This is a genomic window from Pseudomonas sp. R1-6 (genome assembly GCF_051132115.1).
GTDB lineage: Bacteria > Pseudomonadota > Gammaproteobacteria > Pseudomonadales > Pseudomonadaceae > Aquipseudomonas.
In genome coordinates this window covers 4073316-4130276 of record NZ_CP071662.1, presented here as the reverse complement: position 1 = coordinate 4130276, position 56961 = coordinate 4073316, and the positions used below count along the sequence as shown (strand labels likewise).

Genomic DNA, 56961 nt, shown 5'->3' with positions numbered 1-56961 from the left:
ATCAAGCTTTCGGGTCATGCGCTCATCGAGGTGCTTGCTCATCAAACGCCCCAAATCGGAGGCGCTGAACCAAGCCTGGTTTTGAATGTAAAAAACCCCGCTTTCACGGGGTTTTCAGTGACGCATGCAGCCTAGGATTTTCCTTTCGAATCAATCCCAGCTCAAAGCCCCACCCGTTTGATACTCAATCACGCGCGTCTCAAAGAAGTTCTTCTCTTTCTTCAAGTCCATGATCTCGCTCATCCAAGGGAACGGATTCGTCGTGCCCGGATACTCTTCCTTCAAGCCAATCTGCGACAGACGACGGTTGGCGATGAACTTGAGGTAGTCCTCCATCATCGCCGCGTTCATGCCCAGCACGCCGCGAGGCATGGTGTCGCGGGCGTATTCGATTTCCAGTTGGGTCCCTTGCAGGATCATCTGGGTCGCTTCTTCCTTCATCTCGGCGTCCCACAGGTGTGGGTTTTCGATTTTGATCTGGTTGATCACGTCGATGCCGAAGTTCAGGTGCATGGATTCGTCGCGCAGGATGTACTGGAACTGCTCGGCGACGCCGGTCATTTTGTTGCGGCGGCCCATGGACAGGATCTGGGTGAAGCCGCAGTAGAAGAAGATGCCTTCCAGAACGCAGTAGTAGGCGATCAGGTTGCGCAGCAGCTCTTTGTCGGTTTCCGGGGTGCCGGTTTCGAACTTCGGATCGGAGATCGAACGGGTGTATTTCAGGCCCCAGGCGGCTTTCTTCGCGACCGATGGGATCTCGTGGTACATGTTGAAGATTTCGCCTTCATCCATGGCCAGCGATTCGATGCAGTACTGGTAGGCGTGGGTGTGGATCGCCTCTTCGAACGCCTGGCGCAGGATGTACTGGCGGCATTCCGGGTTGGTGATCAGGCGGTACACGGCCAGGACCAGGTTGTTGGCAACCAGGGAGTCGGCGGTAGAGAAGAAGCCCAGGTTGCGCATTACGATGCGGCGTTCGTCGTCGGTCAGGCCTTCCGGGTTTTTCCAGAGGGCGATGTCGGCGGTCATGTTGACTTCTTGCGGCATCCAGTGGTTTGCGCAGCCGTCCAGGTACTTCTGCCAGGCCCAGTCGTATTTGAATGGCACGAGCTGGTTGAGGTCGGCGCGGCAGTTGATCATGCGCTTTTCATCGACGGCGACACGGGCGGAGGCGCCTTCGAGTTCGGCGAGGCCTTCGGCGACGTCGAGTTTGTCGAGGGCCGCCTTGGCGCGAATGATCGCGGCCGAGTCGCTGGCCGTCACGGCGCGGGCTTCGAGGGCGGCGGCACCGCCGGCGCTGTCGAGGCGGTCCATGTTGGCTTCAGAAGCGTGGCCGGCGTTGGCGCCTTTTACGGCAACTTCGCCGTCTTCTTTGTCGAATTCGTCCCAGCTCAGCATGACGTGTCGTCTCCTGCGTGAGGGCCAGATGCCCGATAAGGCCTACTGGCCGCGGTGGATCTTGAAAAATCGTTTGTTGCAGCAGCTGACGCAGGCAATAAACAGAAAAATGTACGGGTCATTCCGGAGCGGCGGTAGAGAGGGAAGGCGATTGCCCCCTGCGTTGGCTCCAGGCTGGCGTGATCCCTGTAAGGGAATATTGCAGGCCCGTTTAAGGCGGCATTATAAGGACTTTTTTGCCTACGTGGTGCGGCGAAATAGCTCACGGGAGGGGTGGTGAGGGGCGTATCCGCATGGGAGCGCGGGTTTACAAGGCTTTGGCCGCTGAAGTTTTTTTTCGCATGGATAGGGCGACGACTTTTTTTGATCACAAAATGATCGTTTTTTGCCGTTTTGCACTACATGTTGTGTTTTCTGGCGCTTTTTGGTGGCTCCAGACACAACCAGGCCCGATCGGTATCGGGCCGTGGGATTGCTGGTTGTGATCAGCTGTCGGAACAACCGTTGCCCAGGACGCGGTAGCGCAGGATGTGGCGTTGGCCCTTGGAGTCTTCGTATTCCATTGTTGCCGGGACCACTTCGCAAACGTTCGGGATCGTGCTCATGGAAAGGACCTTGGCAATGTCCAAGTGGCTGGAGTAGGTGTACTCCTCGATAGCCGGTTTTTGCTGCGCGAGATCGGTCGGGGTTTCGTCAGCCATCGCGGTGGTGCAGAGGCTGCCGAGGACCAGAACCCATAAAGCTTTCATCTGTATTTCACCTTTGTTGAGGTCGAGTGGGGGCACGCAGCCTTTTTGGGGCTGCGTGTGGAGCGAGTTTTGGAAGTTGGATCAACGGCCTTCGTGGGGGCTGTGTTGCGTCAATCGTGTTTGCCGGTTGGCGAGGTGGATTTTAGAAGTTGGGGGCGGGGGCAAACAGACTCGGTTTTGATAAACACTGTTGGTTGATCTGGTAACAATCGGCTGACTTTTCGTTGGATCGATGATGGCTGACCCAGCGCCTTCGCGAGCAGGCTTGCTCGCCACATGAAGATATCTTCAAGTGCGTTTGCCAGTTAGTACCGACATTTTGTAGGGACTTGTTACTACCATCGTCGAATGGTTCTATAGGCCCGCCCCGGGCTACAACGGGATCATACAAAAACAACTATTGTCACCGAGGTAAGAAAGATGAGTGCGGCTTCTGTGTATCCCGTTCGTCCCGAGGTAGCGGCCAATACGCTGACTGACGAGGCGACCTACAAGGCCATGTACCAGCAGTCGGTCGTCAACCCGGACGGCTTCTGGCGCGAGCAGGCCAAGCGCCTCGATTGGATCAAGCCTTTCACCACGGTGAAGCAGACTTCTTTCGACGACCACCATGTCGACATCAAGTGGTTTGCCGATGGCACCTTGAACGTTTCCTATAACTGCCTCGACCGACACCTGGCCGAGCGCGGCGATCAAGTCGCGATCATCTGGGAAGGCGACGATCCTTCCGAGAGCCGCAATATCACCTATCGCGAGCTGCACGAAGAAGTCTGCAAGTTCGCCAACGCCTTGCGCGGGCAGGACGTGCATCGTGGCGACGTGGTGACCATCTACATGCCGATGATCCCCGAGGCCGTGGTCGCGATGCTGGCCTGTACCCGCATCGGTGCGATTCACTCGGTGGTGTTCGGCGGCTTCTCTCCTGAAGCACTGGCCGGCCGGATCATCGACTGCAAATCCAAAGTGGTGATCACCGCCGACGAAGGCATTCGTGCTGGCAAGAAAATCCCGCTCAAGGCGAACGTCGACGATGCGCTGACCAATCCGGAAACCAGCAGCATCCAGAAAGTCATCGTGTGCAAGCGCACGGCGGGCAACATCAAGTGGAACCAGCACCGCGACATCTGGTACGAGGACCTGATGAAGGTCGCCGGCACCGTATGCGCGCCGAAGGAAATGGGCGCCGAAGAGGCCCTGTTCATCCTCTACACCTCCGGTTCCACCGGCAAGCCCAAGGGCGTGCAGCACACCACGGCTGGCTACTTGTTGTACGCCGCGCTGACCCATGAGCGGGTGTTCGACTACAAGCCAGGCGAGATCTACTGGTGCACCGCCGACGTGGGCTGGGTCACCGGCCACAGCTACATCGTCTATGGCCCGCTGGCCAACGGCGCGACCACGGTGCTGTTCGAAGGCGTGCCGAACTACCCGGACATCACCCGGGTGGCCAAGGTGATCGACAAGCACAAGGTCAATATTCTCTACACCGCGCCTACCGCCATTCGCGCGATGATGGCCTCTGGCACCGCCGCCGTCGAAGGCGCCGATGGCAGCAGCCTGCGCCTGCTGGGTTCGGTGGGCGAGCCAATCAACCCGGAAGCGTGGGATTGGTACCACAAGAATGTCGGCAAGGAGCGTTGCCCGATCGTCGATACCTGGTGGCAGACCGAAACGGGCGGTGTGCTGATCAGCCCGTTGCCAGGCGCTACGGCGCTGAAGCCAGGTTCCGCTACTCGGCCGTTCTTCGGTGTGGTGCCGGCACTGGTGGACAACCTCGGCAACCTGGTCGAAGGCGCTGCCGAAGGCAACCTGGTGATCCTCGATTCGTGGCCAGGCCAGGCGCGTACCCTGTACGGCGACCATGACCGTTTTGTCGATACCTATTTCAAGACCTTCAGCGGCATGTATTTCACCGGCGACGGTGCGCGTCGCGACGAGGACGGCTACTACTGGATCACCGGCCGGGTGGATGACGTACTCAACGTGTCGGGTCACCGCATGGGCACCGCCGAGATCGAGAGCGCAATGGTCGCCCACCCGAAAGTCGCCGAAGCGGCGGTCGTGGGTGTGCCGCATGACATCAAGGGGCAGGGCATTTATGTCTACGTCACCCTCAATGCCGGCGAAGAGACCAGCGAGGCCCTGCGCCTGGAACTGAAGAACTGGGTGCGCAAGGAGATCGGTCCGATTGCCTCGCCGGATGTCATTCAGTGGGCGCCGGGCCTGCCGAAGACCCGTTCCGGCAAGATCATGCGCCGCATTCTGCGCAAGATTGCCACGGCGGAATACGACGGTTTGGGTGATATTTCCACCCTGGCCGATCCGGGTGTGGTGGCGCACCTGATCGAGACGCACAAGACCATGAACGTCGCCTGACGGTCGCATGTAGTACCCAAGAGCCCCGCCCGGTATTTGCCGGGTGGGGTTTTTTTATGGGCGCGCTGGGAGGGCTTGAAGTGTGGTGCCTTTGTGGCGAGGGAGCTTGCTCCCGCTCGGCTGCGCAGCAGTCGTAAACCGGTCAATGCGGTATGCCTGAACAAACGCGGTGCCTGGCTTTTGGGGCTGCTGCGCAGCCCAGCGGGAGCAAGCTCCCTCGCCACGGGTTTGATGGATGAATAAATATCGGCGTTCAATGTAAGAAGCGTCGGAACGTTACCGGTGTTTCGAAATGTGTAACCAAAGGCGCCACAACGGGGCGATGTGAAACGCCAAGCCCCGTCGCAGGGCGTTTTCACGCATCTCGAAAAACAAGCCGACACGCTGTGCTTGCCGGATTAGAAGGGTTTGCCAATAATGGGCCCGCTATTTGCAGCATGGATCGGTTCCCTTTCCTTTGCTCTTGCATGTATTTGCGGGGCTGTCAATGTGCTCGAACAGCTTTCTCGGTGCTTCTGTAATTTGTTGTCGCATTGAAGAAATATCGGCTTCGGGCCTGTCGTTAGAATGCCGATCACTCGCTCGTCGTGGCCTGCGTTGAATAAAATGCGCGCTTGTCGGACGCAGCACCAAAGTTCGTTCCACCCATTCGCATATTGGGCTGTTGCTCACTCTGCCGTTTTCGCCCTTTACCGATGGAGTCCCAAGATGAAGAAACTTGTGCTGCTTGGCGCCCTGGCACTGTCCGTGCTGTCCCTGCCGACCTTCGCTGATGAGAAGCCCCTGAAAATCGGTATCGAAGCCGCTTACCCTCCGTTTGCCTCCAAGGCTCCGGACGGCAGCATCGTCGGCTTCGACTACGACATCGGCAATGCGCTGTGTGAAGAGATGAAGGTCAAGTGCGTGTGGGTCGAGCAAGAGTTCGACGGCCTGATTCCGGCGCTCAAGGTACGCAAGATCGACGCGATCCTGTCGTCGATGTCGATCACTGAAGATCGCAAGAAATCCGTTGATTTCACCAACAAGTACTACAACACCCCGGCCCGTCTGGTGATGAAGGCCGGCACCCAGGTCAGCGACGGCCTGGCCGAGCTCAAGGGCAAGAACATTGGCGTGCAGCGCGGTTCGATTCACGAGCGTTTCGCACGTGAAGTCCTGGCCCCGCTGGGTGCCGAGATCAAGCCGTACGGTTCGCAGAACGAGATCTACCTGGACGTCTCCGCCGGTCGCCTCGACGGCACCGTGGCCGACGCCACGCTGTTGGATGACGGTTTCCTGAAGACTGACGCGGGCAAAGGCTTTGCGTTTGTTGGCCCGGCCTTCACCGATGTCAAATACTTCGGTGACGGCGTGGGTATCGCGGTTCGCAAGGGTGACGCGTTGAAAGACAAGATCAACACTGCAATCGCTGCCATTCGCGAGAACGGCAAGTACAAGCAGATCCAGGATAAATACTTCGCCTTCGACATCTACGGCAAGTAACACGTCCCGCCACTGCGGCGAAATGGCGCAAGCAACAGGATTTCTGCGGTTTGCGCCATTTTTTCATCCCACTTTCGAGGACCTGAATCATGTTGAAAGGCTACGGGGCTGTCATCCTCGATGGCGCATGGTTGACGCTTCAGCTCGCCTTGTCGTCCATGGCCCTGGCCATCGTCCTGGGGTTGATTGGTGTCGCGCTGCGCCTCTCGCCGGTGCGTTGGCTGGCGTGGCTGGGCGACCTGTATTCGACGGTAATCCGCGGCATTCCGGACCTGGTGTTGATCCTGCTGATTTTCTATGGCGGCCAGGACTTGCTCAACCGCGTGGCGCCGATGCTTGGCTATGACGACTACATCGACCTGAATCCGCTGGCGGCCGGTATCGGCACCCTGGGTTTTATCTTCGGCGCGTACCTGTCGGAAACCTTCCGCGGCGCGTTCATGGCCATCCCCAAGGGCCAGGCGGAGGCGGGCATGGCGTACGGCATGAGTGGGTTCCAGGTGTTTTTCCGGGTGATGGTGCCGCAGATGATCCGACTGGCGATCCCGGGCTTCACCAACAACTGGTTGGTACTGACCAAGGCCACCGCGCTGATTTCCGTGGTGGGCCTGCAAGACATGATGTTCAAGGCCAAGCAGGCGGCGGATGCCACCCGCGAGCCTTTCACCTTCTTCCTCGCAGTGGCGGCGATGTACCTGGTGATCACCAGCGTTTCGTTGCTGGCATTGCGTCATCTTGAGAAGCGCTACTCGGTAGGCGTAAGGGCGGCTGATCTATGATCTTCGACTACAACGTCATCATTGAAGCCTTGCCGTTGTACTTCAACGGCTTGCTGACCACCCTGAAGCTGTTGGCCTTGTCGCTGTTCTTCGGCCTGTTAGCGGCGCTGCCCCTGGGGCTGATGCGGGTGTCCAAGCAGCCGGTCGTCAACATGACGGCGTGGCTCTACACCTATGTGATTCGCGGCACGCCGATGCTGGTGCAGTTGTTCCTGATCTATTACGGGCTGGCGCAGTTCGCTGTCGTGCGCGAAAGCTTCCTCTGGCCGTGGCTGTCCAGCGCGACGTTCTGTGCGTGCCTGGCGTTCGCCATCAATACCAGCGCCTACACCGCCGAAATCATCGCCGGCAGCCTGCGGGCCACGCCCAACGGTGAGATCGAGGCGGCCAAGGCGATGGGTATGTCGCGCTACAAGCTGTATCGCCGGATCCTGCTGCCCTCGGCCCTGCGCCGGGCGCTGCCGCAATACAGCAACGAAGTGATCATGATGCTGCAGACCACCAGTCTCGCGTCCATCGTCACCTTGATCGACATCACTGGTGCCGCGCGCACGGTGAATGCGCAGTACTACTTGCCGTTCGAGGCCTACATCACGGCCGGCGTGTTCTACCTGTGCCTGACCTTCATCCTGGTGCGCCTGTTCAAGCTGGCCGAGCGCCGCTGGCTGGGTTACCTGGCCCCGCGCAAGCACTGATAACGCATCGATCCGATCGACTGCTCAACGATTGACGTTTTGTGAGAACCGACCGCATGTACAAGCTTGAAGTCCAAGACCTGCATAAACGCTATGGCAGTCACGAAGTGCTCAAGGGCGTGTCCTTGAAAGCCGCCGCCGGCGATGTGATCAGCATCATCGGCTCCAGTGGCTCCGGCAAGAGTACCTTTCTGCGTTGCATCAACCTGCTTGAGCAACCCCATGCCGGCAAGATCTTGCTCAACAACGAAGAGTTGAAGCTGGTAGCAGGCAAGGACGGCGCCATGAAGGCCGCGGACCCAAAGCAACTGCAGCGCATGCGTTCGCGGTTGTCGATGGTGTTCCAGCACTTCAACTTGTGGTCCCACATGACCGCCCTGGAAAACATCATGGAAGCGCCGGTGCATGTATTGGGCGTGGCCAAGGCCGAAGCGCGGGAGAAGGCCGAGCACTACCTGAACAAGGTCGGCGTGGCCCATCGCAAGGACGCCTACCCAGGCCACATGTCCGGCGGCGAGCAGCAGCGCGTGGCGATCGCCCGGGCCCTGGCGATGGAGCCGGAGGTGATGCTGTTCGATGAGCCGACTTCGGCCCTCGACCCTGAATTGGTGGGCGACGTGCTCAAAGTGATGCAGGCGTTGGCGCAGGAAGGCCGGACCATGGTGGTGGTGACTCATGAAATGGGCTTTGCCCGCGAAGTGTCGAACCAGTTGGTATTCCTGCACAAAGGCATCGTTGAAGAAAGCGGCAACCCACGGGAAGTGCTGGTCAACCCGCAATCGGAGCGCCTGCAACAATTTCTGTCGGGCAGCCTCAAGTAATCGCTCCCGTTACGCACCGGATTGGATCATGCTGCGCGCCATGCGCCAGATGGTCTAGTTTGGTTGCAGCCGCTTTCGGCTTTAACACTGTTTTCGCTTCGGATTGCCCGCCATGACTGCCCATCGAATAGGTTTCCTGATTTGGCCCAGCACTAAAGCCTTGACGCTGGCGCTGGCCGAGGAGGCCTTGCGTGTCGCCCAGCGCGTGCATCCGGACGTGGTCTACGAATTGTCGTTCCTGCAAGCCGAGCCACCGGCCGAGGGCGCTTGGCAGTTACCCGGTGAATCCTGGGTCGGCAAGCTCGAAGGTCTTCAGAAACTGTTTCTGGTGGCCGACGAGCCACCAACGACGCTGGCCTCGCCGCTGAGCAGCGCCCTCAAGCAATTGGTGCGCGCAGGTTGCGTCATCGGCGGTTTGTCCGCTGGCGTCTATCCGCTGGCACAGTTGGGTTTGCTCGATGGCTATCGAGCTGCCGTTCACTGGCGCTGGCAAGATGACTTCTCCGAGCGCTTCCCCAAGGTCATCGCCACCAGCCATTTGTTTGATTGGGACCGCGATCGCCTGAGCGCTTGCGGCGGCATGTCGGTGCTTGATCTGCTGTTGGCGGTGCTGGCCCGGGACCACGGCGCCGAACTGGCTGGCGCGGTGTCGGAAGAACTGGTGGTCGAGCGCATCCGTGAAGGCGGCGAGCGCCAGCGTATTCCGTTGCAGAACCGCTTGGGTTCCAGTCATCCGAAGCTCACCCAGGCCGTGCTGTTGATGGAAGCCAACATCGAAGAGCCGTTGACCACCGACGAGATCGCCCAGCATGTGTGCGTGTCCCGCCGGCAGCTGGAGCGGATCTTCAAGCAGTACCTCAATCGCGTGCCGAGCCAGTATTACCTGGAGCTGCGCCTGAACAAGGCTCGGCAGATGTTGATGCAGACCAGCAAATCCATCATCCAGATCGGCCTGTCCTGTGGTTTCTCCTCGGGGCCACACTTCTCCAGCGCCTACCGCAACTTCTTCGGCGCGACGCCGCGGGAAGATCGCAACCAGCGGCGTAGCAGCAGCCCGTTCGAATTGTCCTCGGTGCCGTCCGAGCGCGGCTAAATGGTAAGACTGCGGATAGAGCGGTCAACACAAAAACTGTGGGAGCGAGCTTGCTCGCGATGACGGAGTGTCAGTCAATGCTGAAGGTGACTGACACTGCGCCATCGCGAGCAAGCTCGCTCCCACAGGTGTTTTGTGCCTGGCAGCGGAAATGTGGATGCAGGTGCCTCAAATACACCGGCAACGTTTAAACTGCGCCATTGCGACGCTATTTGTCGCATTGCCGTAAACCCGCGCAAAACGTGGGTTGGCGCTATAAGAAGTTGTCGCTTGGCGGCAAGGCCGGGCTGAAAACTGTCCTTACAATCCTTACCAAGCTCGCCAGTTCCAGGCGGGTGTTCCTCTTCAGGAGACTCCGATGTCCGTTGAGCAAGCCGCGGTACAACGCGCCGATTTCGACCAGGTGATGGTTCCCAACTATGCACCTGCAGCCTTCATTCCTGTGCGTGGTGCCGGTTCGCGCGTGTGGGACCAGTCCGGTCGCGAGCTGATCGACTTTGCGGGCGGTATCGCGGTCAACGTACTGGGCCATGCCCACCCGGCGCTGGTCGGTGCACTGACCGAGCAGGCAAATAAGCTGTGGCACGTATCGAACGTGTTCACCAACGAGCCAGCCCTGCGCCTGGCGCATAAACTGGTCGATGCGACCTTCGCCGAGCGCGCATTCTTCTGCAACTCCGGCGCCGAAGCCAACGAGGCCGCTTTCAAGCTGGCCCGCCGGGTCGGGTTCGATCGGTTCGGCAGCGAAAAATATGAAATCATCGCCGCGCTCAACAGTTTCCACGGCCGGACGCTGTTCACCGTCAACGTAGGCGGACAGTCGAAGTACTCCGATGGTTTCGGCCCTAAAATCACGGGCATCACCCACGTTCCTTACAACGACCTGGCGGCTCTGAAAGCGGCGGTCTCGGACAAGACCTGCGCTGTGGTGCTGGAACCCATCCAAGGCGAGGGCGGTGTGTTGCCGGCCGAGTTGGCCTACCTGCAGGGCGCCCGTGAACTGTGCGATGCACACAACGCACTGCTGGTTTTCGACGAAGTGCAGACCGGCATGGGCCGTAGCGGCGAGCTGTTCGCCTACATGCATTACGGCGTGGTCCCGGACATCCTCACCAGCGCCAAGAGCCTGGGCGGCGGTTTCCCGATCGCGGCGATGCTCACCACCGAAGCGCTGGCCAAGCACCTTGTCGTCGGCACCCACGGCACCACCTACGGCGGCAACCCGCTGGCCTGCGCGGTGGCCGAAGCGGTAATCGATGTGGTCAATACCCCTGAAGTGCTCAATGGCGTCAAGGCCAAGCACGACAAATTCAAGACCCGGCTGTTGCAGATCGGCGAGAAGTACGGCCTGTTCACCCAAGTGCGTGGCCTGGGTCTGCTGATCGGTTGCGTGCTGAACGACGCCTGGAAGGGCAAGGCCAAGGACATCTTCAACGCCGCCGAACAGGAAGGCCTGATGATCCTGCAAGCCGGCCCGGACGTGATCCGCTTCGCTCCGAGCCTGGTGGTGGAAGACGCCGACATCGACGCCGGCCTGGACCGCTTCGAGCGGGCCGCGGTGAAGTTGACCCAAGGCTGAGTTCAGACTAGTCCGGCTCCATTGGGGCCGGCTTTTGTGGGAGCGAGCCTGCTCGCGATTGCGGCCGCCTCGGTCCGCCAGGCAGATCGAGCCGTCGGCATCGCGAGCAGGCTCGCTCCCACAGGAGATCCACTGCAATGTCTGGGTTAATGTCCGGTTTTATTTTCTGTGTATCGATCTTACGGTCGAACCCTTTATTTCAAGTTAAGGAGTGACACCATGCTGGTGATGCGCCCCGCGCAAATGGCTGATCTGGGCGAGGTACAGCGTCTGGCTGCGGACAGCCCGATCGGTGTCACTTCCTTGCCGGATGACGTGGAACGCTTGAGCGACAAGATCGCCGCAAGCGAGGCCTCGTTTGCCGCCGAAGTCAGCTTCAATGGTGAAGAAAGTTATTTCTTCGTTCTCGAAGACACCGCCACCGGCAGATTGGCCGGCTGTTCGGCCATTGTCGCTTCGGCGGGTTATTCCGAACCGTTCTACAGCTTCCGCAACGAGACCTTCGTCCACGCTTCCCGTGAGCTGAAGATCCACAACAAGATCCACGTACTCTCCCAGTGCCACGACCTGACCGGCAATAGCTTGCTGACCAGCTTCTACGTGGTCCCGGAACTGGTGGGTTCGCCGTGGTCGGAGCTGAACTCGCGCGGGCGCCTGCTGTTTGTCGCCAGCCACCCGGAGCGTTTCGCCGATTCGGTGGTGACCGAGATCGTCGGCTATAGCGACGAAAACGGCGACTCGCCATTCTGGGACGCCATCGGTCGCAACTTCTTCGACCTCAACTATGCCGCCGCCGAGCGCCTGTGCGGGTTGAAAAGCCGGACCTTCCTCGCCGAGCTGATGCCGCATTACCCGATCTACGTGCCGCTGTTACCGGATGCCGCCCAGGAAGCCATGGGCCAGGTCCACCCGCGCGCGCAGATCACCTTCGACATCCTGATGCGCGAGGGTTTCGAGACCGATCACTACATCGACATCTTTGACGGCGGCCCGACCCTGCACGCTCGCGTCTCGGGGATCCGCTCGATCGCCCAGAGCCGCGTGGTGCCGGTGAAGATCGGCGAAACCGTCAAGGGCGCCGGGCGGCAGTACCTGGTGGCCAATGCCCAACTCCAGGATTACCGCGCCGTGTTGCTCGACCTCGACTACGCGCCAGGCAAACCTGTGACGCTGGACATGGAAGCAGCCGAAGCCCTGGGTGTTGGCGAAGGCGCCAGCGTGCGCCTGGTAGCGGTTTAAACAGCAGTTTTCGCGGGTGGCATGAGCGGCCCGTTCGAGGAGATAGCATGATCGTTCGTCCCGTACGCAGCAGCGATTTACCCGCTCTGATCGCCCTGGCCCGCAGCACCGGCACCGGCCTGACCACCTTGCCGGCCAATGAAGAGCGTCTGGCCCATCGGGTTGGCTGGGCCGAAAAGACCTTTCGCGGCGAAGCTGGGCGTGGTGACGCGGACTACCTGTTCGTGCTCGAAGACGATGACGGTCGCGTGATAGGTATTTCCGCCATCGCAGGCGCCGTGGGGTTGCGTGAGCCTTGGTACAACTTCCGGGTTGGCCTGACAGTCAGTGCTTCCCAAGAGCTGAACATCTATCGGGAGATCCCGACGTTGTTCCTGGCCAACGACCTGACGGGCAATTCCGAGCTGTGCTCGCTGTTCCTCCACGCGGACTACCGCAATGGCCTCAATGGCCGGATGCTGGCGAAGGCGCGGCTGCTGTTCATCGCCGAATTCCCACAGCTGTTCGGCAACAAGATCATCGCCGAGATGCGCGGCATGTCCGACGACAACGGGCGCTCGCCGTTCTGGGAAAGCCTGGGCCGGCACTTCTTCAAGATGGAGTTCAGCCAGGCTGACTACCTGACCGGGGTCGGTAACAAAGCGTTCATCGCCGAGCTGATGCCCAAGTTTCCGCTGTACACCTGCTTCTTGTCCGAGGACGCCCGGGCCGTGATCGGCCAGGTCCATCCCGACACCGAGCCGGCGCTGTCGATGCTCAAGAGCGAAGGATTCAGTTACCAGGGCTACGTCGACATCTTCGACGCTGGCCCGGCCATCGAGTGCGAGACCGGCAAGATCCGCGCGATCCGCGACAGCCAGGCGCTGGTTCTGGCCGTTGGCACGCCCGGCGATGACGCCACGCCATTTCTCATTCATAACCGCAAATGCCAGGACTGCCGCATCACGGCGGCGCCGGCGCGTTTCGCCGCGGGCACCCTGGTGGTCGATCCACTGACCGCCAAACGTCTTCAACTCAACGCTGGCGACCAGGTGCGTGCCGTGGCGTTGTCTGCCGCTCGGGAGTCGAAATAATGAAATCGTTGTACATCGCTGGAAGTTGGCTGGAAGGCCAGGGCGACGTCTTTGAGTCGTTGAACCCGGTGACCCAGCAAGTGCTGTGGTCTGGAAAAGGCGCGACGGCGGCGCAGGTGGAGTCCGCCGTGCAGGCGGCGCGCCAGGCATTCCCGGACTGGGCGCGACGCTCGCTGGATGAGCGCATCCAGGTGTTGGAAGCGTTCGCCGACACCCTGAAGACGCACGCTGACGAATTGGCCCGTTGCATTGGTGAGGAAACCGGCAAGCCCTTGTGGGAAGCCGCCACCGAAGTCACCAGCATGATCAACAAAGTCGCCATCTCAGTGCAGAGCTACCGCGAGCGCACCGGCGAGAAAAGCGGCCCTCTGGGCGACGCTACCGCCGTGCTGCGCCACAAGCCCCACGGTGTGGTGGCGGTGTTCGGTCCTTACAACTTTCCTGGTCACTTGCCCAACGGGCACATTGTGCCTGCGCTGCTGGCGGGCAATTGCGTGTTGTTCAAGCCCAGTGAGCTGACGCCGAAAGTCGCCGAGCTGACGGTCAAGTGCTGGGAGGAGGCGGGCCTGCCGGCAGGCGTGTTGAACCTGCTGCAAGGCGCGCGGGAAACCGGTATTGCCCTGGCGGCGGAACCAGGGATCGACGGGCTGTTCTTCACCGGGTCCAGCCGTACCGGCAATCTTCTGCACCAACAGTTCTCCGGTCGCCCGGACAAGATCCTCGCCCTGGAAATGGGTGGCAACAATCCGTTGGTGGTCGATGAGGTGGCCGACGTCGATGCGGCGGTGTACACCATCATCCAGTCCGCATTCATTTCCGCCGGCCAGCGCTGCACCTGCGCGCGCCGCCTGCTGGTGCCGGAAGGAGCCTGGGGCGATGCCTTGCTGGCGCGCCTGGTGCAGGTCAGCTCGACCCTCGACGTCGGGGCCTTCGACCAGCAACCGGCGCCGTTCATGGGCTCGGTGGTTTCCCTTGCCGCCGCGAAGGCTCTGATGGATGCGCAAAACCATTTACTGGGCAAGGGCGCCGTGCCGCTGTTGGCCATGACCCAGCCGCAACCCCAGGCTGCGTTGTTGACGCCAGGGATCCTCGATGTCACTGCCGTGGCCGAGCGCCCCGACGAGGAATTGTTCGGGCCGTTGCTGCAGGTCATTCGCTACAAGGATTTCGCGGGCGCGATCAGCGAAGCCAACAATACTCAATATGGCCTGGCCGCCGGCTTGCTTTCGGATTCCCAGGAACGCTACGAGCAGTTCTGGCTGCAAAGCCGCGCCGGTATCGTCAACTGGAACAAACAACTGACCGGCGCCGCCAGCAGCGCGCCGTTCGGCGGTGTCGGTGCCTCGGGCAACCACCGCGCCAGCGCTTATTACGCGGCGGATTATTGCGCGTATCCGGTGGCTTCCCTGGAAACGCCGAGCCTGGTCATGCCGGCGAGCCTGACGCCTGGCGTAAAAATGGTGTAGTCCGTTTCGCGAGCAGGCTCGCTCTCACAGGGATTTGCACAATCCATTGTGGGAGCGAGCCTGCTCCGGGCGGCGATCCGACGAAGCCCGCACTGCGGTCTTTACTGATGCCTATAAAAACAGATTCTCGTGGAGCCTCGCTGATGAAATCCTATGAAGTCAACTTTGACGGTCTGGTGGGGCCGACCCATAACTACGGCGGGCTTTCCTACGGCAACGTCGCCTCCCAGAGCAACAGCCAGCAATCTTCCAACCCCAAGGAAGCGGCATTGCAAGGCCTGGCGAAAATGAAAGCGCTGATGGACATGGGGTTCCAGCAAGGGGTGCTGGCGCCGCAGGAGCGCCCGGACGTAGCGGCTTTGCGCCGGCTGGGCTTTGCCGGCAGCGATGCCCAGGTCATCCAGCAGGCCGCCAAAGAAGCCATGCCGCTGCTCGTTGCCAGTTGCTCGGCCTCGAGCATGTGGGTTGCCAATGCCGCCACCGTCAGCCCGAGCGCCGACACGGCTGACGGTCGCGTGCATTTCACCGCCGCCAACCTCAACTGCAAATACCACCGCAGCATCGAACACCCGACCACCAGTCGCGTGCTGGGGGCGATGTTTGCCAACGCGCAACACTTCGCCCACCACGCCGCATTGCCGGCGGTGGCACAGTTCGGCGACGAAGGCGCGGCCAACCACACGCGTTTCTGTCGCGCCTATGGCGAAGCCGGTGTCGAGTTCTTCGTGTTCGGTCGCAGTGCATTCGACAGCCGTTTCCCTTCGCCACAGAAATACCCGGCGCGCCAGACCCTCGAAGCGTCCCGCGCCGTCGCCCGCCTGCACGGCTTGAGCGAAGAGGGCGTGGTCTACGCCCAGCAGAACCCGGCGGTGATCGACCAGGGGGTTTTCCACAACGACGTGATCGCAGTGGGCAATGGCGAGGTGTTGTTCTATCACGAGGATGCGTTCCTCGAGACCGACAAGATGCTGGCCGAGCTGAGCAACAAACTCGCCAAGGTTGGTGGGAAATTTCAGTCGGTGTGTGTACCGCGTTCGGCGGTCACCGTGGATGACGCGGTGCGTTCCTACTTGTTCAACAGCCAATTGCTGTCGCGTCCCGATGGCTCGATGCTGTTGATCGTTCCGGAAGAGTGCCGCAGCAACGAACGCGTCTGGCAGTACCTGCAAGGCCTGACGGGTTCTGGCGGGGTCATCCGAGAAGTGAAGGTCTTCGACCTCAAGCAAAGCATGCAGAACGGTGGCGGCCCGGCGTGCCTGCGGTTGCGCGTGGCGTTGAACGAAACCGAGCTGGCCGCCGTCAACCCAGGGGTTATCATGACCGCGCCGCTGTACGATTCGCTGACCCAGTGGGTCGAGCGCCACTACCGCGACCGCATGGCCGAAAACGACCTGGCGGACCCGCAGTTGCTGCTTGAATGCAGGTCGGCCCTGGATGAGCTGACACAAATCCTTAAACTTGGCTCGGTCTATCCTTTCCAGATCAATTGAAAGCGCGCGCGACCTGACTACAGTCAAAGCAGGGCGCGTTGCCTTATCCCCAGACGAGAATGTAAAAACATGAGCGATACCCTGCAGCTGATTCTTGAAGACACCGACGGCACGCAACTGGAAACCTCCTGCACCCGCGTCGCGGTGATGTGGCAGGGCAAGGAACTGTGGATCCAGCAGGACGGCCGTGGTCAGTTGCTGATCGGCGTCGACGTGGAGGAAGGAGACGAGGAATACGCCAACCTGCTGTTGCGTCCGTTGGCGACCAACCTGGTCAGCCTGCAACTGGAAATGGAACCGGCGGACGTCGGCGACGATGACCATGTCCATGGCCCGGATTGCGGCCACGACCATTAAGGAAACCGCATTATGCTCGCCCTCGGCAAACTGCTTGAACTGACCCTCGCCGGCCGTGAACCGGCGGAGAAGACTCAACTGACTGTCGAAGGCGTACGGATGCGCTGGCTGAGCGAGGGCGCGCTGGAGGTCAAGCCGCCCGAAGCCCGGGATAATGGCCTGGACCTGCTGTTATCGGCGGGTATCCACGGCAACGAAACCGCGCCGATCGAATTGCTTGACCGGCTGTTGCATGACATTGCCCGTGGCGACCTGAAGCCCCGGGCGCGCATTCTGTTCCTGTTCGGAAATCCCGAGGCAATCCGTCGCGGCGAGCGCTTTGTCGAGCAGGACGTCAACCGGCTGTTCAATGGTCGCCATGAGTTGAGTGGCGGGCCCGAGGCGTTGCGCGCCTGTGAGCTGGAGCGCTTGGCCGCAAGTTTTTTCAGCGTGCCGGACCGCAGCCGTCTGCACTACGACCTGCACACCGCCATTCGCGGCTCGAAGATCGAGCAGTTCGCCCTGTACCCCTGGAAAGAAGGCCGCCAGCACTCACGCCGTGAGCTGGCGCGCCTGCGCGCGGCGGGCATGGAAGCGGTGTTGCTGCAGAACAAGCCCTCCATCGTATTCAGCGCCTACACCTACGACCAGCTCGGTGCCGAATCCTTCACCCTGGAACTGGGCAAGGCCCGGCCGTTCGGGCAAAACGACGGCGTCAACGTCAACTTGCTGGAAACCCGTCTGCAGCAGATCATCGAAGGCAACGAACCCGAGCTGGAGGACAGCCTGGACGGCCTGCAACTGTTCAGCGTGGCGCGGGAAATCATCAAGCACAGCGACAGCTTCCGCCTGAATCTGCCCGCGGACATCGAGAATTTCTCGGAACTGGATAAAGGCTATGTGCTGGCCGAAGACATCGCCCAGACCCGCTGGGTGATCGAAGAAGAGGGCGCCCGGATCATCTTCCCGAACCCCAAGGTGAAGAATGGTTTGCGGGCCGGCATCCTGATCGTGCCAGCGACTGACGAAAACTTGGCCTGACCCGAATCTCAGGCTTGATACATGCCTCTGTGGGAGCGAGCCTGCTCGCGATAGCTGAGTGTCAGCCACAAGGATGTCGGCTGGAGCACCGCTATCGCGAGCAAGCTCGCTCCCACAGGTTTTTTAGCGGCTTTTAAACCGCTACCGCCCGCTGCTCACTGCGACGCAACGCCCGAGTCTTATGCAGCGTATCGGCACACGTCTTCGCCGCTTCCTGGCCCTTGTGTACGAAGTGCTCGAAGAAAAACTTCTGGTGTTCTTCGCCTGCATGGAAGTGATGCGGCGTCAGCACGACCGAGAACACCGGTACCTCGGTTTCCAACTGGACCTGCATCAGGCCGCTGATGACCGATTGGGCGACAAACTCGTGGCGGTAGATCCCGCCATCCACCACCAGGCCGGCAGCGACGATACCGGCGTAACGGCCGGATTTGGCCAGCAACTTGGCGTGGAGCGGGATTTCAAAGGCACCGCCGACTTCGAAGAAGTCGATGTCGCTTTCCTGGTAGCCCTGGCTGATCATTTCGGCGACGAAGCCTTTGCGGCTCTGGTCGACGATTTCCTTGTGCCAGCAGGCCTGGATGAACGCGACGCGCTCGCCCGGATGGGTTTTGGTCTTGCTGTCGATTGCGGTGGGTTGCATGTTCTGGTTCCTGTTTGTGTAAAAAACAGGGCGTCATGAATCGAAGGGGATTCGAGGGTACGCCGCGCACAGAGTCGCAGTCGGCCCTTGGGTGTCGATCCCGTTCTCTCTTCATCCGGACTATGACCGTCGGCCCCGGGATCAAACCGGGTCTGCTGACCTTGCCGCTGCACCGCGAAAGCCGTGTAGTGCCAAGCGCTCGCGGGCTATGCGCATTGCGCGCAATTACCGCCGGTGGGGAATCGCACCCCGCCCTGAGAACGTTTTGCCGACACATTTTGTGACGGCGGAGGATTTTTAACACATAAGCCCCTGTGGGAGCGAGCTTGCTCGCGATAGCGGTGGTTCAGCTTGCATCGATGTGGACGTACTGCCGCTATCGCGAGCAAGCTCGCTACCACAGGTGATTTGGATGGTTCGTGTGGTCCTGGGCTTGATTATTCCGCGCCATGCCCGCAGTAATTGCCCTTAGAAAGGGAATTTTCCCCACCAGAACCCGAGGCCAGATTCATGAGTGTTATCGATCTTCGCAGCGACACGGTCACCCAACCCTCCGCCGGCATGCTGGATGCCATGGCCAGCGCGCCGACCGGCGACGATGTGTATGGCGAAGACCCGACTGTCAACCGTCTCGAAGCCGAGCTCGCCGAGCGCCTGGGTTTTGCCGCGGCACTGTTCGTGCCCTCAGGCACCATGAGCAATCTGCTGGGGTTGATGGCCCATTGCGAGCGCGGCGACGAATATATCGTCGGCCAGCAAGCCCACACCTACAAATACGAGGGCGGCGGCGCGGCGGTGCTTGGTTCGATCCAGCCGCAACCTCTCGAAGTGCAGGCGGATGGCTCGTTAGACCTGGCGCACGTCGCGGCGGCGATCAAGCCCGACGATTTCCACTTTGCCCGCACACGACTGCTAGCCCTGGAAAACACCATGCAGGGCAAGGTGCTGCCGCTGGATTACCTGGCCCGAGCCCGGCGCTTTACCCAGGAGCATGGGCTTGCCCTTCATCTGGACGGGGCACGGTTGTACAACGCCGCCGTCAAGCTGAATGTCGATGCCCGGGAAATCACCCAACATTTCGATTCGGTGTCGGTGTGCCTGTCCAAGGGGCTGGGTGCTCCGGTGGGCTCGGTGCTGTGCGGCACGGTCGAGCTGATCGGCAAGGCCCGCCGGCTGCGCAAAATGGTTGGCGGGGGGATGCGCCAGGCCGGGATCCTCGCTGCGGCGGGGCTGTATGCCCTGGACCATAACGTCCACCGCCTGGCTGATGACCACGCCAATGCTCAGACGCTCGCCGAAGGCTTGCGCGCGGCGGGCTACGAGGTCGAGCCGGTGCATACCAACATGGTCTACGTGCAAATGGGTGAGCGGGCCGAGGCGATCAAGGCGTTTGCCGATGAGCGGGGCGTCAAGCTCAGCGCGGCTTCACGGCTGCGAATGGTGACGCACATGGACGTGAGCGCGGCGCAAATCGATCACGTGATCACCACTTTCGTCGAATTTTCCCGCCAATGACCCGGGAACCGGGGTAATTGATAGTTTCTATCGCATAAACACGCTGTACCCCACGCGAAGGGCCGATATAATGCGGCCCTTTGCCGTTGCTCCGTCTGTTGACGTTTTGCACAGGCCTTTGGCCGCAGCCTCCGTGGAAGAACCTAATGAAAAGCGCAGAAATCCGTGAAGCCTTCCTTCGCTTCTTCGAAGAGCAAGGCCACACCCGAGTAGCCTCCAGCTCTTTGATTCCGGGCAACGACCCGACCCTGCTGTTCACCAACGCGGGGATGAACCAGTTCAAGGACTGCTTCCTGGGCCAGGAAAAACGTGCCTACACCCGTGCGGTGAGCAGCCAGAAGTGCGTGCGCGCCGGCGGCAAGCACAACGACCTGGAAAACGTCGGCTATACCGCTCGTCACCACACGTTCTTCGAGATGCTGGGCAACTTCAGCTTCGGTGATTATTTCAAGCGTGACGCCATTACTTTTGCCTGGACGTTCCTCACGTCTGACAAATGGCTGAACCTGCCCAAGGAAAAACTTTGGGTAACGGTCTATGCCACCGACGACGAAGCCTATGACATCTGGACCAAGGACGTCGGTGTCCCGGCTGAGCGCATGGTGCGCATCGGCGACAACAAGGGTGCGCCCTACGCGTCGGATAACTTCTGGACCATGGGTGACACCGGCCCATGCGGCCCTTGCACCGAGATCTTCTACGATCACGGCGCCGACATCTGGGGTGGCCCACCGGGCTCGCCGGAAGAAGACGGTGACCGCTATATCGAAATCTGGAACAACGTCTTCATGCAGTTCAACCGCACCGCCGATGGCGTGTTGCATCCGCTGCCAGCACCGTCGGTGGACACCGGCATGGGCCTGGAGCGGATCAGCGCGGTGCTGCAGCACGTTCACTCCAACTACGAAATCGACCTGTTCCAGAGCCTGCTGAGCGCGTCGGCCAAGGCCATCGGCTGCACCAACGACAACCAGGCTTCGCTGAAAGTAGTCGCTGACCACATCCGTTCCTGCGGCTTCCTGATTGCCGACGGTGTACTGCCTTCCAACGAAGGCCGCGGTTATGTGCTGCGCCGGATCATCCGCCGCGCCTGCCGCCACGGCAATAAGCTGGGCGCCAAGGGCAGTTTCTTCTATCAGATCGTCGGGGCGCTGGTGGCCGAGATGGGCGAAGCCTTCCCGGAACTCAAGACCCAACAGGCGCATATCGAGCGCGTGCTAAAGGGCGAAGAAGAGCAGTTCGCCAAGACCCTGGAGCAAGGCCTGAAGATCCTCGAGCAGGACCTGGCCGAACTCAAGGGCAACGTGGTGCCGGGCGATGTGGTGTTCAAACTGTACGACACCTACGGCTTCCCGATGGACCTGACTGGCGACATCGCCCGCGAACGCAACCTTACCCTCGACGAGGAAGGTTTCGAGCGCGAGATGGAAGCCCAGCGTGTGCGTGCGCGCTCCGCGAGCTCCTTCGGCATGGACTACAACAGCGTGGTCAAGGTTGACGTGGCGACGGAGTTCACCGGCTACGCCGCGACCACCGGTTCGGCCAAGATCGTCGCCATCTATAAGGATGGGCAGTCGGTCGACATCCTGAGCGAAGGCCAGGAAGGCGTGATCGTGCTGGACAAGACACCGTTCTACGCCGAATCCGGCGGCCAGATCGGCGACAGCGGTTACCTGCAGGCGGGCAACTCGCGCTTCGATGTACGCGATACCACCAAGACCGGCGGTGCCTTCCTGCACCACGGCGTGCTGGCTTCCGGCAGCCTGATGATCGCCGCCCCAGTGGCCGCTCATGTCGATGCCGAGGTTCGCCACGCGACTTCCCTGAACCACTCCGCCACGCACTTGCTGCACGCAGCGTTGCGCCAGGTGCTGGGCGAGCATGTCCAGCAGAAAGGCTCCTTGGTGGACAGCCAGCGCCTGCGCTTCGACTTCAGCCACTTCGAAGCCATCAAGCCTGAGCAGATCAAGGCGCTGGAAGACATTGTCAACGCGCAGATCCGCAAGAACTCACCGGTAGAAACCGAAGAAACCGATATCGAGACCGCCAAGCGCAAGGGCGCGATGGCGCTGTTCGGCGAGAAGTATGGCGACAGTGTCCGTGTACTGAGCATGGGCGACTTCTCCGTTGAGCTGTGCGGTGGCATCCATGCCAATCGCACCGGCGACATCGGCCTGCTGAAGATCATCAGCGAAGGCGGCGTGGCCTCCGGCGTGCGACGTATCGAGGCCGTCACTGGCGCAGCGGCGCTGGCGTACCTCAACGCGGCGGAAGAACAACTCAAGGAAGCGGCCAGCCTGATCAAGGGCAGCCGCGACAACCTGATCGACAAGCTGTCGGTTGTGCTGGAGCGCAACCGCGCGCTGGAAAAGCAACTCGAGCAGTTGCAGGCCAAGGCCGCCAGCGCCGCGGGCGACGATCTGTCGGCCCAGGCCGTGGACGTCAAGGGCGTGAAAGTGCTGGCCGCGCGTCTCGACGGCCAAGACGGCAAGGCCTTGTTGGCGCTGGTCGATCAACTGAAAAACAAACTCGGCCGCGCAGTGATCCTGCTCGGCGGTGTCCATGAGGAAAAGGTCGTTCTCGTCGCAGGCGTGACCAAAGACCTGACTGGCCAACTCAAAGCCGGTGATTTGATGAAGCAGGCCGCTGCGGCAGTGGGCGGGAAGGGCGGTGGTCGTCCAGACATGGCGCAAGGCGGCGGTACCGATGCCGGCGCCCTGGACGCGGCATTGGCCCAGACCGTTGCATTTGTAGAGCAGGGTATTTAAGGCGGCGCCCCGGGTTCGCCAAGGCGGATCCGGCCGCTGTTGAGTGATTATTTGGGCGCCCTTCACGGGCAGAGGCGGCTTTGAAATGGCTTTGATCGTACAGAAATTTGGAGGCACCTCGGTCGGCACCGTCGAGAGAATCGAACAAGTCGCCGACAAGGTTAAGAAATTCCGTGACGCTGGCGATGACCTGGTGGTCGTGCTGTCGGCAATGAGCGGCGAGACCAACCGTCTGATCGATCTGGCCAAGCAAATCAGCGGCGACCAGCAACCGGTCCCCCGCGAGCTGGATGTGATCGTTTCCACTGGTGAGCAGGTGACCATCGCCTTGCTGGCCATGGCGCTGATCAAGCGTGGCGTGCCGGCGGTGTCCTACACCGGTAACCAAGTCCGTATCCTGACGGACAGCGCGCATAACAAAGCGCGTATCCTGCAGATCGACGATCAGAAAATTCGTGGTGACCTGAAGGCCGGTCGTGTCGTGGTTGTCGCCGGTTTCCAGGGTGTGGATGAGCACGGCAACATCACCACCCTTGGTCGTGGCGGTTCCGATACCACTGGTGTCGCGCTGGCAGCAGCCCTCAAGGCTGACGAGTGCCAGATCTACACCGATGTGGATGGCGTCTATACCACCGACCCACGGGTTGTGCCCGTGGCTCAGCGCCTGGACAAGATTACCTTCGAAGAGATGCTGGAAATGGCCAGCCTCGGTTCCAAGGTATTGCAGATCCGCGCGGTTGAATTCGCCGGCAAGTACAACGTTCCGCTGCGCGTCCTGCACAGCTTCAAGGAGGGTCCGGGCACCCTCATTACTATTGATGAAGAGGAATCCATGGAACAGCCGATCATTTCCGGCATCGCTTTCAACCGCGATGAAGCCAAGCTGACCATCCGTGGCGTGCCAGACACCCCCGGCGTGGCCTTCAAGATTCTGGGTCCGATCAGTGCCGCCAACATTGAAGTCGACATGATCGTGCAGAACGTTGCGCACGATAACACCACCGACTTCACCTTTACCGTGCACCGCAACGACTACCAGTCCGCCGAAGCCGTGCTGAAGAAGACGGCCGACGAGATTGGCGCCCGGGAAGTGGTGGGCGATACCAAGATTGCCAAGGTCTCGATCGTTGGTGTTGGCATGCGCTCCCACGCGGGCGTGGCGAGCCGCATGTTCGAGTCCCTGGCCAAGGAAAGCATCAATATCCAGATGATCTCCACCTCGGAAATCAAGGTTTCCGTGGTGATCGAGGAGAAGTACCTGGAACTCGCCGTGCGCGCCCTGCACACGGCTTTCGAACTCGACGCCGCAGCCCGACAGGGCGAGTAAGGCGTTGCCTGAGGGCGCGGCTTCGACCGCGCCCTTTGTTTTTCTGAATGGCATGTTCCAAAACTGTTCTTTTGCACCCGCTGGTCAATACTAGGCCTGTGGGCCGCGAGCGTTTCGGTTGTAGGACCCATGCCCTTTTTTTGCAGACTGTTGTTCCTGAACTGAATCGCGTGAGGAGAAACGTATGCTGATTCTGACCCGTCGGTGCGCAGAGAGCCTGATTATTGGCGATGGCGAAATCACCGTGACCGTGCTCGGCGTCAAAGGAAACCAAGTGCGTATCGGCGTCAATGCGCCGAAGGAGGTCGCTGTGCACCGGGAGGAAATCTACCTGCGTATCAAGAAAGAGAAGGACGACGAACCAAGCCATTAATTTTTATCGATTTTTATGTTTGCAAACGGGGATGAAGGTGGTTAATATACGCCCCGTGTTGCGGAGAGCTGGCCGAGTGGCCGAAGGCGCTCCCCTGCTAAGGGAGTACACCTCAAAAGGGTGTCGGGGGTTCGAATCCCCCGTTCTCCGCCATTATTCGTTTAGTGCGCTGTTATCTTGCTTGATCGGTAAGTGATTGAAATTACTGAAAAAAGCGCTTTACAAAAAGATTCGGCGACCTATAATGCGCGGCAACAAATGCACTCGTAGCTCAGCTGGATAGAGTACTCGGCTACGAACCGAGCGGTCACAGGTTCGAATCCTGTCGAGTGCACCATTTAAGAGTTGCTTGCAGCAATGCAAATAACTTGGCTTCAACCAGTTGTGATCTGGTATAAAACCACAACTTGCACTCGTAGCTCAGCTGGATAGAGTACTCGGCTACGAACCGAGCGGTCACAGGTTCGAATCCTGTCGAGTGCACCATACACCAAGAAGCCCGCGTTTAACGCGGGCTTTTTGCTGTCTACGATTTGCCTTTCACGCATCCCTTCTCGTCGAACACGACCTCTGCGCTCCGACCTTTCTGTGTCTTGTAGGTGTACCGAGTGCTCGAATTTCGAACCTTGATCGTATCCGGTTTGCCAAGCGCGCTGACGACGTCTTGTTCGCTCATGCCGACAACGATTCGTCGCTTCAGGATGGCTTCGCGGCGCTGGTTGGTGTTGATCTGGTTTCCACAGCTGTCCTCGAGTTGGCCAACAATGGTCGGTTCCTTGCGTCTGGTTTTGTTGCTGGATGTTTGCCGACCTTCGGCTTCGGGCAGCATCGGCTCGATAGGGGGCGGGCTGTATGTATGAACCTGCTGCATTGTCAGGGTTTCTCCCGGCTCGCAACTGAGGGTTGTGAACGTGATTTTCCCAGCACTGTTTTCGCAGCGGTGCACAACGTGATCGGCAGCCCAGAGAGGCAGGCAGGGCAGGGTGGCGAGCAGAAACAGATAGCGGCTTACGGGCATGCTGCCGTCCTCCTTGACGGTAAATAAAAAAGGATAGCTGTGACATTTCTCCCTAGGGCTGTGTTTTCTTTTCAGGATAAGTCGTCGTAGAAACAGACGTTCAGCCTGTGTTCAGGTTTGTCTCGCAAGCACTTGTTCTTGCCATGATTTTTTAACGTGTTACGGCGCCAAGCGGTGTATGATTGCGCCCGTCAGCCCCGCCGGGGCTTTGGAATATCTTCATGGACTTACCCAGTAGTTACTCAATATCTCTTTTTGCCAATCATGAATTAACTGATTGATCCTTCCGGCGTGCTCCACTGCTGGGAGTGGAGTTCGCCTATGACTGAAATAGAAGTAAAAAAAACGCAGGAAAGCCTTCAGGATCGCCTCGCTCAAGTCGTTGAGCTGTTGCATCGCCAGCGCGTCGTGGAAGACCTCACGCATCGCCAGGAAGGTCCGCATTCCGATCGGGTCGAGAACCTGGTACATCGGCAGAATCTCGTCGAGTTGCAACGTAAGCTCGATGATCTGCACTCGGCCGACGTTGCCTACATCCTTGAAGCCTTGCCGCTGGAAGAGCGTCTGACCGTCTGGCAATTGGTCCAGGCCGATCGCGACGGCGACATCCTGCTCGAAGTGTCCGACTCGGTTCGTGAAACCCTGATCGCAGACATGGATGACCATGAGCTTCTCGCAGCGGCCAAGGAGATGGACGCCGACGAGCTCGCCGACCTTGCTCCCGAATTGCCACGCGACGTTGTCCATGAGCTGATGGAAGCTCTTGATGGTCAACAGCGCGAGCGTGTGCGTTCGGCATTGTCCTATGACGAGGAGCAGGTCGGTGCGCTGATGGACTTCGAGATGGTGACGATCCGCGAGGATGTCAGCCTTGAAGTGGTTTTGCGTTATCTGCGGCGACTCAAGGAATTGCCGGGCCATACCGACAAACTCTTCGTGGTCGATTATGACGGCGTGCTCAAAGGCGTTCTGCCTATCAAGCGTCTTTTGGTCAACGATCCGGAGAAGCAAGTGGCCGAGGTGATGGCCAGCGACCCTGTGAGCTTCCATCCTGACGAAAACGCCTACGATGCGGCCCAGGCATTCGAACGTTACGACCTGATTTCTGCGCCGGTGGTGGACAAGAACGGCAAGCTGATCGGCCGTCTCACCATCGACGAAATGGTGGACTTGATCCGTGAGGAAAGCGAAAGCGAAGTCCTCAGCATGGCGGGTCTGCGGGAAGAAGAGGACATTTTCGCCTCGGTCTGGAAGTCCCTGCGTAACCGTTGGGCCTGGCTGGCGATCAATCTGATCACGGCTTTTGTCGCGTCCCGCGTCATCGGCCTGTTCGAAGGCTCCATCGAAAAGCTGGTCGCACTGGCGGCGTTGATGCCCATCGTTGCCGGTATCGGTGGTAACTCCGGCAACCAGACCATCACCATGATTGTCCGCGCCATGGCATTGGATCAGGTCAGTACCGGCAATACATCGCGTTTGATGCGCAAGGAACTGGCCGTTGCGTTGATCAATGGCGTCATCTGGGGAGGGGTGATCGGGGTCGTGGCGTACTTGCTGTATGGCAGCTGGTCGCTGGGCGTGGTCATGACTGCGGCGATGACGCTCAATCTGCTGTTGGCCGCGCTGATGGGCGTCTTGATCCCCATGACCCTGGCGCGCCTGGGGCGCGACCCAGCAATGGGTGCGAGCGTGATGATCACCGCCATGACGGACAGCGGCGGGTTTTTCATCTTCCTGGGCTTGGCGACGATTTTCCTGCTCTGAGTGGCTTATCAAGAAGCCCGCCTGACTGGCGGGTTTTTTTCTGGGTGATGGTTTTCCCGCCCCCCCCCCAGGTCGCCAAACGCCGGGCGAAAAAAAGCCAGCGTTAAGCTGGCTTTATTACCCTGGACACGATCAGGACGCGTCAGCGGCCATTTCGGCATCATGAGCAATCAGCGAAACGAGGGCGTTCTGCTGGCGATGGGAGAGTTGTCGGAAGCGTTGAAGCAACTCGCGCTCATGCAGCGACAGCTCCGGGCTGTCCAGGCGCATGCTCAATTCTTCACCCAACGCACCTTCCTGAATCAGGCTTTGCTCAAGGCGCGCGATGATTTCAGAGTTCATGCTGCGGTGATGATTACGAGCCACCTCGGCAATGCGTTCCCGCATTCCGTCTGGCAGACGCACGACGAACTTGTCAGCCGTACGGCTGGAATAAATTGCCTGTTTCAATGGGCGCATATTTATTTAACCGGTTAGTTCAGGGGAGCGGTTCTGGGGATTGGCCGCAGGATGTCGATAGGACAAGGCCCGTTGCCAAATGTTCAACCTGAATGTTAAGAGGCCGCATCATGCCTCAAAATTGCCAGATCATTGGCGCCAATTCTGTGACAAATTCTGATCCGGGTAAAGGCGTTATGCCAGTACTCTTCTCAAAAAATGCGGACTGGTTTGAAAAACACACAGGTTCCGCATTTTGTGACCACTGCATCGTGTCGTTGTGCCATACCGTTGGGCGGATAACCGATACGCAACTAAACGTCTGCCTTTCTAGTTACGTATAGGATAGTGGCAAAAGGCCGATTTACTAGGCCCGGAGGCTGTGGATAGATGAATGGCGCCATATTTGGGCGGCCTTCCCTTGGCGTGGCGTAAGGGTCGTACTATTTGCCTACACTTAATAGGCAGCGACGACATGACAAACGCGAGAGTGGCCGTTAACATGCTCGCCGTCCAACGCACCGCGTTTCTCGTGGTCGACCCGTGTCTCAGTAGCTCAATTGGATAGAGCATCCCCCTCCTAAGGGGAAGGTTGGCAGTTCGAACCTGCCCTGGGACACCATTATTATCCCGCAGCCCTGCAAGTCCCCACGATCTTCTAACGGAACCCCGTTTGCGGCCGATAACCCGATGAGTCTCCTTTCCTGACGTCCCGGCGTCCTGGAACGGCTCGCGGTATGCGTCGCGGCTGTCTATCATCTGCGCGCTTTGCCGGCCGGGAGGCGGTGTTTCGTTTGTTTTGCCATTGAGTTCATTTTCTTATTTGCCTGGACATCCTCGATGCTGGCGTACCACCAAAAAAGTTTTCTGATCGTCGATGATTTCTCGGATTTCCGCAGCTCCGTCCGGTCGATGTTGCGGGAGTTGGGCGTCAAGGACGTGGACACCGCCGATACCGGTGAAGTGGCGCTGCGCATGTGTTCGCAGAAGCGTTATGACTTCATCTTGCAGGATTATCACCTGGGCGACGGGCGCAAGAACGGCCAGCAGGTGCTGGAAGACCTGATGGTCGAGAAGTTGATCAGCCATGAGAGCGTGTTTCTCATGGTGACCGCCGAGACCAGCCAGGCCATGGTGCTCAGCGCCCTGGAACATGAGCCGGATGCGTACCTGACCAAACCATTCAATCGCTCCGGCCTGGCCCAGCGGTTGGAGCGCCTGGAGCAGCGCAAAACGTTGCTCAAACCGATCCTGCAGGCGCTCGATCGTGGCAAGCCGATGGAAGTGCTCAATGCTTGCATCGCCCTGTGCAAGCAGGACCCGCGCTACGGCCCACTGTGCCTGCGTTATCGGGCCGATGCGCTGCGCGACCTGAATCAGAACGAGGCCCTTGAGCGGTTGTACAACTCCATCATCGCGGATCGCCCGTTGCCGTGGGCGTACGCGGGGTTGGGAAAGTTGTTGTTCAAGCGCGGGCAGATAGGCGAAGCCAAGGCTGTCTATGAAAAGGCCCTGAAAGTCTTTCCGATGATGCCGGCCCTGTACGACGGCATGGCCGACGTGTTGGTGGCTGAAGGCGACACGAAGCAGGCCCAGAACGTATTGGAGGAAGCGGTGCGGTTGTCGCCGTTGGCGGTGCGTCGGCAGTCACTGCTGGGCAAGCTGGCGATGACCAACGAGGATTACGAGACCGCGTCGAAAGCCTATCGCCAGGCGGTCGGGCAGGGGGCGCAATCGCGATTCAAGGATCCGGAGAGCAACCTTGGCCTGGCCCATGCCTTGATCAGCAAGGGCAGCGAGAAGGGCCTGGACACCCGGACGAGGCTGGAAATCAACACCACGCTTAGCGCGGTGGCGAAAGATAACCCCAGCGATCCGGGCCTGCAGGTCCGGGCGCGGCTGATGAAAGCAACGAGCCTGTTGCTCAATGATGCCGAAACCGCCGAAAAGCTCACCGAGCAAGCCTTGCAGCGTCTCGACGGCATGGAACAGTTCATGAGTGCCGAAGCCGCGCTGCTGGTGGCCAAGCAGCTACAGATGCTCGGCCAGACCAGCGCCGGCGAATCGATGCTCAAGAACTGCGCGGAGATCTATGGCGATGATCCGACCGTGATGCAGGGCATTGCCAAGCTCACCGACGACCCGAATATCCTTAACCAGGGCAACGCCGCCGCCGAGCTGAATCGCGAAGGCGTGCGTGTCTACAAGACCGGCGCGTTGCCCGAGGCGCGGGAATTGTTCCGGCGTGCACTGAAGCTGCAGCCGAAGAACATCAGTATTGCCCTGAACATGGCGCAATCCCTGCTGCACGGCACCGATACCAGTGTTGAATCGCAGCTGCTGCAGGAATGCCGTGCCTGCCTGAAACTGGTGGGCATGATGCCCGACACCGATGCGCGTTTTGCGCGTTATCAGAAACTGCGAAGCAAGGCATTTGGCGATGAATGACAGCGAACAAGCTCTCGATTTCTCCACGGTGATCGCGTCTACCGTGCATGACATGAAAAACTCCCTGACCCTGCTCATGCAGGCTCATACGCAATGGCTCGAGCGCCTGCCGGAACCTGCGCGGCAGACCTCGGAGCAGGGCGTGATGGAGTTCGAGTTTGCCCATCTCAATGGGCTGCTGGTGCAGTTGCTCGGGTTATACAAGCTGGGCGTGAATCAATTGCCGCTGCATCCGGCCTACCACGAACTGGATGACTTCATCGAAGCGCAGTTGGCCGGCCATCAGGACGTGTTCCGCAGTCGCGGGATCATGGCCACCTATGAGGTCGATCCGCTGAGCCCGCTGGGTTTCTTCGACCGTGAGCTGATCGCGTCGGTGCTCGACAACATGATCAACAATGCCATTCGCCACGCGCGCCAGGCGTTGTTGATCAGCGTGAGCGACGAGGCTGGGCAATTGGTGCTGACCATCAATGACGACGGCGAAGGCTACCCGGCCGAAATGATTGAGCGCCAGGCCGAGTATGTGCAGGGCATCAACCACAGCAGCGGCAGCACCGGCCTTGGCCTGTATTTCGCCGCCAGGATCGCCGGGTTGCATCAGCGTGGCGGCTTGAGCGGGCATACCGAGATTGCCAATGGCGGTGTGCTGGGCGGTGGGGTGTTCAGGCTTTACCTGCCCTGAGCTGTCCATATCCCCGTCAGATGTTTATTGTCTCGGGATGCTTGATATTCCGAACAGCCGGAGCCTATTTTGTACGGGTTGCCGTTCGCGGCTCGCACATAACAAGGATTGCGTCATGACGACCGATGGCCAGTGTTCACTCGCACAGCGATTGACGGGCATTGATGAGATTGAATGTGTCACGCCGGATTTGAATGGCGTACCCAGGGGCAAGGTAATGAGCGCCGAGGGCTTCCTTGAAGGCCGGCGGTTGCAGATGGCGCGCGGTGTGCTGCTGCAATGCATCATGGGCGGATATCCGCCAGCGCGCTTTTACGGCAGTGACGACGGCGACCTGGCGTTGGTGGCCGATCCACAGCAGATCCACCGGCTGCCGTGGAGCCATCCGCCGCGCGCCTTGGCGATCTGCGACGCCGATGAGCTCAGCGGCGAAAGCTCACCTCTGTCGACGCGTGGTCAGCTCAAGGCCGTGATCGCTCGATATGCGGCGCTCGGGCTAGCGCCGGTAGTGGCGACGGAGCTGGAGTTTTTTGTGTTCGCGCCCAACCCGGATCCTTCCCAGCCATTCCTGCCGCCGATGGGCCTGGATGGTCGTCGCGAAGATGGCCAATCGGCGTTCAGCATCAATTCCAACAACGGCCTGCGACCGTTCTTCACCGAAGTCTATGAATGCATGGCGGCGCTAGGCCTGCCGCGCGACACGTTCATGCATGAAATGGGCGTCAGCCAGTTTGAAATCAATCTGCTCCACGGCGATGCTCTGCTGTTGGCCGACCAGACGTTCCTGTTCAAGCATTTGCTCAAGGAGGTGGCCCTCAAGCATGGCCTGACGGTGGTCTGCATGGCCAAGCCGCTGGCGCGAACGCCGGGCAGTTCGATGCACATTCACCAGAGCGTCGTCGAGCTGGGCAGCGGTCGCAATGTATTCAGCGACGATGCGGGCGAGCCGACCGCGACGTTCCGGCACTTCATTGGCGGGCAGCAGGCCGGCATGGCGGATTTCACCGCGCTGTTCGCGCCAAACGTGAATTCCTACCACCGCCTCTGCCATCCATTCGCGTCGCCAAACAATGCCTGTTGGTCCCATGACAATCGTTCGGCCGGGCTGCGCATTCCTGCGAGTGCGCCGGTAGCCCGGCGGGTCGAGAACCGCTTGCCGGGAGCCGATGCCAACCCTTACCTGGCGATTGCCGCCAGTCTGGCGGCGGGGCTCCATGGCATCGAGAGTCGCCTGGAACCGGGTCCCGCGATCCAGGGCGAGTTCGAGGTGCCGGAGAATCTGTCTTTGCCATGTACCTTGCATGCAGCGCTTGAACGTCTCAAGCGTAGCCACTTGGCGAAGGAACTGTTCGGTAGCGAGTTCATCGAAGGTTACGTTGCCTCGAAAACCCTGGAACTGACCAGTTTCTTTGACGAAATCACGCCCTGGGAGCGGCGCGTTTTGGCGGCCCAGGCATAACGAACCGTCGCATTCGGGCTATCTTCCAAAGATAGCCCTTACTTACCTCAAGGAGCCGCTCGGAACGCCGATGCGCCAAATCTGGAAACCTTTTCGAGCGCTTTATTTCGCCTCGCTGATGATGCTCATCGGCTCAGGCCTTCTGAGTACTTACCTGGCCCTGCGCCTGGCCGCCGACAACGTGGACAGCCTGTGGGTCGGTGCGCTGATGGCGGCGAACTATTTCGGCCTGGTGCTGGGCGGCAAGATCGGCCACCGGCTGATTGGCCGCGTCGGGCATATTCGCGCCTATTCGGCTTGCGCCGGGATCGTCGGTGCGGCGGTATTGGGCCATGGCCTGGTGAACTGGCTGCCGGCCTGGATCGTGCTGCGGATGATTGTCGGCCTGGGCATGATGTGCCAGTACATGGTTATCGAAAGCTGGCTCAACGAGCAGGCCGATGCCAAGCAACGCGGGGTAGTGTTCAGCGGCTATATGATTGCTTCCTACCTGGGGCTGGTGCTGGGCCAACTGATCCTGGTCATGCATCCGGCCCTGGGCCTTGAATTGCTGATGTTGGTGGCGTTGTGTTTCGCCCTGTGCCTGGTGCCGGTGGCATTGACCCGGCGGATTCACCCGGCGCCGTTGCATCCGGCGCCGATGGAGCCGCGCTTCTTTATCAAGCGCGTACCGCAATCGTTGACCACGGTGTTGGGCTCCGGGCTGATCGTCGGCTCCTTCTACGGCCTGGCACCGCTGTACGCCTCCCAGCAGGGCCTGAGTACCGAGCAGGTCGGCTTGTTCATGGGCTGCTGCATCTTTGCCGGCCTGCTGGTGCAATGGCCGCTGGGTTGGCTGTCGGATCGTTACGATCGGGCCCTGTTGATCCGCTGCTTCGCACTGGCCCTGGTGGTGTGTGCCTTGCCGCTGGCCATCCTGTCGAAGGCGCCGCTGGAAGTATTGTTCATCGCTGGTTTCTGCTGTTCGTTGGTGCAGTTTTGCCTGTACCCGCTGGCGGTCGCGTTTTCCAATGACCACGTCGAGGGTGATCGCCGGGTGTCGCTCACCGCGATGCTGCTAGTGACCTACGGCGTGGGCGCCAGCATCGGCCCGTTGGTGGCCGGGGTGCTGATGAAGCTGTACGGCAGCCAGATGCTCTATGGCTTTTTTGCCCTGTTTGCGTTGCTGCTGGTATGGCGGATCCGGCCGAAAGCGGTCACCAACCTGCACCAGGTCGACGACGCGCCGCTGCATCACGTGGCCATGCCGGACAACATGACCAGTTCACCCTTGGTGGCGTGCCTCGATCCGCGGGTCGACGAGCAAGTGGTGCAGGAGCAGATGCAGGCCTCGCCCAATCCGGACGTCGAGCCCGAGCCTCAACCTGAATTGGAGCCGGTCACCGAAGGCGCCGACGACGAACTGCCACCGTCCGATTTCACCCAGGCCAGGCCCTGAGACCGGCATAAAAAAACGGGCAATCCTTGCAAAGGGATTGCCCGTTTTTTTATAGCGCGCCGGAAATCAGAAGTCGTCTTTATCGAACCGACGGGCTTCACGCTGCAATTGATACACGAAGCGTTCCACCTGGCGTTGTACCAGGCCGCTGATGTTATGGAAGCGCACGCCTGCGAACGTGGTGTTGATCCGCTCTTCGAAATGCAGGTAGCGTAGTTCCACCGGCGCGGTCATGCTGCCAAACGGTAGGGCGGCGATGAAGCGCTCGTAAACCTGGCCCAGCTGCAGCCGCTCAGTGATATCGCCATCGAAGCGCAGCTTGCAGCCGGTTGCGGAAATATCCAGCAGCTTGCCATTCACCGGTGATTTGAGCTTGTCGCCACCCAACTCCACGTTCACCAGTTGCGCCAGTTTCAATGCGGCCCGGAAGGCGTTGCGGCGCTGGTGATACACCACTTCTTCAGGCAAGGCGCCGCGATAGCAGCGGCCATCGCTCGATTCCTGAATGGTCAATGGGCCGTTGCCCTCCCACGCGATGCGCACGCCGTCATGGAAACCCTCGACGCGAAACGGCTCGCCGGCCAGTAGGAAACGTTCACCGTCCCGAGGAATCATTTCGTCCAGGGCGATGGTGTTGGTTTCGCGATCGACATCCACCAGGTAACTCTGGAACCGCTGGCTGCGCTCGTGGAAGGTGATGATCAGCGGGTCGTGACTGTCTTGCAGCATCCGCAGATTGCCGGAGATTTCCAGAGGGGTGGCGAGGACCTTGGGCGGCTGCGGAGCATCATCCGCGTTTGAGGCATTGAACACGGTGGGTCAATCTCCAGGCAAAATACGACTACAAAGAGCCAGCATTTTGCCAGCATGTATCGCGCGTTGATAGTGCTCCGGCATCGTTCGCTTCATGCCTGGCTGAGCGGGCGGTGCTTGACCATTTTCGCGGTCGAGCCGCGAGCGTCATAGAGCGTCGGGATTTCGCCGCCATTGAGAATACGCAACTGATTGGCGGTGGCGGCCTGTTGCATCTGGATAGACTGGCCGTTTCGAGCATTGGCGGCCTGACACTGGTTGAGCAGGTCGTTGAGCACGGCGCTTTGCGACAACAGCTGATCGCCGATCGACGATTGGCTGGCCAATTGCTCAAGGCCACTGTTATCGGCGGGCAGGTTGAGGCTGGCGAGGATTTCGCTGCGCTTGCGGCCATGCTGGTCGAGCAAAATGATCAATGCCTGCTTTTGCGCCAGAATATTTTCCAGCAGGGGCATGTCCCGCCCGTGCAATGCCAGGGCTTCGGTCTGCAACAGCTCCAACAATTGTTGCGCTGGAGCGAAGTCGTCGATGATCAGTTGCAATAAATGAGTGTCGTGCATGGCTGGCCTTGGGTCTTAAGCGTCCAAAAGCCTGGCGCAGGCGGGGGCCTAGCGCTGGGCTTCGAAGTTGAGCAGCTTGCTGGCTACACGGTTGCTGTCGACTTGATAGCTGCCATCGGCGATTGCTGCTTTCAACGCGGCCACGCGGGCGTTGTCGACGACAGGTTGATCGCGCAGCTTGTCAGTGACCTTCTGCAACTGTTGAGCCTCATTGCTGAGGTGTACCGATTCCCCGTTGCTGACAGTGGCGGCCTGGTCGGCTGGCTTGGATTTGTCGGTTTCGACGGTTTCCTTGCTGGCGCTGGTGCGCGCAGTGCCTGTCAGGGGCGAGGAGCTGTTTAAACGATTGAAATCGATGACCATGGTAAAAAACCTCTGGGTATTTGGACGCTTGCCATGTTTTCGGCCATCCCCAAAAAAACTTTAGGCTCATTTTTCAAATGAACGAGCGCACGTCCGCGCTTGCCTTCGTACAAGGCACAGTCTAGGGAACACCGAGGTCAAGCGCCAGCCTGTCTACCCTCCTTACAGCCTCTTACATAGCCACTTCCACCTGGCCAGGCGCTATCACCTGTGCCTTGATGACCCGTTGGGAATTGAGGTTTTTCACCCGAATCTGTTCGCGCATGCCACCGTTGGCCAGGGCCTCGCCGGGCATCCGCACGGCCAGGGTGCCGCTGCGAGCGGTGATGACCACTTGGTCGCCCTTGCGAACCACCTCGGCCTGTTCCAGATGCACCTGGGTCACCACCTGGTCGGCGACCATTGGTCGGACAAGTTTCTGCCCAACGGCCTCATCGACGGAGGTCAGGAAACCCTGGCTGATCTGGCTGACGTCGCGCTCACGCAGGACCACGTCCTGCGGCTCGACGATCCCGGCCCGCTTGAGTGGGCGAGTGGTGGTGACAATTTCCCGGTACAGGCGCACTTGAGCGGGCACGAACACCGTCCAGGGCGCGGCGCTATCGCAACGAACCTTCACCGTGACGCGGCCCAGGGGCCTGGCCGGGCTCTCCAGCGAGGCAGTCAATTCCTTGTCGCACATCGGCATCCGCAGGCGCGGGTCGAGCTGGTTGACTTCAATCTCGTAGCGACCTTCGGTTTGACTGGTTGCCAGATAGTCTTCTACGGTGAACTCAAGAAAGCCCTGAGTGACGCCGATAAGGAGATCAGGCAAGGTTACCGCAGCGGCACCAAGGGCAGGACCGCCCGAAGCGAGCAGGCAGGCAGCCAGCAGTGCACCGAGCCAGTGGCGGCAGTGAGTGGTCAGGCGTCGAGAAAATGTCGTTTGTGCGTTCATGCCGGTTCAATAGCAAGCCCCGTGCCGTTTAGTGATGAATGCGCGTCGGACACATTAGCGTTAGGTAGGAGTCAGGGCATGGCGGGAGTGATGGATTCGGTAAACCAGCGCACACAGCTGGTGGGTCAGAATCGCCTGGAGCTGTTGTTGTTCCGTCTCGACGGCCGACAATTGTATGGGATCAACGTGTTCAAGGTTCGCGAGGTGCTGCAATGCCCCAAGCTGACCCTGATGCCGAAATCCAGTCCCGTCGTGTGCGGTGTGGCGAATATCCGGGGAGCGACCATCCCGATTCTCGACCTGGCGATGGCGACCGGTTCCGGCCGACTGCTGGACCAGAGCAATCCGTTTGTGATCATCACCGAGTACAACACCAAGACCCAAGGGTTCCTGGTGCGATCGGTGGAGCGCATCGTCAACATGAACTGGGAAGAGATCCATCCACCACCCAAAGGGACCGGCCGCGACCACTACCTCACGGCGGTGACCCGGGTCGATAACCAGTTGGTGGAAATCATCGACGTGGAGAAAATCCTCGCCGAAGTGGCGCCGACCCCGGAAACGATTTCCGTTGGCGTGATAGATGCCGAGACCCAGCACAAGGCGGTTTCCCTGCGGGTGCTGACCGTCGACGATTCCTCGGTGGCCCGCAAGCAGGTCACGCGTTGCCTGCAAACGGTCGGCGTCGAAGTGATTGCGCTGAACGATGGGCGGCAAGCGCTGGATTACCTGCGCAACCTGGTCGACGAAGGCAAGAAGCCGGAAGAGGAGTTCCTGATGATGATCTCCGACATCGAGATGCCGGAGATGGACGGCTACACGCTGACATCGGAAATCCGCAGCGACCCGCGTATGCAAAAGCTGCACATCATCTTGCATACTTCGTTGTCTGGGGTGTTCAACCAGGCAATGGTCAAGAAGGTCGGCGCCGATGACTTCCTGGCCAAGTTCCGGCCCGATGACCTCGCTTCCCGAGTCGTCGAGCGAATCAAGTCAGCAGGCTAAAGGTCGGGCGCGTTGTGCGCCCGGCAAGTCAATACAGTGAAAAGAGGCGGTATTTTGTCTACGGGTAATTTGGATTTCGAACAGTTCCGGGTCTTCCTGGAAAAAGCCTGTGGCATCTTGCTTGGTGAAAACAAGCAGTACCTGGTGTCGAGCCGTCTCAATAAGTTGATGGAACAACAGGGCATCAAGTCATTGGGCGAGTTGGTTCAGCGTATCCAGACCCAGCCGCGCAGTGGCTTGCGCGAGATGGTCGTGGACGCCATGACCACCAACGAAACCCTGTGGTTTCGTGACACCTATCCCTTTGAGGTATTGAAGAACAAGGTATTGCCGGCGGCCATCAAGGCCAGCCCGGGCCAGCGCCTGCGGATCTGGTCGGCGGCCTGTTCGTCGGGGCAGGAACCTTATTCCTTGTCGATGTCCATTGATGAGTTCGAGCGCACCAACATTGGCCAGTTGAAAGGCGGCGTGCAGATCGTCGCCACCGACCTGTCCGGGACCATGCTCAACAACTGCAAGACCGGCGAGTACGACAGCCTGGCCATCGGCCGCGGCCTGTCGCCCGATCGCCTGCAACGTTATTTCGACGCCAAGGGGCCGGGCAAATGGGTGGTCAAGGCGCCCATCAAGAGCCGCGTGGAGTTTCGCTCGTTCAACTTGCTGGACAGTTACGCCAGCCTGGGCAAGTTCGACATCGTGTTCTGCCGCAACGTGTTGATCTACTTCTCCGCTGAGGTGAAGAAGGACATCCTGATGCGCATCCACAGCACCCTGAAACCGGGTGGTTATCTGTTCCTGGGTGCATCCGAGGCATTGAACGGCTTGCCGGACCATTACCAGATGGTCCAGTGCAGCCCGGGGATCATTTACCAGGCGAAGTGATTGGTTTGGGTTAAAAAAAAGGGAGCCCCACGGGGCTCCCTTTTTTTATCGGTCGCTGCTGCCCCTGTGGGAGCGAGCCTGCTCGCGAAAGCAATATTCCAGGCGATGTCGATGCGGACTGACACACCGCTTTCGCGAGCAGGCTCGCTCCCACAATGGAATGCATTCATCTTGCGAAAGCGGCAGAAAAGCGGCATCCGGCGGAAACCGATTGCCGCTTTTCTGGCATTGCCGCTTTGCCGTTGCCCGCAAAGCCCCGGTTTACGGGCTTTCGGAAAGTGGCACGGCGCTTGCTAAAGCCTTCGTACGTACATTCTGGTCACCCAAAGGTTTCCGACATGAGCATCAGCTTCGATAAAGCGCTCGGTATCCACGAACAGGCCCTGAGCTTCCGCGCCCAGCGTGCCGAAGTCCTGGCCAACAACATCGCCAACGCCGACACGCCGAACTACAAGGCCCGTGACCTGGACTTTTCCAAGGTACTCGCCGAGCAGAACGAGAAGACCAAGAACGGCCACTTCGCCTTGAACATGACCAACAGCCGTCATATCGAAGCCGAAGGCGTAGGCAGCGGCGACGAGTCGTTGATGTATCGCACGCCTATGCAGCCCTCGGTCGACCAGAACACCGTGGACGCTCAACTGGAACAGTCCAACTACGCGGAAAACTCCGTGAACTTCCAGGCCAGCTTCACCCTGCTCAACAGTAAATTCAAAGGGCTGGTATCGGCCCTGCGTGGAGAGTAAGTCATGTCGATCGCGAGCGTTTTCAACATCGCCGGCAGTGCCATGAGTGCCCAGACCACTCGCCTGAACACCGTCGCCAGTAACATCGCCAACGCCGAGACCGTTTCGTCGAGCATCGACCAGACCTACCGCGCCCGTCACCCGGTGTTCGCCACCATGTTCCAGGGCGGCCAATCCGGCGGCAGCGATTCGCTGTTCCAGGACCAGGACGCGGCGGGGCAGGGCGTACAGGTGCTCGGCGTCGTTGAAGACCAGAGCAACCTCGAAGCACGTTACGAGCCAAACCATCCGGCCGCGGACGCCAAGGGTTATGTCTATTACCCGAACGTCAACGTCGTCGAAGAAATGGCCGACATGATTTCCGCCAGTCGTTCGTTCCAGACCAACGTCGAAATGATGAACACCGCCAAAACCATGATGCAGAAGGTCCTGACCCTCGGTCAGTGATAAGGGGCGATTCATATGAGCGTCACCAATACAACAGGCGGTTTGAGCCTCAACGAGATTCTGGCCAACTCCTCGGTCAAGACCAATACCAAGGCCGATGGCCTGGGTGCGGCGACCAATGCGGCGAGTGGCAACCAGGAATTGGGCAAAGATGCGTTCCTGCAACTGCTCGTGACCCAGCTGAAAAACCAGAACCCGCTGGAACCCCAGGACAACGGTGAGTTCGTGGCCCAACTGGCGCAATTCAGCAGCCTGGAAGGCATCACCACGCTCAACGAAACCGTGAGCGGCATTGCCGGCAACTACAACTCGTCACAAGCGTTGCAGGCTTCGTCCCTGGTCGGCCGCTCGGTGATCGCTCCGGGTGACAAGGCCGTGGTCGACACCTCCAAGAGCCTCAACGGCACCGTGGTGGTTCCGGCGGCGGTGTCCTCCCTCACCGTCAAGATCATGGACAAGGATGGCAAGACCGTCCGCACCATCGACCTGGGCAGCCAGAAGTCGGGCAACTCAGCCTTCATCTGGGACGGCAAGAACGACGCGGGCACGACGGTAGAGTCGGGCACGTACACCTTCGCGGCCTCGACCACCATCGATGGCAAGGCCACGTCGCTGATCACCAACCTGCCGGCCACGGTCAGCAGCGTGACGATCAGCCAGACGGGCGGTGAGCTGATGCTCAACCTGGCCGGGCTGGGCAGCATCGCCCTGTCCAAAGTACAAACTATTGGTATGTAGAGCCGACTAACCGGCAAAAGGAGTCAACATGTCTTTCAACATCGGCCTTAGCGGTCTCTATGCAGCCAACAAACAGCTGGACGTGACCGGCAACAACATCGCCAACGTGGCGACCACCGGTTTCAAATCGTCCCGCGCGGAATTCGAAGACGTCTACTCGGCCACCAAGCTGGGTTCGGGCAGCAAGACCGTCGGCAACGGCGTGCGCCTGGCCAACGTTTCCCAGCAGTTCGGCCAGGGTGACGTGAACAACACCGGCAACGTGCTGGACATGGGGATCCAGGGCCAGGGCTTCTTTGTCCTGAGCAACGACGGCTCCCTGAGCTACACCCGTGCCGGTACTTTCAAGACCGACAAGGAAGGCTACGTCACCAACAGCGATGGCACGGCTCGTTTGCAGGGCTATGGCGTGGATGCCAACGGCAAGATCCTCAACGGTATCCTGACCGACCTGCGCATCGACACCTCGAACCTGCCGCCGCAAGCCACCAGCCTGGTTTCGTCGACCATCAACCTGAACTCGACGGCGACGCCGATCACTGCCGCGTTCAACCCGGCTGACACGGCGACCTTTACCAAGCAGTTCACCACCCCGATCTACGACACCCAGGGTAACCAGCACTCGATGGACCAATACATGGTCAAGACAGGCTCCAATACCTGGAACGTCTATACCTTGATCGATGGTCGTAACCTCGATGGCAGCTTGCCGACCACGACCGGTGCGACCGCGCCTGTTCCTTCGACCATGAACTTCGATTCGAGCGGCAAGTTGACCACGGTCACCACTCCGCCAGCGACCGTTAACAGCGATCTGGTGTTGACCGGCTGGGTTCCGGGCACCGTGACCAACGGAACCTGGACCGCCAACGGCGCCGCCAGCGCACCGACCATCACGATTTCGATGGGCAACACCACTCAGTTCAACGCCGACACCGCTCGTTCGATTCCTGCCCAGAACGGCTACGCCACCGGCCAGATCACCAACCTGACCATCGATGGCAGCGGTGTGATGCTCGCCAACTTCAGCAACAACCAGACCAAGCCGATCGGCCAGATCGCCCTTGCCAGCTTCACCAACGAGCAAGGCCTGCAGCCAGTAGGCGGCACCAGCTGGAAGGAAACGTTCGCCTCGGGTATCCCGGGCTACGATGCTCCACAGACCGGCACCCTGGGGTCGATCGTCTCCAACTCCCTGGAGGAGTCCAACGTCAACCTGACCAACGAACTGGTCGAGCTGATCAAGGCGCAGAGCAACTACCAGGCGAACGCCAAGACCATCTCTACCCAGAGCACCATCATGCAGACCATCATTCAGATGGCTTGATGCCGAAGGTCGCTTCAAAGCTGCACAAGGAGCCCCTCTAAAGAGGGGCTTTTTCATGAGCTTCAGTTTTGTATTGTTTGGGCCTGCCTCTTCGCGAGCAGGCTCGCGAAGAGGCAGGCCCAGGCGCCTACTTTTCGCCAGGCAAAAGAAAACCCCGATAAACCAGCGGTCTATCGGGGGCTTCTTTCAGCGGGCGCCTTTACGCGCCCACCCGCTCAGCTTATTGGCAAGCTTCGCAATCCGGCTCGTCGATCGCGCAGGCTTTTGGCACTGGCGCAGGTCCTGCTGGAGCAGCCAGGACTGAGTCATCACCGTGGTTGCCGCCAGCGGAAACCGCGTTCAGCTTGCCGGTGTTGATGGTCGACTTCTCGGTGCTGGTGGCGGCCAAGGCACGGAGGTAGTAAGTCGTTTTCAGGCCACGGTACCAAGCCATGCGGTAGGTCACGTCCAGCTTCTTGCCCGAGGCGCCGGCGATGTACAGGTTCAGCGACTGAGCCTGGTCGATCCACTTCTGGCGACGGCTGGCGGCGTCTACGATCCACTTGGTGTCCACTTCGAACGCGGTCGCATAGAGCGCTTTGAGCTCTTGCGGGATGCGCTCGATCTGCTGCACCGAACCGTCGTAGTACTTCAAGTCGTTGATCATGACCGAGTCCCACAGGCCGCGGGCCTTGAGGTCGCGAACCAGGTACGGGTTGATCACGGTGAATTCGCCCGACAGGTTCGATTTCACGTACAGGTTCTGGTAGGTCGGTTCGATCGACTGCGACACGCCAGTGATGTTGGCGATGGTGGCGGTCGGTGCGATGGCCATGATGTTGGAGTTACGGATGCCTTTCTGCACACGGGCGCGAACCGGTGCCCAGTCCAGGGTTTCGTTCAGATCCACGTCGATGTACTTCTCGCCGCGCTGGGCGATCAGGATCTGTTGCGAGTCCAGCGGCAGGATGCCCTGGGACCACAGCGAACCCTGGAACGTCTCGTACGAACCGCGCTCGTCGGCCAGGTCGCAGGAAGCCTGGATCGCGTAGTAGCTGACCGCTTCCATGGACTTGTCGGCGAACTCGACCGCAGCGTCCGAACCGTACGGGATGTGCTGCAGGTACAGCGCGTCCTGGAAGCCCATGATGCCCAGGCCGACCGGACGGTGCTTGAAGTTGGAGTTCTTCGCTTGCGGCACCGAGTAGTAGTTGATGTCGATCACGTTGTCGAGCATGCGCACGGCGGTGTTCACGGTGCGTTGCAGCTTGGCGGTGTCCAGCTTGCCGTCGACGATGTGGTTCGGCAGGTTGATCGAGCCCAGGTTGCAGACCGCAATCTCGTCCTTGTTGGTGTTCAAGGTGATCTCGGTGCACAGGTTCGAGCTGTGGACCACGCCCACGTGCTGCTGCGGGCTGCGCAGGTTGCACGGGTCCTTGAAGGTCAGCCATGGGTGGCCGGTCTCGAACAGCATCGACAGCATCTTGCGCCACAGGTCTTTGGCCTGGACGACTTTGAACAGCTTGATCTTGTTGTACTCGGTCAGGGCTTCGTAGTACTCGTAGCGCTCTTCGAAGGCCTTGCCGGTCAGGTCATGCAGGTCCGGCACTTCGGACGGCGAGAACAGGGTCCACTTGCCGTCATCGAAGACGCGCTTCATGAACAGGTCAGGGATCCAGTTGGCGGTGTTCATGTCGTGGGTACGACGACGATCATCACCGGTGTTCTTGCGCAGCTCGATGAACTCTTCGATGTCCATGTGCCAGGTTTCCAGGTAGGCACAGACCGCGCCCTTGCGCTTGCCGCCCTGGTTGACCGCAACGGCGGTGTCGTTGACCACTTTGAGAAACGGCACGACGCCCTGGGATTTGCCGTTGGTGCCCTTGATGTACGAGCCCAATGCGCGGACGGGGGTCCAGTCGTTGCCCAGGCCACCGGCGAATTTGGACAGCATGGCGTTGTCGTGGATTGCGCCGTAGATGCCCGACAGGTCGTCCGGCACGGTGGTCAGGTAGCAACTCGACAGCTGTGGACGCAGGGTGCCGGCGTTGAACAGGGTCGGGGTCGAGGCCATGTAGTCGAAGGACGACAACAGGTTGTAGAACTCGATCGCACGGTCTTCACGCTGCTTCTCTTCGATCGCCAGGCCCATGGCCACACGCATGAAGAAGACCTGCGGCAGTTCGAAGCGCACGCCATCCTTGTGGATGAAGTAACGGTCGTAAAGGGTTTGCAGGCCCAGGTAGGTGAATTGCTGGTCACGCTCGTGGTTGATCGCCTTGCCGAGTTTTTCCAGGTCGAATTCGGCCAGGACAGGGTTCAGCAACTCGTACTCGATACCCTTGGCGACATAGGCCGGCAGGGCCTTGGCGTACAGGTCGGCCATTTCGTGGTGGGTCGCGCTCTCGGCGACTTCCAGGAAGCTCAGGCCTTCGGCGCGCAGGGTGTCCATCAGCAGCCGCGCGGTCACGAACGAGTAGTTCGGCTCGCGTTCCACCAGGGTCCGCGCGGTCATCACCAGGGCGGTGTTGACGTCCTTGAGGGCGACGCCGTCATAGAGGTTCTTCAGGGTTTCGCGCTGGATCAGGTCGCCATCGACTTCTTCCAGACCTTCGCAGGCCTCGGTGACGATGGTGTTCAGGCGGCCCATGTCCAGCGGCGCGAGGCTGCCGTCGGCGCGTGCGATGCGGATCGAAGGGTGAGCCTGGACCGGCGCGTCGGCCGGCGCGCGGGTGGCGCGCTCCTTGGCGCGGGAGTCACGGTAGATCACGTAGTCGCGAGCCACTTTCTGCTCGCCGGCACGCATCAGTGCCAGTTCGACCTGGTCCTGGATTTCTTCGATGTGGATGGTGCCGCCCGAAGGCATGCGACGCTTGAAGGTCGCGGTGACCTGTTCGGTCAGGCGGGCGACGGTGTCGTGGATTCGCGACGAGGCGGCAGCGGTGCCGCCCTCAACTGCGAGGAACGCTTTGGTGATGGCGACGGTGATCTTGTCATCGGTGTAGGGAACGACAGTGCCGTTACGCTTGATCACGCGCAGTTGGCCCGGCGCGGTGGCGGACAGATCCGGGCTCGAATCGGCGGCCAGCGGCGCGGTGCCCTGCGGGTTCTCGCGAGTTGTGTCGGTGTGCATGGGTGTCTCCACGTTCTCTATGTTTATTTGGGCACCATCACGGTGCCCACCGTTCCGTCCTGAAGCACTACAACCGACTGGCGCCGGGTATAACAACTTCGGGACAGTAGGGCGCGGGCCTGCGGCGTCGCGTCCATCCGAAGTTCTTGGATCGCGAGCCTGGGCTCGGAACCTGGTTTATCAAGGTGGCAGCAAAGGACTGCAACACCCGTACCGTTCCGGTCGTTTTCGACCTTGGAAACGGTTGCCATCCGCAGGGGCGGTCTGGACTTGTGAAACAGCGGTGTTGCAGAAGGACAGAGGCGAGAAAAGCGCTTGAATTCTCTATCCGACTTGTGTTTGGTTTTTGGCCGAAAACCCTACATGTAGGGTTTTTTACGCGGCGGGCTACAAGATAATGCGTTTTCGGACATGAATCAACGTGCTGCCTGTGGATAAGCCTGTGCGTAATTTGTGTGCGAAACGAGGAACTCCTCTGTAGGCCGCGACCTAGCTGGAGCGAGCCTTTTTTCAACGATTCTGACGACTCGAAAACCGGCCGGAGTTTTTTGCGGGCGCGGACGTTACCACACAAATCCAGCCCGACCGAACGCATTTGTCCGCTTGTTTTCTGCGCAAGCCGCGTTTATACAATCGGCCGGTGCATGGGCGTGTTTATCCTCCTTTAACATGACAAACGATGGAGGGGCGGTGGGCATTGTGGGAGCGAGCTTGCTCGCGATAGCGTCGGACCGGTAACGGTGATGCTGGCTGACCCACCGCCATCGCGAGCAAGCTCGCTCCCACAGAGTTCCATGTGCCCCACAACAATAAGAGGCCCCCAGTGGAACAAGAAGCCTGGCAGATATTGATTGTCGAGGATGACCAGCGTCTGGCCGAGCTGACCCGCGAATACCTCGAAAGCAATGGCCTTCGCGTCGCCATCGAGGGCAACGGCGCGGTCGCGGCGCAGCGGATCATCGACGAGCAGCCGGACCTGGTGATCCTCGACCTGATGCTGCCCGGCGAAGACGGCCTGAGCATCTGCCGCAAAGTGCGCGAGCACTACGACGGCCCGATCCTCATGCTGACGGCGCGTACCGACGACACCGACCAGATCCAGGGCCTGGACCTTGGGGCTGATGACTATGTCTGCAAGCCGGTGCGGCCACGCCTGTTGCTGGCGCGCATCCAGGCCCTGTTGCGGCGCAGCGAGCCGGAGCCGTCCGTGCCGCAGAAACCGCGCCGCCTGGAGTTCGGGCCGCTGGTGGTCGACGACGCCTTGCGCGAAGCCTGGTTGCAGGACAAGGGGATCGAGCTGACCAGCGCCGAATTCGACCTGCTGTGGCTGCTGGTGTCCAATGCCGGGCGCATCCTGTCTCGCGAGGAAATCTTCACTGCCCTGCGCGGGATCGGCTACGACGGCCAGGACCGCTCCATCGACGTGCGTATCTCGCGCATCCGCCCCAAGATCGGTGACGACCCCGACCATCCACGGTTGATCAAGACCATTCGCAGCAAAGGCTACCTGTTCGTTCCCGAAGCTTGCGTAGACGCCGCTCCGTGAACTCGATCTTCCTGCGCATCTATGGCGGCATGTGCGCGGCCCTGGTATTGGTCGCGGTACTGGGCGTACTGGCGCTGCATCAGCTCAACCAGACGCGTGCCGAGCAGTACCGCGAGCGCCTGGCCCATGGCACGTTTTCCTTGATGGCCGATAATCTGCGGCCGATGAACGGCACGGAGCGCCGTCGTGCCCTGGCGGTGTGGGCGCGCCTGCTGGGCATCCCGCTGGAACTGCAGGCGCTCAGCCAGGCCGACCTCGACCTGGGCCAGCGCACCCGCGTGCTGCGCGGGCAGGTCCTGGTGGAACAGACCGGCCCCCACGCGGCGAAGGTCTATCGGCTGGTCAGCGACGGCGAGCAGTTGACATTGGTAGGGGAGGTTCGCCAGATCAGTGAGCAATTGGCCCGGGCGACAATCTATTTACTGGCCGACGAACTGGTGCGTTACCCGGTGGCCGAGCAGCCAGAGCGGCTCGCACAACTCAAACAGGAAAAGGGCTTCGGTTTCGACCTGCGCCTGATGACCGTCGACCAGGCGGACATGGACGAAGACCAGCGTCGTCGGGTGTCCGAGGGCGATACGGTGATGGCCCTGGGCAAGGGCGGCGACTCGATCCGGGTATTCGCCGGGATGGTTGGCACGCCGTGGGTCCTGGAAATCGGCCCCTTGTACCAGATGAATCCGTACCCGCCCGAATGGCTGGTGCTGATCGCGGCGCTGGGCTTGAGCCTGATCGGTTTGATCGTCTACCTGCTGGTACGCCAGTTGGAGCGACGGCTGCGCGGCCTGGAATCGGCCGCCACCCAGATTGCCCAGGGCAGCCTGGAGACCCGCGTGCCGGCCAGGGGCGCTGACTCGGTGGGGCGTCTGGCCGCTGCGTTCAATGCAATGGCCGAGCACTTGCAGCAGTTGTTGGCGATCCAGCGGGAGCTGGTGCGCGCGGTGTCCCACGAATTGCGCACGCCTGTGGCGCGCCTGCGCTTCGGCCTGGAAATGCTCGGCAGCGCCAGCACGCCCGAGGCCCGGGACAAATACCTGGCGGGCATGGACCACGACATCGAAGACCTGGATCGGTTGGTGGATGAAATGCTGACGTATGCGCGCCTGGAGCAGGGGTCGCCGGCGTTGAACTTCCAGCGGGTGGATCTGGATGCGCTGGTCAATCAGGTCATAGAAGAACTGGGACCTTTACGCGCCGGGATCACGGTGGAGCGTGGCCTGTGCCTGTCGGCCGCCGATTGCGACGACGCCTGGGTCGAGGCTGAGCCGCGTTTCCTGCATCGCGCCCTGCAGAATCTGGTGGGCAACGCCATGCGCCATGCCCGATCACGGGTGACAGTGAGTTACCAGGTGGGCCAGTTGCGCTGCCGGGTCGACGTCGAGGATGACGGGCCGGGGGTGCCGGAGGCCGCGTGGGAACGGGTATTCAAGCCGTTCCTGCGCCTGGACGACAGCCGGGCCCGCGCCTCGGGTGGCCATGGATTGGGGCTGTCGATCGTGCGCCGGATCATTCATTGGCATGACGGCCGGGCCTTGATCAACAAGAGCAAAAGCCTGGGCGGGGCGTGTTTCAGCTTGAGTTGGCCGAGGCATCAGGATCGGTCCTGAAAGGTGCGGCGCCTATGCCGCCCCTTCGCGAGCAGGCACTGGAGGTCTCAGGCCTCGATCCCCACCAGGCTCAACAACTGCCCATCCTTCACCCCGAACTGCCCTTGCAACTCACTGCCATGGCGCCACTCGGGCGAAAGATCGGTCAGTAGTCGCAGCCGCACCTGCCCATCATGGGACCATTCCAGCACCTCGGCATGTTCGAAATAGAAACGTTGCCCAACGATCGGGTACAGCGCCTTGAACAGGCTTTCCTTGACCGAGAAGGTCAGCGTAACCAGCAGCGCACGATCATCGCGCGAGACGGTCGCCATGCGCAGCAGTTCCGCAGGCGTGAGGATCTCGCCCGCCAGGCGCTCGGCGCGTTCGGGGTCGAGCAGGTTTTCCAGGTCCATGCCCAGCCCTTGCCAACGCTGCTTCTGCGCGACAATGGCGGCCGCCCGGCCGGTACTGTGGGTGATCGAACCGCTGACATGGGCGGGCCACACCGGCGCGCGGTCTTCGCCGATGGCGGGAATACAGGCGATTCCATCAAGCCGATGCAAGGCCGCCCGGGCGCAGACTCGCCCGGCGAGGAACTCCGCCTGGCGCTTGGCCACCGAGCGCTGGATGCTCGCTGGCGGTTCGATGGCGCTGTTGGGGAAATCGGCGGCGACGAGCAGCAGCGGATCGAAACGCGTACTGAGCAGCACCGTATCGGCCAGGGCATCGGGCAGCAGCCACTGTTCATCCAGAGGCGAGCAGCAGGCGGGCAGGGCGGGGAGTGGGTTCATGCCCGGCATTTTGCCGGGTTGGCTTGAGGCTGGGTAGTGGGAGAGGCTGAGAGCCGGATGCTTTTGTGGCGAGGGAGCTTGCTCCCGCTGGGCTGCGAAGCGGCCCCAAGATTGTAGGCGACCGCTACGCAGTCGAGCGGGAGCAAGCTCCCTCGCCACAAGAACGGTATGTGTCAGAAAATCTTCTTGAAGAACTTCTGCATGTCCGCCCATGACTTCTCATCGGCTTCCTTGTTGTAGCCGATGTCCGGCCCGCCATGTTCGCCGTGGCTCAGACGGTCGGCGTCGGGGTTGCTGAAGCCGTGCTTGGCGCCGTCGAGGCTGACGAACTTATAGTCGGCGCCGGCCTTGTCCATCTCGCTCTTGAACGCGGTCACGTTGTCTTCGGTGACCATGCTGTCCAGCGCGCCGTGCTCCACCAGGATCTTGGCTTTGACACTGCCTGGGGTGGCCGGGGTTTTGGTGACGAGGGCGCCATGGAAACTCACCACGCCAGCCAATGGGACGCCCTGGCGAGCGGCGTCCAGCACCACCTTGCCACCGAAGCAATAGCCGATGGCGGCAAGTTTGTCCGGATCGGTCTGCGGTTGTTTCTTCAGGAGGTCGAGCCCGGCCTGGAACCGCGCGCTGGCCGCCTTGCCGTCCTTGAGCGCGGCCTGCATGAAGGCCAGGGCGTCCTTGGGGTGCTCGGTATTCTTGCCGTCACCGTACATGTCGATCGCCAGGGCGCTGTAGCCCAGGCCGGCAAGGTCGCGGGCGCGGCGCTTGGCGTAATCATTCAGTCCCCACCATTCATGCACCACCACCACGCCCGGGCGCGGGCCCTTGACCGCGTCGTCGTAGGCGTAATAGCCGATCAGCTTCGTGCCGTCGGCACTGGTGTAGGGAATCTCCTGGGTCTGGATGGCGGCGTGGCTGGCGCTGCTCAAGGCCAGAAGTACAACGGCAAGCAATCTGCGCATGATCGATCTCCTTAAAAAAGTGGGTGCACACAGACTAGCCGATTCATTCAGCCCAGGTTCAGAGAACGTTCAAGGAGGGTTCAGGGAGCAATGGCTATCGTGGCGGCGACTTCACACAACCCTTGCTTCAAAAGGAACTGATCATGACTCATATGAATAAACTGCTGCTTGCATTCACTGTATTGGGTGCCACCGCCATGGCCCATGCCGATGACAATTTCGCCAGCCTGACCCTCGGCCAGACCAGTGACAAGGTCAAGAAATCCAACGCGCTGGACCGGAACCTGGGCAATCCGAACGCCGATGGCGTCATTGGCAAGGACACCACCTACGGCCTGCGCCTGGGCCGGCAGAACGATCAAGGCCGCTACTACGCCACCTATGACAACGTGTCGGGCAGCCACAACGGCATCAAGCTGCGCCAGGAAAACCTGCTGGGTAGCTACGATGTGTTTTATCCAGTGACCAGCAGCACCAAATTGTTCGGCGGTGGCACGGCGGGGCTGACCAAGTTGACCCAGGACTCCCCGGGCTTCAGCCGCGACACCGACATCGGCTACGCCGTTGGCTTGCAGGGCGGCGTCCTGCAACAAATTTCGCAAAACACCTCGGTGGAACTGGGGTACCGTTACCTGCGCAGCAATGCCAGCACTGAGATGAGCCCGCACGGGGGCGCGAAGGTCGGCTCCCTGGACCTGACCAGCAGCGCCCAGACTTACCTGTCCGCGAACTACACGTTCTAGGCGGCAGGCAATGGAGACGTGCAGCCGGGTCGGCCCAAGACGACCCGGCGCCTTGTTCGATACCTGCTGTCTTGAATCGCCTGGGAGAGGCCCATGAAACTATTGGTTGTCGAAGACGAAGCGCTGTTGCGTCATCACCTGCAAACCCGTCTCACCGACAGCGGCCATGTGGTGCAGGCCGTGGCCAATGCCGAAGAGGCCTTGTATCAGGTCCGCGAGTTCAATCATGACCTGGCGGTGATCGACCTGGGCCTGCCGGGTATCAGCGGCCTGGAACTGATTCGCCGCCTGCGTTCCCAGGACAAGTCCTTCCCGATCCTGATCCTGACCGCCCGCGGCAACTGGCAGGACAAGGTCGAAGGCCTCGCCGCCGGGGCCGACGATTATGTGGTCAAGCCGTTCCAGTTCGAAGAGCTGGAGGCCCGGCTCAACGCCCTGCTGCGCCGCTCCAGCGGTTTCACCCAGTCGACCATCGTCGCCGGGCCATTGCTGCTCGACCTCAACCGCAAGCAGGCGTCCCTCGATGAAGAACCGCTGGCGCTGACGGCCTACGAATACCGCATCCTCGAATACCTGATGCGCCATCACCAGCAGGTCGTCGCCAAGGACCGCTTGATGGAGCAGCTGTACCCGGATGACGACGAGCGCGATCCCAATGTCATCGAAGTGTTGGTCGGCCGCTTGCGCCGCAAACTGGAAGCCCCGGCCGGCTTCAAGCCGATCGACACCGTGCGGGGCCTGGGTTACCTGTTCAACGAGCGCTGCCAGTGATTCGTTCCCTGCGGCTGCGCTTGATGCTGGCCGCCATGACCCTGGCGGTGTTGTTCATGCTGGCGTTGCTGCCGGCGATGCAAGGCGCGTTCAGCCTGGCGTTGCAGGAATCCATCGAGCAACGCCTGGCGTCGGATGTGACCACGCTGATTTCCGCCGCCCGGGTGGAAAACAATCGACTGAAGATGCCGGCGCAACTGCCCGACGAACGCTACAACCTCGCCGATGCCCGGCTGTTGGGCTACATCTATGATCGCGACGGACGCCTGGTCTGGCGTTCGAAGGCGACCCAGGAAGAGCGCATCAACTACGTGCCGCGCTACGACGGGCAGGGCAACCAGTTCGCGCGGATCCGCGAGGATAACGGCCAGGAGTTCTTCGTCTATGACGTCGAGGTCAAGTTGTTGGGCGGCCAGAGCGCGGCGTTCAGTATCGTTACCCTGCAGCCGGTGCGCGACTATGAGGTCACCTTGCAAGGACTGCGGGACAATCTTTACCTGGGGTTTGGCGCTGCCCTGGCGGTATTGCTGGCGCTGTTGTGGATCGGCCTGACCTGGGGGTTGCGCGCCTTGCGGCGCCTGAGCCAGGAGCTGGATGAAATCGAAGCAGGCACCCGCGAAAGCCTCAGCTCCGCCCACCCCCGCGAACTGTTGCGCCTGACCGGCTCCCTCAACCGCCTGTTGCACAGCGAGCGCGAGCAGCGCAGCCGTTATCGGGACTCCCTCGATGACCTGGCTCACAGCCTGAAGACCCCGCTGGCGGTGTTGCAAGGTGTCAGCGAAGACATGGCCCGGCGCCCCCAGGACCGTGGACAGGCGTGGGTGCTGCAAACCCAGATCGAACGCATGAGCCAGCAGATCGGCTATCAGTTGCAGCGCGCCAGCCTGCGTAAAAGCGGTCTGGTGCGGCACCAGGTGCCCTTGCGTCCAGTGCTGCAAAGCCTGTGCGACACCCTCGACAAGGTCTATCGCGACAAGCGCGTTCGGGTCGATTTCGATCTGCCTGAGCAGGGCCAGGTGCCGATCGAACAGGGCGCCCTCCTGGAGATGCTCGGCAATCTTTTGGAGAACGCTTATCGGCTATGCCTGGGGGAGGTTCGGGTCAGCATGCACCAGACCCTCGGCGGTACGGAGTTGAGCGTCGAGGACGACGGCCCGGGGGTGCCACCGGACCAGCGTGCGCGGATTCTCCAACGGGGCGAGCGATTGGATCGCCAGCATCCGGGGCAGGGAATCGGGTTGGCGGTGGTCAAGGACATCATCGAAAGCTACGGCGCGCGATTGACCCTGGGGGATTCGGAGTTAGGCGGCGCGGCGTTTCGGATTCTTTTTCCGGTGGTTTGAGTGGCGTTTCAGTGTGTCGCGAGCCCCTGTGGCGAGGGAGCTTGCTCCCGCTCGGTTGCGTAGCGACCGCAAAATCTTGGGGCTGCTTCGCCCGAAACGTCGGACCGCCCCAGCGGGAGCAAGCTCCCTCGCCACAGGGGCCGGTAGAGCACCTGTCTGCGCTCAGTTTTCCAACTCCCGATAAGCCCCCGGCGTCACCCCGGTCCACTTCTTGAACGCCCGATGAAACGCCGACGGCTCGGAGAATCCCAACTGTTCGGCAATCTGCTGCAACGACAGATCCGCCCGGCCCAAATGGTAGATGGCGATATCCCGCCGCAACTGATCCTTGAGCTCCTGAAAGCTGGTGCCTTCTTCGCGAAGGTGCCGGCGCAGCGTCTGGGCGCTGATGTGCAGGTGTGCGGCGACGGTGTCCAGGTCGGGCCAGCGCGCCGTGTCGCGGCTGAGGAGGCGGCGCAGTTGGCTGGTCAGGCTGTGGCCGTCGTCTGGGCGCGACAGCAGGTCGGCGGGGGAGCGTTCGAGAAAATGCTTGAGGGTTCGCTCGTCCTGCAGCAAGGGCATTTCCAGGTAGCGACCATGGAACAACAAGCTGCTGCGTCGGGCCTCGAAGACCAGCGGGCAAGGGAACAGCAGGTCGTATTCTGCGCCGTGGCTGGGCTTGGCGTAGCTGAAGGTGGCCTGTTCCAGGCCGATCCGTTGGCCGATCAGCCAACTGCCGAGGCGATGCCAGATGACCAGCAGGCTTTCCGCCAGGAAGTGATCAGGGTCGCGTAGCGTCGACTCGTCCAGGGTCAACCGTACCCGGTCGCCTTCGCTCTCCAGGATCAGGCTCGGCGCATCGGGAAACAGGCTGTAGAACAACAGGCCGCGTTGCAGGGCTTTGCCCAGGGTCCGACAATGGATCAACGTGTGACACATCATGGCAAACGTCCCCGGTTTACTCGGGGCGCTGCCGAATCCCAGGTATTCGTCCCCCAACGCCACCCACAGCGCCTGCAACAGGCGGGCGAACTGCTCGGGCGCGATGCGTGCCCGCGGCTCGTCGAGCAACTCCGGGCTGATGCCCAGCTGTTGCAGCAGCGACGAATAGTCAAAGCCTTGCCGGCGCGCGCCACCCAGGGCTGCGCGGGCGAAATGGCTGGCAATTGTGCGTTGGCGCATGAGGCATAGATCCGTCCGTTAGGCGGGCGATGGTAGCAGGACGTCTGCGCTGGACAAGGCGGATATCCGCCAAATCCAGGAGTGAGAAATGGAGTCTTGGCGGGAATCCGCCATCCTTCGCCACCTGTTTAATCGACGATGAATAAACAAAAACGTTATGGGACGCGGGTTGTAGGGCATTTCTTAAAAATGGCACGGGCCTTGCGATGTCCTGTGCAGGTCTGCCCCGTGCAGCCGACAAAACAAATCCCTCCAGTGCAGGAGGGTTCGCAATTGAGGTGTCGTGGACAACAGGTGGATGTTGTCACACGGGACTCTTGAGGAAGGTTTGCCATGACGACTCGTCAGCCCTTGTACAAATCCCTGTATTTCCAGGTAATCGTAGCCATTGCCATCGGCATTTTGCTCGGCCACTTCTACCCGCAGACGGGCGTTGCCCTCAAGCCGTTCGGTGACGGGTTCATCAAGTTGATCAAGATGGTCATCGCCCCGATCATCTTCTGTACCGTCGTCAGTGGTATCGGCGGCATGCAGAACATGAAGTCGGTCGGCAAGACCGGCGGCTACGCGCTGCTGTATTTTGAAATCGTCTCTACCATTGCCCTGCTGATCGGCCTGGTCGTGGTCAACGTCGTGCAACCGGGCAACGGCATGCACATCGACGTAACGACCCTGGACACCAGCAAGATCGCCGGCTTCATCAATGCCGGTAAAGACCAGAGCATCGTTGCCTTCATTCTCAACGTGATCCCTAACACTATCGTCGGCGCGTTCGCCAACGGTGACATCCTGCAAGTGCTGATGTTCTCGGTGCTCTTCGGTTTCGCCCTGCATCGCCTGGGTTCTTATGGCAAGCCGGTGCTGGACTTCATCGACCGTTTCGCCCACGTGATGTTCATCATCATCAACATGATCATGAAGCTGGCCCCGATCGGTGCGTTCGGCGCCATGGCCTTCACCATCGGCGCCTACGGTGTCGGTTCGCTGGTGCAACTGGGCCAGCTGATGATCTGCTTCTACATCACCTGCGTGGTCTTCGTGCTGGTGGTGCTGGGCGCCATCTGCCGCGCCCACGGCTTCAGCGTGGTCAAGCTGATCCGCTACATCCGTGAAGAACTGCTGATCGTGCTGGGTACCTCCTCCTCGGAATCGGCCCTGCCGCGCATGCTGATCAAGATGGAGCGCCTGGGTGCCAAGAAATCCGTGGTGGGTCTGGTGATCCCGACTGGCTACTCGTTCAACCTCGACGGTACTTCGATCTACCTGACCATGGCCGCGGTGTTCATCGCCCAGGCCACCGACACTCCAATGGACATCACGCATCAGATCACCCTGTTGCTGGTCCTGCTGCTGTCGTCCAAAGGCGCTGCCGGCGTGACCGGTAGTGGTTTCATCGTGCTGGCGGCGACCCTGTCGGCCGTGGGCCATCTGCCTGTGGCGGGCCTGGCGCTGATCCTGGGTATCGACCGCTTCATGTCCGAAGCCCGTGCCCTGACCAACCTGGTGGGCAACGCCGTTGCCACGATCGTGGTCGCCAAGTGGGTCAAGGAGCTGGACGAAGACCAGTTGCAGACCGAACTGGCCTCCGGTGGTCGCGGTATCTCCGACGTGCGTGAAGACGACGACGCGGTTGCAACGGCCGAAACCGCGCTGCCAACCAAGTAAGCTTCAGCCCGTAACAAGAAACCCGCTTCGGCGGGTTTTTTGTTGGGCCGTGCTTTCCGGGTGAAGTGCTTTTTGTGGCGAGGGAGCTTGCTCCCGCTGGGTTGCGGAGCGACCCCAGGATGTACCTGCCACTGAGGGGCTTCGTGTAATACGCAAGGGGCTGCTGCGCAGCCCAGCGGGAGCAAGCTCCCTCGCCACGACGGCCCTCTGGATTGAGCGGATTTGTCAGCCTAAACGACACGCTTGGTAATTGCCTCAACGCAAGCCCCTGCCTAGTCTTGGATGCACATCCGAAGCGGAGATTTTCCATGCAAGGCCCACTGGCATCGCTCAAGGTACTGGATTTCTCGACCCTGCTGCCGGGGCCGTTCGCCTCGCTGTTGCTGGCAGACATGGGCGCCGAGGTGCTGCGGATCGAGTCGCCGGACCGTCCGGATCTGTTGCGGATTCTGCCGCCCCATGACCAGGACGTCTCGGCCAGCCATGCCTACCTCAACCGCAACAAGCGCAGCCTGGCCCTGGACCTCAAGCAACCGGCGGCGCTGGAAATCATCAAGCGACTGTTGGACGACCATGACATCCTGCTCGAGCAGTTCCGTCCCGGCGTGATGGAGCGATTGGGGTTGGGGTATGAAGCCCTGAAGGCGATCAATCCGCGGCTGATCTATGTGTCGATTACCGGCTACGGCCAGACCGGCCCCTATCAGGCGCGTGCCGGTCATGACATCAACTACCTGGCATTGGCGGGTCTGGCGAGCCACACCGGGCGTGTCGGCAGCGGGCCGTTGCCGCTGGGGATGCAAGTGGCCGACATCGCCGGCGGCTCTTTGCACGGGGTGATCGGGCTGTTGGCCGCGGTGATTGCACGTCAGCAGACCGGGCAGGGGCAGCACTTGGACGTGAGCATGACCGATTGCGTCTTCAGCCTGAACGCACTGGCTGGCGCCGGTTACCTGGCCTGCGATATGACGCCTGGGTGGGAGAATCATGTGCTCAACGGCGGCAGCTTTTATGACTATTACCGTACACGCGACGGGCGATGGATGTCGGTGGGCAGCCTGGAGCCGGTCTTCATGCAGGCCCTTTGCGAGACGCTGGGGCGGCCGGAACTGGCGGTCCAGGGGCTATCGCCCAAGCTTGAACAGCAACAGGCCCTCAAACTGGCACTGCAAGCCGAGTTCGAGAAACACGACTTCGACGAGCTGTGCCGCTTGTTCGCGAGGGTCGACGCCTGCGTCGAGCCGGTGCTGAGCCTGGAGGAGGCCGTGGGGCATGCGCAATTGCAGGCTCGGGAATTGGTCAAGCAGGTGCCCCGAGAGGATGGTTCGACTCAGGCGCAGATGGCCTGTCCGTTGAAGTTTTCCGAAGGACTGCCCGAGCCTCGGCATATCGGCGCGAGGCTGGGAGCGCACACGGACCAGGTGTTGGGGGAGTTGGGGTTCAGTGAGGAGCGGATTGCCCGGCTGCGTGATGACAGGGTCGTTGTGTAGCGTCCTTTCTGGCCTCATCGCGAGCAGGCTCGCTCCCACTTGTGGACGCCGAAAATCCAGCGTGGGAGCGAGCCTGCTCGCGAAGGCGTCAGCCTGGACACTACAAAAAACAGCTACTCGACCCGCGTCTCCCCACTGAACACCAAAGTATTGCGGCAGCTACGGCACAAGTACCGCCGCCCCTGGCGCACCAGGCGGTGGCGTTGCGCCGTGAATGGGAAGTCGCTGCCGTCGCAAGGGCATTTGTAGATGTACCGGGTTGCGGTACGGCGTTTGATCTCGTAGGTGTGGCAACGGTTGGGTGGCAGTTCGTAGACCCCACGCATGATCAGTTGCCATTCCTCTCCATGGGCCTGGATACGGTCGCCAAACAGTTGGTGGGCGATCAGGTGCGCGACCTCATGGGCCACCGTCTGCTTGAGGAAATCCTCGGCGTTCTCCTGGTACAGCTGTGGATTGAAGCGCAGCAGATTTTCA

At 60.5% G+C, this 56961-nt stretch carries 49 protein-coding genes, 4 tRNA genes, 1 pseudogene and 1 riboswitch (2 of these 55 running past the window's edge); of the genes and pseudogenes, 39 read left to right on the top strand and 15 right to left on the bottom strand.

The genetic code is table 11. The features are described from left to right. The 3 genes and pseudogenes from J3P81_RS18650 to J3P81_RS18640 all read right to left on the bottom strand — a co-directional run. Positions 1-87 (bottom strand): annotated as a pseudogene (locus J3P81_RS18650) (BRO-N domain-containing protein) (its annotated part extends 361 nt beyond the left edge of the window); the annotation flags it as partial. A gap of 63 nt (positions 88-150) precedes the next feature. Beyond that, a complete protein-coding gene (locus tag J3P81_RS18645; protein WP_024776511.1) occupies positions 151-1398 on the bottom strand; it encodes a ribonucleotide-diphosphate reductase subunit beta in 1248 nt (415 codons plus the stop codon). A gap of 485 nt (positions 1399-1883) precedes the next feature. Further along, a complete protein-coding gene (locus J3P81_RS18640) occupies positions 1884-2147 on the bottom strand; it encodes a DUF2790 domain-containing protein (RefSeq protein ID WP_420767509.1) in 264 nt (87 codons plus the stop codon). 420 nt (positions 2148-2567) lie between these two features. On the opposite strand from J3P81_RS18640, the gene acs reads away from it, so the two are divergent. The 13 genes from acs (at position 2568) to astE (ending at position 17617) form a co-directional block, all read left to right on the top strand. Beyond that, positions 2568-4523 (top strand): acetate--CoA ligase, encoded by a 1956-nt coding sequence (acs, locus tag J3P81_RS18635; protein WP_420767508.1) that lies wholly within the window; start codon positions 2568-2570, stop codon positions 4521-4523. 708 nt (positions 4524-5231) lie between these two features. Beyond that, entirely contained in the window at positions 5232-6005 is a 774-nt protein-coding gene (locus J3P81_RS18630; protein ID WP_420767507.1) for an ABC transporter substrate-binding protein, read from the top strand. Positions 6006-6094: 89 nt separating this feature from the next. Next, complete coding sequence (locus J3P81_RS18625) at positions 6095-6784, top strand: ABC transporter permease (RefSeq protein WP_420767506.1); 690 nt, start codon at positions 6095-6097, stop codon at positions 6782-6784. Beyond that, on the top strand, positions 6781-7479 hold the full coding sequence (locus J3P81_RS18620; protein WP_420767505.1) for an ABC transporter permease: 699 nt from the start codon (positions 6781-6783) through the stop codon (positions 7477-7479). The genes J3P81_RS18625 and J3P81_RS18620 overlap by 4 nt, the downstream gene beginning before the upstream one ends. Positions 7480-7535: 56 nt before the next feature. Further along, positions 7536-8300, top strand: a complete 765-nt coding sequence (locus J3P81_RS18615) for an ABC transporter ATP-binding protein (RefSeq protein WP_434560239.1) — start codon at positions 7536-7538, stop codon at positions 8298-8300. A gap of 112 nt (positions 8301-8412) precedes the next feature. Then, the gene (gene argR, locus J3P81_RS18610) at positions 8413-9393 is read left to right on the top strand and encodes a transcriptional regulator ArgR (RefSeq protein ID WP_420767503.1); all 981 of its coding nucleotides are present in this window, start codon (positions 8413-8415) and stop codon (positions 9391-9393) included. Between the two features lie 358 nt (positions 9394-9751). Further along, the gene (locus tag J3P81_RS18605) at positions 9752-10972 is read left to right on the top strand and encodes an aspartate aminotransferase family protein (protein ID WP_420767502.1); all 1221 of its coding nucleotides are present in this window, start codon (positions 9752-9754) and stop codon (positions 10970-10972) included. A 219-nt stretch (positions 10973-11191) separates the two neighbouring features. Then, on the top strand, positions 11192-12211 hold the full coding sequence (gene aruF, locus J3P81_RS18600) for an arginine/ornithine succinyltransferase subunit alpha (protein ID WP_420767501.1): 1020 nt from the start codon (positions 11192-11194) through the stop codon (positions 12209-12211). A 47-nt stretch (positions 12212-12258) separates the two neighbouring features. Next, a complete protein-coding gene (gene astA, locus J3P81_RS18595; protein WP_434560237.1) occupies positions 12259-13284 on the top strand; it encodes an arginine N-succinyltransferase in 1026 nt (341 codons plus the stop codon). After that, on the top strand, positions 13281-14750 hold the full coding sequence (gene astD, locus J3P81_RS18590) for a succinylglutamate-semialdehyde dehydrogenase (RefSeq protein WP_434564138.1): 1470 nt from the start codon (positions 13281-13283) through the stop codon (positions 14748-14750). Before astA ends, astD begins: the two co-directional genes overlap by 4 nt. A 143-nt stretch (positions 14751-14893) precedes the next feature. Beyond that, complete coding sequence (astB, locus tag J3P81_RS18585) at positions 14894-16240, top strand: N-succinylarginine dihydrolase (RefSeq protein WP_434560235.1); 1347 nt, start codon at positions 14894-14896, stop codon at positions 16238-16240. A 69-nt stretch (positions 16241-16309) separates the two neighbouring features. Further along, entirely contained in the window at positions 16310-16597 is a 288-nt protein-coding gene (locus J3P81_RS18580; protein WP_003178862.1) for a hypothetical protein, read from the top strand. 12 nt (positions 16598-16609) lie between these two features. Beyond that, the gene (astE, locus tag J3P81_RS18575; protein WP_434560233.1) at positions 16610-17617 is read left to right on the top strand and encodes a succinylglutamate desuccinylase; all 1008 of its coding nucleotides are present in this window, start codon (positions 16610-16612) and stop codon (positions 17615-17617) included. A gap of 133 nt (positions 17618-17750) precedes the next feature. On the opposite strand, the gene J3P81_RS18570 is transcribed toward astE, so the two are convergent. Beyond that, positions 17751-18260: a 6,7-dimethyl-8-ribityllumazine synthase gene (locus J3P81_RS18570; RefSeq protein ID WP_420767496.1), complete on the bottom strand. Its 510-nt coding sequence runs from the start codon at positions 18258-18260 to the stop codon at positions 17751-17753. A gap of 98 nt (positions 18261-18358) precedes the next feature. Next, positions 18359-18526, bottom strand: a riboswitch (FMN riboswitch). A 244-nt stretch (positions 18527-18770) separates the two neighbouring features. On the opposite strand from J3P81_RS18570, the gene ltaE reads away from it, so the two are divergent. The 7 genes from ltaE to J3P81_RS18535 all read left to right on the top strand — a co-directional run bounded on the left by ltaE (position 18771) and on the right by J3P81_RS18535 (position 24729). Next, positions 18771-19775 carry a low-specificity L-threonine aldolase gene (gene ltaE, locus J3P81_RS18565; protein ID WP_434560231.1) on the top strand — a complete coding sequence of 335 codons (1005 nt, stop codon included), beginning with the start codon at positions 18771-18773 and terminating at the stop codon, positions 19773-19775. 146 nt (positions 19776-19921) lie between these two features. Continuing rightward, positions 19922-22543 carry an alanine--tRNA ligase gene (gene alaS / locus J3P81_RS18560; protein ID WP_434560229.1) on the top strand — a complete coding sequence of 874 codons (2622 nt, stop codon included), beginning with the start codon at positions 19922-19924 and terminating at the stop codon, positions 22541-22543. 85 nt (positions 22544-22628) lie between these two features. Continuing rightward, positions 22629-23870, top strand: a complete 1242-nt coding sequence (locus J3P81_RS18555) for an aspartate kinase (RefSeq protein ID WP_039591870.1) — start codon at positions 22629-22631, stop codon at positions 23868-23870. 184 nt (positions 23871-24054) lie between these two features. Next, positions 24055-24243: a carbon storage regulator CsrA gene (gene csrA, locus J3P81_RS18550; protein ID WP_003178872.1), complete on the top strand. Its 189-nt coding sequence runs from the start codon at positions 24055-24057 to the stop codon at positions 24241-24243. Positions 24244-24305: 62 nt separating this feature from the next. Beyond that, positions 24306-24396, top strand: a tRNA-Ser gene (locus J3P81_RS18545). A 107-nt stretch (positions 24397-24503) separates the two neighbouring features. Further along, a tRNA-Arg gene (locus J3P81_RS18540) sits at positions 24504-24580 on the top strand. 72 nt (positions 24581-24652) lie between these two features. Then, positions 24653-24729 (top strand) — tRNA-Arg (locus J3P81_RS18535). Positions 24730-24769: 40 nt separating this feature from the next. On the opposite strand, the gene J3P81_RS18530 is transcribed toward J3P81_RS18535, so the two are convergent. After that, positions 24770-25261 (bottom strand): cell envelope protein SmpA, encoded by a 492-nt coding sequence (locus J3P81_RS18530; RefSeq protein ID WP_434560227.1) that lies wholly within the window; start codon positions 25259-25261, stop codon positions 24770-24772. A 321-nt stretch (positions 25262-25582) separates the two neighbouring features. Between J3P81_RS18530 and mgtE the strand changes: the two genes are divergently transcribed. Further along, the gene (mgtE, locus tag J3P81_RS18525; protein ID WP_420767492.1) at positions 25583-27025 is read left to right on the top strand and encodes a magnesium transporter; all 1443 of its coding nucleotides are present in this window, start codon (positions 25583-25585) and stop codon (positions 27023-27025) included. Positions 27026-27157: 132 nt separating this feature from the next. Here the strand turns inward: mgtE and J3P81_RS18520 are convergent, their stop codons facing one another. Beyond that, entirely contained in the window at positions 27158-27484 is a 327-nt protein-coding gene (locus J3P81_RS18520; RefSeq protein WP_003178899.1) for an Arc family DNA-binding protein, read from the bottom strand. A 524-nt stretch (positions 27485-28008) separates the two neighbouring features. Here J3P81_RS18520 and J3P81_RS18515 point away from each other — a divergent pair. The 5 genes from J3P81_RS18515 (at position 28009) to J3P81_RS18495 (ending at position 33493) form a co-directional block, all read left to right on the top strand. Beyond that, a tRNA-Arg gene (locus J3P81_RS18515) sits at positions 28009-28085 on the top strand. A 218-nt stretch (positions 28086-28303) separates the two neighbouring features. After that, entirely contained in the window at positions 28304-29911 is a 1608-nt protein-coding gene (locus tag J3P81_RS18510; RefSeq protein WP_420767491.1) for a response regulator, read from the top strand. Continuing rightward, a complete protein-coding gene (locus J3P81_RS18505) occupies positions 29904-30596 on the top strand; it encodes a sensor histidine kinase (RefSeq protein WP_420767490.1) in 693 nt (230 codons plus the stop codon). Before J3P81_RS18510 ends, J3P81_RS18505 begins: the two co-directional genes overlap by 8 nt. Positions 30597-30813: 217 nt before the next feature. Continuing rightward, complete coding sequence (locus tag J3P81_RS18500) at positions 30814-32055, top strand: glutamine synthetase family protein (RefSeq protein WP_434564137.1); 1242 nt, start codon at positions 30814-30816, stop codon at positions 32053-32055. A 70-nt stretch (positions 32056-32125) separates the two neighbouring features. Beyond that, the gene (locus tag J3P81_RS18495) at positions 32126-33493 is read left to right on the top strand and encodes an MFS transporter (protein ID WP_420767489.1); all 1368 of its coding nucleotides are present in this window, start codon (positions 32126-32128) and stop codon (positions 33491-33493) included. A 66-nt stretch (positions 33494-33559) separates the two neighbouring features. Here the strand turns inward: J3P81_RS18495 and J3P81_RS18490 are convergent, their stop codons facing one another. From J3P81_RS18490 to flgA, 4 genes are all read right to left on the bottom strand, one after another. Further along, entirely contained in the window at positions 33560-34306 is a 747-nt protein-coding gene (locus J3P81_RS18490) for a flagellar brake protein (RefSeq protein WP_420767488.1), read from the bottom strand. A gap of 92 nt (positions 34307-34398) precedes the next feature. Beyond that, positions 34399-34866, bottom strand: coding sequence for a flagella synthesis protein FlgN (locus J3P81_RS18485; protein WP_434560225.1), 468 nt, complete (start codon positions 34864-34866; stop codon positions 34399-34401). Positions 34867-34914: 48 nt separating this feature from the next. Next, positions 34915-35229 carry a flagellar biosynthesis anti-sigma factor FlgM gene (flgM, locus tag J3P81_RS18480; RefSeq protein ID WP_420767486.1) on the bottom strand — a complete coding sequence of 105 codons (315 nt, stop codon included), beginning with the start codon at positions 35227-35229 and terminating at the stop codon, positions 34915-34917. A gap of 172 nt (positions 35230-35401) precedes the next feature. Next, positions 35402-36166 carry a flagellar basal body P-ring formation chaperone FlgA gene (gene flgA / locus J3P81_RS18475; protein WP_434560223.1) on the bottom strand — a complete coding sequence of 255 codons (765 nt, stop codon included), beginning with the start codon at positions 36164-36166 and terminating at the stop codon, positions 35402-35404. 78 nt (positions 36167-36244) lie between these two features. On the opposite strand from flgA, the gene J3P81_RS18470 reads away from it, so the two are divergent. From J3P81_RS18470 to flgE, 6 genes are all read left to right on the top strand, one after another. After that, complete coding sequence (locus J3P81_RS18470) at positions 36245-37171, top strand: chemotaxis protein CheV (RefSeq protein ID WP_420767484.1); 927 nt, start codon at positions 36245-36247, stop codon at positions 37169-37171. Positions 37172-37225: 54 nt separating this feature from the next. Beyond that, positions 37226-38053 carry a protein-glutamate O-methyltransferase CheR gene (gene cheR / locus J3P81_RS18465; protein WP_420767483.1) on the top strand — a complete coding sequence of 276 codons (828 nt, stop codon included), beginning with the start codon at positions 37226-37228 and terminating at the stop codon, positions 38051-38053. Between the two features lie 338 nt (positions 38054-38391). Further along, positions 38392-38799, top strand: coding sequence for a flagellar basal body rod protein FlgB (gene flgB / locus J3P81_RS18460; RefSeq protein ID WP_420767482.1), 408 nt, complete (start codon positions 38392-38394; stop codon positions 38797-38799). Between the two features lie 3 nt (positions 38800-38802). Continuing rightward, a complete protein-coding gene (gene flgC / locus J3P81_RS18455) occupies positions 38803-39246 on the top strand; it encodes a flagellar basal body rod protein FlgC (RefSeq protein WP_039591882.1) in 444 nt (147 codons plus the stop codon). Positions 39247-39261: 15 nt separating this feature from the next. Beyond that, positions 39262-39984 carry a flagellar hook assembly protein FlgD gene (gene flgD / locus J3P81_RS18450; protein ID WP_420767481.1) on the top strand — a complete coding sequence of 241 codons (723 nt, stop codon included), beginning with the start codon at positions 39262-39264 and terminating at the stop codon, positions 39982-39984. Between the two features lie 28 nt (positions 39985-40012). Next, a complete protein-coding gene (gene flgE, locus J3P81_RS18445; protein WP_420767480.1) occupies positions 40013-41311 on the top strand; it encodes a flagellar hook protein FlgE in 1299 nt (432 codons plus the stop codon). A 220-nt stretch (positions 41312-41531) separates the two neighbouring features. On the opposite strand, the gene J3P81_RS18440 is transcribed toward flgE, so the two are convergent. Next, positions 41532-44423 carry a ribonucleoside-diphosphate reductase subunit alpha gene (locus J3P81_RS18440; RefSeq protein WP_434560221.1) on the bottom strand — a complete coding sequence of 964 codons (2892 nt, stop codon included), beginning with the start codon at positions 44421-44423 and terminating at the stop codon, positions 41532-41534. Between the two features lie 823 nt (positions 44424-45246). Between J3P81_RS18440 and J3P81_RS18435 the strand changes: the two genes are divergently transcribed. Further along, entirely contained in the window at positions 45247-45969 is a 723-nt protein-coding gene (locus tag J3P81_RS18435; protein WP_420767478.1) for a response regulator, read from the top strand. Further along, complete coding sequence (locus tag J3P81_RS18430) at positions 45966-47576, top strand: ATP-binding protein (protein WP_420767477.1); 1611 nt, start codon at positions 45966-45968, stop codon at positions 47574-47576. Before J3P81_RS18435 ends, J3P81_RS18430 begins: the two co-directional genes overlap by 4 nt. Before the next feature lie 47 nt (positions 47577-47623). Here J3P81_RS18430 and J3P81_RS18425 read toward each other — a convergent pair whose 3' ends face one another. Together J3P81_RS18425 and J3P81_RS18420 are read right to left on the bottom strand one after the other, a co-directional pair. Continuing rightward, positions 47624-48349 carry a 4'-phosphopantetheinyl transferase family protein gene (locus tag J3P81_RS18425; RefSeq protein ID WP_420767476.1) on the bottom strand — a complete coding sequence of 242 codons (726 nt, stop codon included), beginning with the start codon at positions 48347-48349 and terminating at the stop codon, positions 47624-47626. Between the two features lie 173 nt (positions 48350-48522). Then, entirely contained in the window at positions 48523-49311 is a 789-nt protein-coding gene (locus J3P81_RS18420) for a dienelactone hydrolase family protein (protein WP_434560219.1), read from the bottom strand. Positions 49312-49454: 143 nt separating this feature from the next. Between J3P81_RS18420 and J3P81_RS18415 the strand changes: the two genes are divergently transcribed. The 3 genes from J3P81_RS18415 to J3P81_RS18405 all read left to right on the top strand — a co-directional run bounded on the left by J3P81_RS18415 (position 49455) and on the right by J3P81_RS18405 (position 52168). Next, positions 49455-50054 carry a hypothetical protein gene (locus J3P81_RS18415; protein WP_434560217.1) on the top strand — a complete coding sequence of 200 codons (600 nt, stop codon included), beginning with the start codon at positions 49455-49457 and terminating at the stop codon, positions 50052-50054. A 93-nt stretch (positions 50055-50147) separates the two neighbouring features. Then, entirely contained in the window at positions 50148-50825 is a 678-nt protein-coding gene (locus J3P81_RS18410; protein ID WP_434560215.1) for a response regulator, read from the top strand. Further along, a complete protein-coding gene (locus J3P81_RS18405) occupies positions 50822-52168 on the top strand; it encodes an ATP-binding protein (protein ID WP_434560213.1) in 1347 nt (448 codons plus the stop codon). Before J3P81_RS18410 ends, J3P81_RS18405 begins: the two co-directional genes overlap by 4 nt. 162 nt (positions 52169-52330) lie before the next feature. Here J3P81_RS18405 and J3P81_RS18400 read toward each other — a convergent pair whose 3' ends face one another. Then, positions 52331-53329: an AraC family transcriptional regulator gene (locus J3P81_RS18400; protein ID WP_420767471.1), complete on the bottom strand. Its 999-nt coding sequence runs from the start codon at positions 53327-53329 to the stop codon at positions 52331-52333. 333 nt (positions 53330-53662) lie between these two features. On the opposite strand from J3P81_RS18400, the gene J3P81_RS18395 reads away from it, so the two are divergent. Continuing rightward, positions 53663-54994 (top strand): dicarboxylate/amino acid:cation symporter, encoded by a 1332-nt coding sequence (locus tag J3P81_RS18395; RefSeq protein ID WP_420767470.1) that lies wholly within the window; start codon positions 53663-53665, stop codon positions 54992-54994. A gap of 308 nt (positions 54995-55302) precedes the next feature. Then, the gene (locus J3P81_RS18390) at positions 55303-56484 is read left to right on the top strand and encodes a CaiB/BaiF CoA transferase family protein (RefSeq protein WP_434560211.1); all 1182 of its coding nucleotides are present in this window, start codon (positions 55303-55305) and stop codon (positions 56482-56484) included. 113 nt (positions 56485-56597) lie between these two features. Here the strand turns inward: J3P81_RS18390 and J3P81_RS18385 are convergent, their stop codons facing one another. Then, positions 56598-56961, bottom strand: the 3' portion of a protein-coding gene (locus J3P81_RS18385) for a SprT family zinc-dependent metalloprotease (protein WP_030142420.1). Its footprint extends 131 nt past the window's final position; only the last 364 of its 495 coding nucleotides appear in the window; the start codon falls outside the window, past its right edge; it ends in the stop codon at positions 56598-56600.

What these genes read in the sequence shown, in the direction of transcription:
- J3P81_RS18645 (WP_024776511.1), bottom strand. Translation starts at nt 1,398, where the DNA reads ATGCTGAGCTGGGACGAATTCGACAAAGAAGACGGCGAAGTTGCCGTA.
- J3P81_RS18640 (WP_420767509.1), bottom strand. Translation starts at nt 2,147, where the DNA reads ATGAAAGCTTTATGGGTTCTGGTCCTCGGCAGCCTCTGCACCACCGCG.
- acs (WP_420767508.1), top strand. Translation starts at nt 2,568, where the DNA reads ATGAGTGCGGCTTCTGTGTATCCCGTTCGTCCCGAGGTAGCGGCCAAT.
- J3P81_RS18630 (WP_420767507.1), top strand. Translation starts at nt 5,232, where the DNA reads ATGAAGAAACTTGTGCTGCTTGGCGCCCTGGCACTGTCCGTGCTGTCC.
- J3P81_RS18625 (WP_420767506.1), top strand. Translation starts at nt 6,095, where the DNA reads ATGTTGAAAGGCTACGGGGCTGTCATCCTCGATGGCGCATGGTTGACG.
- J3P81_RS18620 (WP_420767505.1), top strand. Translation starts at nt 6,781, where the DNA reads ATGATCTTCGACTACAACGTCATCATTGAAGCCTTGCCGTTGTACTTC.
- J3P81_RS18615 (WP_434560239.1), top strand. Translation starts at nt 7,536, where the DNA reads ATGTACAAGCTTGAAGTCCAAGACCTGCATAAACGCTATGGCAGTCAC.
- argR (WP_420767503.1), top strand. Translation starts at nt 8,413, where the DNA reads ATGACTGCCCATCGAATAGGTTTCCTGATTTGGCCCAGCACTAAAGCC.
- J3P81_RS18605 (WP_420767502.1), top strand. Translation starts at nt 9,752, where the DNA reads ATGTCCGTTGAGCAAGCCGCGGTACAACGCGCCGATTTCGACCAGGTG.
- aruF (WP_420767501.1), top strand. Translation starts at nt 11,192, where the DNA reads ATGCTGGTGATGCGCCCCGCGCAAATGGCTGATCTGGGCGAGGTACAG.
- astA (WP_434560237.1), top strand. Translation starts at nt 12,259, where the DNA reads ATGATCGTTCGTCCCGTACGCAGCAGCGATTTACCCGCTCTGATCGCC.
- astB (WP_434560235.1), top strand. Translation starts at nt 14,894, where the DNA reads ATGAAATCCTATGAAGTCAACTTTGACGGTCTGGTGGGGCCGACCCAT.
- J3P81_RS18580 (WP_003178862.1), top strand. Translation starts at nt 16,310, where the DNA reads ATGAGCGATACCCTGCAGCTGATTCTTGAAGACACCGACGGCACGCAA.
- astE (WP_434560233.1), top strand. Translation starts at nt 16,610, where the DNA reads ATGCTCGCCCTCGGCAAACTGCTTGAACTGACCCTCGCCGGCCGTGAA.
- J3P81_RS18570 (WP_420767496.1), bottom strand. Translation starts at nt 18,260, where the DNA reads ATGCAACCCACCGCAATCGACAGCAAGACCAAAACCCATCCGGGCGAG.
- ltaE (WP_434560231.1), top strand. Translation starts at nt 18,771, where the DNA reads ATGAGTGTTATCGATCTTCGCAGCGACACGGTCACCCAACCCTCCGCC.
- alaS (WP_434560229.1), top strand. Translation starts at nt 19,922, where the DNA reads ATGAAAAGCGCAGAAATCCGTGAAGCCTTCCTTCGCTTCTTCGAAGAG.
- J3P81_RS18555 (WP_039591870.1), top strand. Translation starts at nt 22,629, where the DNA reads ATGGCTTTGATCGTACAGAAATTTGGAGGCACCTCGGTCGGCACCGTC.
- csrA (WP_003178872.1), top strand. Translation starts at nt 24,055, where the DNA reads ATGCTGATTCTGACCCGTCGGTGCGCAGAGAGCCTGATTATTGGCGAT.
- J3P81_RS18530 (WP_434560227.1), bottom strand. Translation starts at nt 25,261, where the DNA reads ATGCCCGTAAGCCGCTATCTGTTTCTGCTCGCCACCCTGCCCTGCCTG.
- mgtE (WP_420767492.1), top strand. Translation starts at nt 25,583, where the DNA reads ATGACTGAAATAGAAGTAAAAAAAACGCAGGAAAGCCTTCAGGATCGC.
- J3P81_RS18520 (WP_003178899.1), bottom strand. Translation starts at nt 27,484, where the DNA reads ATGCGCCCATTGAAACAGGCAATTTATTCCAGCCGTACGGCTGACAAG.
- J3P81_RS18510 (WP_420767491.1), top strand. Translation starts at nt 28,304, where the DNA reads ATGCTGGCGTACCACCAAAAAAGTTTTCTGATCGTCGATGATTTCTCG.
- J3P81_RS18505 (WP_420767490.1), top strand. Translation starts at nt 29,904, where the DNA reads ATGAATGACAGCGAACAAGCTCTCGATTTCTCCACGGTGATCGCGTCT.
- J3P81_RS18500 (WP_434564137.1), top strand. Translation starts at nt 30,814, where the DNA reads ATGAGCGCCGAGGGCTTCCTTGAAGGCCGGCGGTTGCAGATGGCGCGC.
- J3P81_RS18495 (WP_420767489.1), top strand. Translation starts at nt 32,126, where the DNA reads ATGCGCCAAATCTGGAAACCTTTTCGAGCGCTTTATTTCGCCTCGCTG.
- J3P81_RS18485 (WP_434560225.1), bottom strand. Translation starts at nt 34,866, where the DNA reads ATGCACGACACTCATTTATTGCAACTGATCATCGACGACTTCGCTCCA.
- flgM (WP_420767486.1), bottom strand. Translation starts at nt 35,229, where the DNA reads ATGGTCATCGATTTCAATCGTTTAAACAGCTCCTCGCCCCTGACAGGC.
- flgA (WP_434560223.1), bottom strand. Translation starts at nt 36,166, where the DNA reads ATGAACGCACAAACGACATTTTCTCGACGCCTGACCACTCACTGCCGC.
- J3P81_RS18470 (WP_420767484.1), top strand. Translation starts at nt 36,245, where the DNA reads ATGGCGGGAGTGATGGATTCGGTAAACCAGCGCACACAGCTGGTGGGT.
- flgB (WP_420767482.1), top strand. Translation starts at nt 38,392, where the DNA reads ATGAGCATCAGCTTCGATAAAGCGCTCGGTATCCACGAACAGGCCCTG.
- flgC (WP_039591882.1), top strand. Translation starts at nt 38,803, where the DNA reads ATGTCGATCGCGAGCGTTTTCAACATCGCCGGCAGTGCCATGAGTGCC.
- flgD (WP_420767481.1), top strand. Translation starts at nt 39,262, where the DNA reads ATGAGCGTCACCAATACAACAGGCGGTTTGAGCCTCAACGAGATTCTG.
- flgE (WP_420767480.1), top strand. Translation starts at nt 40,013, where the DNA reads ATGTCTTTCAACATCGGCCTTAGCGGTCTCTATGCAGCCAACAAACAG.
- J3P81_RS18440 (WP_434560221.1), bottom strand. Translation starts at nt 44,423, where the DNA reads ATGCACACCGACACAACTCGCGAGAACCCGCAGGGCACCGCGCCGCTG.
- J3P81_RS18425 (WP_420767476.1), bottom strand. Translation starts at nt 48,349, where the DNA reads ATGAACCCACTCCCCGCCCTGCCCGCCTGCTGCTCGCCTCTGGATGAA.
- J3P81_RS18420 (WP_434560219.1), bottom strand. Translation starts at nt 49,311, where the DNA reads ATGCGCAGATTGCTTGCCGTTGTACTTCTGGCCTTGAGCAGCGCCAGC.
- J3P81_RS18415 (WP_434560217.1), top strand. Translation starts at nt 49,455, where the DNA reads ATGACTCATATGAATAAACTGCTGCTTGCATTCACTGTATTGGGTGCC.
- J3P81_RS18410 (WP_434560215.1), top strand. Translation starts at nt 50,148, where the DNA reads ATGAAACTATTGGTTGTCGAAGACGAAGCGCTGTTGCGTCATCACCTG.
- J3P81_RS18400 (WP_420767471.1), bottom strand. Translation starts at nt 53,329, where the DNA reads ATGCGCCAACGCACAATTGCCAGCCATTTCGCCCGCGCAGCCCTGGGT.
- J3P81_RS18395 (WP_420767470.1), top strand. Translation starts at nt 53,663, where the DNA reads ATGACGACTCGTCAGCCCTTGTACAAATCCCTGTATTTCCAGGTAATC.
- J3P81_RS18390 (WP_434560211.1), top strand. Translation starts at nt 55,303, where the DNA reads ATGCAAGGCCCACTGGCATCGCTCAAGGTACTGGATTTCTCGACCCTG.